Genomic DNA, 56614 nt, shown 5'->3' on the forward strand with positions numbered 1-56614 from the left:
CCGACCTGGACTCGAACCAGGGACCTGCGGATTAACAGTCCGTCGCTCTACCAACTGAGCTATCAGGGAAAAGAGGCAATATTATATGTCGCCTGTTCCATATTTGCAAGACCGAGACTGCACCTTGCTGAATACGATTACTGCCGACTTTCTACCGCCATCAGCGCCGCACTTGCATGCAGCGCCGAAGAAGCAATATCTTAAAGCACTTTAGCGATCGCGTCAATGACGATGTCGATATTGCGCGAATTCAACGCTGCCACGCAGATACGGCCCGTGTCGACGGCGTAGATCGATTGCTCGCGCAACGACGCCACTTGTTCCTTGCTCAGGCCCGAGTACGAGAACATGCCGATTTGCTGGCGCACGAATTCGAAATCGTGGCCTGGCGCCTTGGCCTTCAGCTTTTCCACGAAGGCATTGCGCATTTCGCGGATGCGCACGCGCATGCCGGCCAGTTCCTCTTCCCACAACTGGCGCAGTTCCGGCGTGGCCAGCACGGTGGCGACCACCTTGCCGCCATGCGTAGGCGGGTTCGAGTAGTTGGTACGCACGACGCGCTTCAGTTGCGACAGCAGGCGTGCCGCCTCGTCGGCGCTCGAGGCGACGACGCTGAGGGCGCCCACGCGCTCGCCGTACAGCGAGAACGACTTCGAGAACGAGTTCGACACCAGCAGCGGGCCGCCGGCGTCGGCAAAGCGGCGCACCACGGCGCCGTCTTCGGCGATGCCGTTGGCGAAGCCTTGATAGGCCATGTCGAGGAACGGCACCAGGCCGCGCGACGTGACGATGGCGATGATCTGGTCCCACTGGGCAACGCTGAGGTCGGCGCCGGTCGGGTTGTGGCAGCAGGCGTGCAGCACGACGATCGAGCCGGCTGGCATGGCGTTCAGGCTGGCCAGCATGCCGTCGAAGTTCACGCCGTGCGTGACGGCATCGTAGTACGCGTAGTTATTCACGACGAAACCGGCGTTCTCGAACAGCGCGCGGTGGTTTTCCCAGCTCGGGTCGCTGATGTAGACCTGGGCACCCGGCGCGAAGCGCTGCAGGAAGTCGGCACCGATCTTCAGTGCGCCCGTGCCGCCGATGGCTTGCACGGTGACGGCGCGGCGCTCTTGAATTACGGCGCTGTCGGCACCAAATACGAGTTCTTGCACGGCCTTGTCGTAGGCGGCCAGGCCTTCGATCGGCAAATAGGTGCGTGGCGCTGCCTGTTCGATCAGGATGGCTTCCGCCTTGCGTACGCAAGCTAACAGAGGCACCTTGCCGTTGTCGTCATAATAGACGCCAACGCCCAGATTGATTTTGGCGGGATTCTGGTCCGCGTTAAATGCTTCGGTGATGCCCAGGATCGGGTCGCGTGGGGCCATCTCGATGGCGCTAAACAGACTGGCAGAAACAGTTGGGTTCGTCATGATAAGATTGGATTCGATTGGAAGCAGGTTCACAGCGGAGTTGTAGACAGCGCCCCGAATACAACGCCAGGGCCGCCAGCAGAGCACTATTCTAACAAAGGTCTGATTCACATGCCCGAATTATCTACCGCCAGCGAGGCGGAAAGCGCAATTATCTCTTTCCCGGACTCCCCCTTCAAGCTGCACCAGCCCTTCCCTCCGGCCGGTGACCAGCCGGCGGCGATCGCCCAGCTTTCCGAGGGCATCGCCGATGGCCTGGCCTTCCAGACCCTGCTGGGCGTGACCGGTTCGGGCAAGACCTACACCATGGCCAACGTCATCGCGCGCATGGGCCGGCCCGCCATCGTCTTCGCGCCGAACAAGACCCTGGCGGCGCAGCTGTACAGCGAGTTCCGCGACTTTTTCCCGCAGAACGCCGTCGAATACTTCGTCAGCTACTACGATTACTACCAGCCGGAAGCCTACGTGCCGCAGCGCGACCTGTTCATCGAGAAGGACTCGTCGATCAACGAGCATATCGAGCAGATGCGTCTGTCGTGCACGAAGTCGCTGATGGAACGGCGCGACGTCATCATCGTCGCCACCGTCTCGGCCATCTACGGTATCGGTAACCCGAACGAATACCACCAGATGATCCTGACCCTGCGCGTGAAGGACAAGGTCGCCCAGCGCGACGTCATCGCGCGCCTGATCCAGATGCAGTACACGCGCAACGAGGTCGATTTCGGCCGCGGCACCTTCCGCGTGCGCGGCGATACCATCGACATCTTCCCCGCCGAGCATGCGGAGCTGGCCGTGCGCCTGGAAATGTTCGACGACGAGATCGAATCGATCCAGCTGTTCGACCCGCTGACGGGCCGCGTGCGGCAGAAAATCCCGCGCTTCACCGTGTATCCTGGCTCGCACTATGTGACGCCCCGCTCCACCGTGCTGCGCGCCGTCGAGACCATCAAGGACGAGCTGCGCGAACGCCTGGAATTCTTCCGCAAGGAAAATAAACTGATCGAGGAGCAGCGGCTGGAACAGCGCACGCGCTTCGACCTGGAAATGATGGCGGAAATCGGTTTCACCAAGGGCATCGAGAACTACTCGCGCCACCTGTCCGGCGCGCTGCCGGGCGAACCGCCGCCCACCCTGGTCGACTACCTGCCGCCCGACGCCCTGATGTTCCTCGACGAATCGCACGTGCTGACGGGCCAGCTGAGCGCCATGTACAACGGCGACCGCTCGCGCAAGACCAACCTGGTCGACTACGGCTTCCGCCTGCCGTCGGCGCTCGACAACCGGCCCTTGAAATTCGAGGAATTCGAACAGAAGATGCGCCAGACGGTATTCGTCTCGGCCACGCCGGCCGAATACGAAAAGAACCACTCCGACCAGGTGGTCGAGCAGGTGGTGCGCCCCACCGGCCTGGTCGACCCGCAAATCATCGTGCGCCCCGCCAGCACGCAGGTGGACGACCTGATGTCGGAAATCGTCGAGCGCATCAAGAAGGACGAGCGCGTGCTGGTGACCACGCTCACCAAGCGCATGTCGGAGCAATTGACGGAATACCTGGGCGACCACGGCATCAAGGTGCGCTATCTGCACAGCGATATCGAGACGGTGGAGCGCGTGGAAATCCTGCGCGACCTGCGCCTGGGCACGTTCGACGTGCTGGTGGGGATCAACCTGCTGCGCGAGGGCCTGGACTTGCCGGAAGTGTCGCTGGTGGCCATCCTCGACGCGGACAAGGAAGGCTTCTTGCGTTCCGAACGCAGCCTGATCCAGACCATCGGCCGCGCCGCGCGCAACCTGAACGGCACGGCGATCCTGTACGGCGACCGCATCACGGACTCCATGCGCCGCGCCATCGACGAGACGGAGCGCCGCCGCGCCAAGCAGATCGCCTTCAATACGGCCAACAACATCGTGCCGATCGGCGTGAAGAAATCGATCCGCGAAATGATCGACGGCGTCTACAGCCCGCAGGAAGCGCGCGAAACCCTGCAGGTGGCGCAGGAAGCGGCGAAGTTCGAAGCCATGAGCGAAAAGCAGGTCAGCAAGGAAATCAAGCGCCTGGAAAAACTGATGGTCGACCACGCCAAGAACCTGGAGTTCGAAAAGGCGGCGCAGGTGCGCGACCAGCTGCACGTCCTCAAGCAGCAGCTGTTCGGCGCCCCCGGCACCGACAACGTGGCGTCGATCCTGGGCAAATAAGCGCGCCCACGCCATTGCGGGCAGGGCGCCGTCCGGCACCCTGCCTGGCGCCTACTCCGGCAGCGTATAGTCGATGTCGTAGAAATGCTGGCCGTTCTCGATACGGATGGCCAGCGTGCCGCTGATGCCTGTCAATTGGCCCGTGCCGGAATGCGGCACGATCACGATGGCCAGCTGCTGCTTGCCGTCGGCCATGGTGCCCGCATGCTGCGCCACGAAGCTGCCCTCCCTGCCCTGCAGCACGCCCGCGATGGCTTCCATGGCGACGTAGCCGGCCGCGCCCTTGGTGTCGGTCACGGCGCTGAGCATCTCGCCCGTGGCCGTGGCGACCAGGTCGCCCGCATACACCTTGTCGAGCAATACCCTTCCCAGCGTCGTGCGCCCAGAGCGCTGTGGCGCCACGGCGGGCGCCATGGTGATGCTGAAACTTCCCGTTGCGTGCGCGTGCATGCGATGATCTCCCCCTGTAGACGAGGCGGCGCCGGCTGGCGCCACCGATAGACAACATGCGGCCAGCATCAGGCCCGACCAGCTGTACGATTTCATGATCCTCTTTCGATGATTGCGAGAAGACCAGCTTAGCGCCGCGCAGGAGACAAATATTGGATAAAGCCGACAGCATGCGCAATCTGCTCGCAGGACAGGGGCTGGCGCCGAAAGGCATCGTCGACCCGCAGGCGGCGGCGCGCCGCATACGCCTGGCGACCTATCCGCCGGCCGCCGCGCTGGCGCCCTTCGTCGATTATTTCTGGCTCGTGGAATGGGACATGCGGGACCGCGCGCCGGAAACGCAGCGCGTGCTGCCCTACCCGAATGCCCACCTGGTGTTCGAGGCGGGCCGTACGGCCATCCATGGCGTGGTGCGCGGCGCCTTCGAGCGGCCATTGAGCGGTGCGGGCAAGGTATTGGGCGTGCGCTTCACGCCGGGCGGCCTGCGCCCCTTCATCGCCCGGCCTTTGTCGTCGTTCACCGACACGACCATCGCCGCCGATGCGCTGCTGGGCATGGCGGCGGAAGAAGCCGAAGCGCAGGTGCTGCGGCAGGCCGACGATACGGCCATGGTGGCGCAGGCACAGGCGCTGCTGCTGGCAAGGCTGCCGCCGGTCGATGACGCCGCCCTGCTGGCCGGCCGCCTGAGCGCCGCAGCGGCAGCCCGCCATGGCCCGGCCAGCGTCGCACAGCTCTGCGCGAACATGGCCATCGGCGAACGCCAGCTGCAGCGCCTGTTTGCCAACTACGTGGGCGTGCCGCCGAAATGGGTGATCCAGCGCTATCGCCTGCAGGAGGCAATCTGGCGCCTGGCGCAGCCCGACGCGCCCGACCTGGCCAGCCTGGCCCAGGCACTGGGCTTCTTCGACCAGGCCCATTTCAGCCGCAAATTTGCACAGCTGGTGGGCAGCACGCCGCTCGACTATCGCCGCTCGCAGCAGCCCCAGTCCGCCTAGCGGCCCATCGGGCGCAAGCCATGTCCCAAAAACAGCCGGGACGCACCTTGAAAAATTACTTTACTACTTATATAAGCGCTGATATTGTTACCACATGAAATCCTCTCTCGGCACCCAATTACGCCACCTGATCGAATTGCTGGACGGCGCCGTCGGCGCCGCCTATGACGAGGCGGGCCTGCGCTACCGTCCCCGCTACACGCCCGTGATGCGCGTGCTGATGGCGCAGGACGCGGCCAGCATCGGCGCCATCGCCGCCGCCGCCGGCATCACGCAGCCGGCCGCCACGCAAACGGTGGCGCTGATGATCAAGGAGGGCCTCGTTTCGGCGACGGCCAGCGATCAGGATGGGCGACAGAAACTCATACAGCTGACGGAACAGGGGCGCGCCATGCTGCCGGCGATCCAGCGCTGCTGGCAAGCCACGGCAGGCGCCGCCGCCAGCCTCGACGCCGACTTGCCGTATCCCTTGTCGCAGGTGCTGCAACAGGCGGTCGCGGCGCTGGAAAGCAAACCGTTCGGCGCGCGCATCCGCGATGCTGCCGTGCGCGCCGAGGACGGCGTCGAAAGCCGCGAGACCAGATAGTCGCGCCCCACTTTGCTGCACTCACCTTCACAGGAGTCACCATGCACGGTACAACGATCATCCGCAGTCTGCGCGGCGCCATCCTGGCAATCCCCTTGGCGGCAGCCATGCTGCAGGCGATGCCGGCCCATGGCCAGGGACAGCCCCCGCAAGCCGACATCCGGATCGGCAAGGAGCAGCGCCAACAAGTCGTCGACCGGCTGATTGCGGAACTGAACCTCGGCTATGTATTCCCGGAAAAGGCAAAGCAGGTCGAGCAAGCCTTGCGCCACTACCAGCGCAGCGCCGGCTATGCCGCCATCGCCAGCGCAAGCCAATTGGCGGAGGCATTGACCACGCAGATACGGCAGCAGACGGGCGACCTGCATCTGCGTGTCCGCTACAGCGAAAAGGACATCCCCGTGCTGCCCGCCGGCGGCACGCCGTCGCCGCAAGTGATGGCGGAACAAACGGCCGCCATGCGCGGACGCAATTACGGCGTCGAGCGCGTCGAACGCCTGCCCTGCAATGTCGGTTACCTGAAACTCAATGAGTTCGCGCCGGCCCAATACGCCGGCGAGACGCTGGCGGCGGCGATGACGATGATGTCCAACCTGGACGGCCTGATCATCGACCTGCGCGACAACGGCGGCGGCTCGCCGGAAACGGTGGCGCTGCTGGCCAGCTATGTGCTCGACGAGCGCACCCGCCTGAACGACAATTACTACCGCATCGGCGACCTCACCCAGCAAAACTGGAGCACCACCTTCGTCGCCGGCAAGCAGTTTGGACAGCAAAAACCGCTGTACATCCTGACCAGCAAGCGGACGTTTTCGGCGGCGGAAGACTTCAGCTACGCGATGAAAAACCTGAAGCGCGCCACCATTGTCGGCGAGACCACGGGCGGCGGCGCCCATCCGGGCCGCGTCGTGCGGCTGGACGCCCATTTCGGCGCCTTCATACCGACCGGCCGCTCCATCAGCTCCATCACCAACACCAACTGGGAAGGCGTGGGCGTGGCGCCCGATGTGACGGCGGCGGCCAAGGATGCCTTGCGCGTGGCGCAAACGGCGCTGCTGAACGAATTGCTCAAGGCGGCAAACAGCGAGCAGCAGACGCAGCGCCTGAAGGAGCGCCTGGACGCCATCGGCAAGGAGTCCTAGCCCGCCGCCTTGACGTCGTCGATATACGCGCGGATGATGGCCGCGAAATCCGCATCGGCCGTCAGGCCCAGCGCTTCGGCGCGGCGGGTATCCCAGGCGCCGGGCCAGCTCTTGACGATGCGCTCGACGGCAGGGTCGGGCGCGTAGCTGATGCGGGCCGTCACTTCGCTGCCGGCCACGTCCTCGAGTGCGGCGATCATCTCGCCCACGCTCACGGACAGGCCAGGCAGGTTCACCGTGCGGCTGGCGCCGAACGCCTCGCCTGCCAGTTCGTGGCCGGCGATCAAGGAGGCGATGGCGCCGCGCGGCGACAACAGCCACAGGCGCAAGTCGGTGGCCACCGGGCAGACGGCCGCTTCGCCATTCAACGGTTCGCGGATAATGCCGCTGGCGAACGAGGACGCCGCCTTGTTCGGTTTGCCGGGACGCACGCTGATGGTGGGCAGGCGCAGCACGCGGCCGTCGACAAAGCCGCGGCGGCTGTAATCGTTGAGCAGCAATTCGCCGATGGCCTTTTGCGCGCCATACGACGACTGGGGATTCAAGGCCGTCGTATCCTGCACCACGTCCGGCAGCTGGCCGCCATACACGGCGACGGAGCTGGTAAACACGACTTTCGGCTTGTGTCCCAGTTCGCGGCAGATATCGAGCAGCAGGCGCGAGGCATCGAGGTTGATGCGCATGCCCAGCTCGAAATCGGCTTCCGCCTGGCCGCTGACGATGGCGGCCAGGTGGAAGATGGACGCCGTCTGCGCATCGACGGTGGCGCGCATCAGGGCGCCGTCGGCGATATCGCCCGTGACGACGCTCACGCGCGCATCGTTGAAATCATGCGCGGCCACCACGTCGACCAGCACCAGTTCGCGGATCGTTTGCAACCGGCCCTGGCTGTCCGTCAGCTGGCCCTGCGCCAGCAACTGGCGCGCCAGGCGCTGGCCGAGGAAACCGGCGCCGCCGGTGATCAGTACCTTCATGTGATATCTCCTTATTTGTTCGAATGATTCAAGTAGGGCGCGAGCCAGCCCAGGCCATCCTCGGTGCGCCCGCGCGGACGGTATTCGCAGCCGATCCAGCCCTCATAGCCGAGGTCATCCAGCAGCCTGAATAAATACGGGTAATTGACTTCGCCATCGTCCGGTTCGTTGCGCGCCGGGACGCTGGCGATCTGCACGTGGCCGATGCCGCCGGCATTGTTCTTGAACGTCATGGCGATATCGCCCTCGACGATCTGCGTATGGTAAAAGTCCATCTGCACCTTGACGTTGGACTGGCCCGACTCCAGGCGCAGCGCGTGGCCCTGCGCCTGCGTGACGAGGAAATAGCCGGGCATGTCGCGCCCGTTGATCGGCTCGATCAACAGTTCGATGCCATGCTCGCCCACGGCCTTGGCCGCATACGCGAGGTTCGCCAGGTAGGTGGCGCGGTGCAGCGCGACGTCGGCGCCGACCGGCAGCAGGCCCGCCATCATGTGCACGCGCGGCGTGCCCAGCGCCAGCGCATAGTCGATGGCGCGCGCCACGCCGGCGCGGAATTCTGCTTCACGGCCCGGCAGCGAGGCGATGCCCCGCTCGCCGGCTGCCCAGTCGCCCGGCGGCAGGTTGAACAGCACATTCTGCAAGCCGTGCGCGCGCAGCCAGCCGGCCACTTCCTGCGGCGCGTAATCGTAGGGAAACAGAAATTCGACGCCCTGGAAACCGGCTTGTGCGGCGGCGGCAAAGCGCTGCGGGAAAGGCACTTCGTTGAACATCATGGTCAGATTGGCGGCAAAGCGGGGCATGCGTATCTCCTGGATTTCTTATATGTCGAGTTTGAATGTGTGCTTCAGGTCGGCGATCTGCGCCGCGTCGAGCGGCCGCGTGGGCACGTCGCGCAGCAGCAGGAACAGCTTGGCCGTCTCTTCCAGCTCCTCGGCCGCATACACGGCCGCTTCCAGGTTCGTGCCCGAGACGACGGGGCCGTGGTTGGCCAGCAGCACGGCCGAATGCTTGCGCGCCACGGCGCCGATGGCGTCCGCCAGCGCCGGGTCGCCCGGACGGTGGTAAGGCACGAGCGGCAAGCGCCCCACCTTCATGACGAAATACGGCGTCAACGGCGGGATGCAGTCGTCATGGTTCAAGCCGCACATGCAGGACACGGCCGCCGAATGCGTCGAGTGCAAATGCACGATGGCGCCGGCGCTGCCGCGCTCCTCGTACATGGCGCGGTGCAGGAATGCTTCCTTGGAAGGCGGCGCGCCGCTGAGCAGCTTGCCGTCCCAATCGAGCTTGGACAATTGCGCGGGATCGAGCCGGCCCAGGCTGGCATTCGTCGGCGTCAGCAGCCAGCCGTCGGACAGACGCACGCTGAGGTTGCCGCTGCTGCCCGCCGTCAGGCCCCGCTCGAACAGCGACTTGCCGAAGTCGACGATCTGCTCGCGCTGGCGCATCTCTTCGGGCGTCGTGTGGATGGCGGGGGTGGCGGTACTCATGCCAGCACCTGCCAGGCCTTGCCGAAGAAATCCACGCTGCCGAAATTGCCGGACTTGAGCGCCAGCGCCAATGGCGCCGCGCCATCCTCGCCCAGCGCCGGCAAGGCTTGCGTCCAGGGCACGCCGGGGTCGATTTCGGGTCCGATGCGCAGGCCCGCCACGCCCAGGGCTTTCACCACCGCGCCCGAGGTTTCGCCGCCGGCGACGATCAGCTGCCCCACGCCCAGGCGCACGAGGCCTTGCGCGATGGCAGCCAGGGTTTCCTCGACGAGGGCGCCGGCCCGCTCTACGCCCAGCTGCGCCTGCACGGCGCGCACGGCGTCCGGCGTGGCCGTGGCATACACCAGGACGGGGCCTTGCGCCAGGTGCGCGCCGGCCCATTCCAGGGCCTGCTCCACCACGGCGTCGACCACCTCGCCGCCGGCCGCCAGTTGCAGCGGGTCGACGTGGAACGCGGGCGCGCGCTCGCGCAGGTGCGCCACCTGCTGCTGCGTGGCCACCGAGCAGCTGCCCGAGATCACGGCGCGGAAACCCGAGGGCGGCGGCAAGCGCCCCGCCTGGCCCGCAGGCGATGGGGCCAGCTGTCCCCGCTGGCGGAAATTCTGCGGCAATCCCAGCGCGATGCCGGAACCGCCCGTGATCAGTTTCAAGTCCGCGCAGGCGGCGCCGATGGCTTCGAGGTCGCGGTTCGACACGGCATCGACGACGGCAAAATGGCAGCCCTGCCCACGCAGTTCCGTGAAACGCTGGGCGATGGCGGCGGCGCCCTTCTCCACCACTGAAAAATCCGCCAGGCCGACTTTCGATTGCACCTGCTGCTGCAGCACGCGCACCAGGTTCGAATCCGTCATCGGCGTCAGCGGATGGTCGCGCATGCCCGACTCGGCCAGCGGCACGTCGCCGACGAACAGATTGCCCTTGTAGATGGTGCGCCCGTTGGCCGGGAACGCCGGGCAGGCGATCGTGAAGTCGGTATCGAGCGCCTGCATCAGCGCCTCGGCCACGGGGCCGATATTGCCGCGCGGCGTGGAGTCGAACGTGGAGCAGTACTTGAAGTAGAACTGACGGCATCCGGCCTGCTGCAGCCAGGCCAGCGCGGCCAGCGATTCGGCCACCGCCTCCGCGGGCGCATTCGTGCGCGACTTGAGCGCGATGACGACGGCATCGACGTCGGACGGCGGCGGGCCTTGCGGCACGCCGATCAGCTGCACCGTGCGCATGCCGGCCTTGACCAGCATGCCGGCCAGGTCGGTGCCCCCCGTGAAATCGTCGGCGATACATCCCAGTAATACGGTCATGATAGTTCCTTCCTGATTCAGTTACGCTTTCGCCGGCAAATCGATACCCGGGAAAGTCTTGATGACGGCCGCATCGTCCTCGCCGCCAAAACCCGCCGCCGACGCCTGCATGAACATCTGGTGCGCCGTGGCGGACAGCGGCAGCGGAAACACGCTCTTTTTCGCGTAGTCGAGCACGATGCCCAGATCCTTCACAAAAATATTCACGGCCGACAGCGGCGTGTAGTCGCCCTTCAAGATATGCGGCACGCGGTTCTGGAACATCCAGGAACTGCCGGCGCTGTTCGAAATGACTTCGTACAGGGCATCGGGGTCGCAGCCGGCGCGCAAGCCCAGCGCCATCGCCTCGGCGGCGGCGGCGATATGCACGCCGGCCAGCAGCTGGTTGATCATCTTGACTTTCGACCCTTGCCCCGGTTGTTCGCCCAGGCGATACAGCTTGCCGCTGATGGCGTCGAAGATTCCCGCGCAGGCGTCAAAGGCGTCGGGCGCGCCGGCCGCCATCACCGACATCTCGCCGGCAGCCGCCTTGGCCGCGCCGCCGGAAATGGGCGCATCGATGAAGCGCAGTCCCATGGCCGCCAGGCGCGCGCCGAGCGCTTCGGCAAATTCGGGCGCCACGGTAGCGCAGGCGATCACCACGCTGCCCGGCACCAGGCGGGCCGCCGCGCCGCGTTCGCCAAACAGCACGGACTCCGTCTGCTGCGCATTGACGACGACGATCAGCAGTGCCTGCACCTGCGCCGCCAGCGCGGCCGGAGATGGCGCCGCATGGGCGCCGCCGTCAACCAGCTTTTGCACGGTCTCAGGACGCACGTCGCAGGCATGCACTTCAAAGCCGGCGCGCAGCAAGGATTGCGCGATGCCCATGCCCATGGCACCCAGGCCGATCACGCCCACTTTTTCGATTGCTACGTTCATCTGCTGCTCCAGTCTTATTTGTTCACCAGCTTGGCCGGCACCCGCATGATGATGGCCGCGCCGATCACCAGGATGCCCGCCAGCAGGTAGATGGCGATGTCGGTCGATTGCGTCAGGTCCTTGATGGAACCGATCATGTACGGCGCCGCGAAGCCGGCCAGGTTGCCCACCGAATTGATGGCGGCGATGCCGGCGGCGGCCGAGACGCCGCCGAGGAAGGCCGTCGGCAGACTCCAGAACATGGGCGAGGCGGCCAGGATGCCGCCGGCGGCGATGGTCAGGAAGAAGATGGCCCAGCCCGTGTTGTGGGCGCCGGCCAGCGCGCTGCAGACGATGGCGCCGGCGCCGATCACCAGCGGGATGGCCATGTGCCAGCGCCGTTCGCGGTATTTGTCCGAGCTGCGTCCCAGCAGTATCATCGCGGCCACGGCGAACGAATACGGAATCGCCGTGAACAGGCCGATATTGAGCACGCCCGTCACGCCTGCCGCCTTGATCAGGCTGGGCAGCCAGAAGGTCAGCGAATACTGGCCCATCACGCAGCAGAAATAAATCAGGGCCATGACCCAGATGCGCGGATCGGCAAACATGGCGCGGATCGACGGATGCGAGACCTTGCCCTTCGCTTCCGTGGCGATGCGCTGTTCAAGGATGACTTTTTCCTCTTCCGTCAGCCACTTCGCGGCGCGGATGCTGTTATCGAGGTACAGCAGCACGGCCACGCCCATCAGCGCGGCGGGAATCGCTTCGAGCACGAACATCCACTGCCAGCCCGCGTAACCGTGCCAGCCGGCGAAGGTTTCCATGATCCAGCCCGACAGGGGGCCGCCGATCAGGCCTGCCACGGGAATGGCGGCCATGAAGGTGCACACCATGCGCGCGCGGCGCTCGGATGGATACCAGTAGGTCAGGTACAGGATGATGCCGGGGAAGAAGCCCGCTTCGGCGATGCCGAGCAGGAAGCGCATGATGTAGAACATGGTCGGCGTGGTGACGAACATGAAGGCGCCCGAGATGATGGCCCACGTGATCATGATGCGGGCGATCCACACGCGCGCGCCTATCTTGTGCAGCATCACGTTGCTGGGCACTTCGAACAGGAAGTAGCCGAGGAAGAAGACGCCGGCGCCCAGGCCGTACACGGTTTCGGAAAACTGCAGGTCGGCCAGCATCTGCAGCTTGGCGAAGCCCACGTTCACGCGGTCGAGATAAGCGACGATGTAGCACAGCATGAGGAAGGGGATGATGCGCCAGGTTACCTTGCGGTAAACGGCGTCGTCGATGAGTTTCTGGCTTGCGGCGGCGCCAGCCGGCTGCCCCGGCATTGCTTGTGACACTTCCATGCTTGTCTCCTGATCACGAAGGGATCGACCGTGCCGGGTTTTTATGGTCCACCGGAGGTGGCTGGCAACTTGTCTAAAATTTGTATGGATGTATATTATGTGTGTGTTTTATGTGTGTCAAGCTGTATATTCCATATAATGCCAAGCAGGCAAGCCAGATTCCCACCCTACCCCGCCAGACGAGGATGCACCGATGGACCGCACGTTCCGCTTTACCCTCCCCGCGCCGGAGCCCGCCGCGGGCAGTTTCACCACCGGCACCCTGGGTGCGCGGGTGGCGGCACGGCTGCGCCAGCAAATCCACCACGACGGCCTGGCCAGCGGCACGCGCCTGCCGTCGGAGCAAGCCATGGCCGAGCATTTCGGCGTCAGCCGCACGGTGCTGCGCGAAGCCATCGCCCTGCTGCAGGCCGACGGCATCCTCGTCACGCGCAAGGGCAGCGGCACCTTCATTTGCGCGCAGGATGGCGCCAGGAGCGGGGAACGCGGCGATGCGCTGACGGAGCAGTCGGTGCAATCGCTGCTGAACCTGATCGAGGTGCGCCAGGGCCTGGAAGCGGAAATCGCCGCGCTGGCGGCCGTGCGGCGCACGCCGGGCCAGCTGGCCGACATCGAACATGCGCTGCGGCGCATCGAGGAAGCGGTGGCGGCCGGCGTCGATGGCGTGGAGGAGGACGTGCGCCTGCACCTGAGCATCGCCGAGGCGACGGGCAACCCCTACTGGCCGAAGTTCGTCGCCATGTTCGCCGACCCGATCCGCTCGGCCGTCAAGGTGACGCGCGCGAACGAGGCGCGGCGCACGGACTTTTCCATCGAAGTGCGCCGCGAACATGAAAAGATCGTGCAAGCCATCGCCGCCGGCGACCCGCAGCTGGCGCGCCAGGCCGCCATGGAACACATGCAGCATGCGGCAGAACGGGTACGCCTGGCCGACCGCGAATTCTGGCGCGGCGACGGCGGCGCGCTGGCGCGCACCCTGGGACGCGATCCCATCATGCAGAAATAGCGCCCTGCCTCAGGGATAAGCCGGCCGGCGCATCCGGAACAGGCTGTCCGGGCCAACCTCGAAATAGTCGGCCGGCCCGCCGCCACGCAGGATGGTCTGCGCGGCGGCCGTGTCGTACACGCCGTCGACCAGCAGGTGGCGCGCGATATGCACGCCCACCACTTCTCCCAGCACCAGCCAGCTGCCCACGCCCTCGCCATTCACGCCTTGCAGTTCGATGATCTGCGTGCGCCGGCATTCGAACGACACGGGGCTTTCGCCCACGCGCGGCACCTTGACGATGCGCGAGGCGACGGGCGTCAGGCCGGCCAGCGCGAATTCATCCACCTCGGGCGGCGCCGGCGCGCAGCTGGCATTCATGGCCCCGGCCAGAGGACGCGTCGCCAGGTTCCACACGAATTCGCCCGTTTGTTCGATATTGCGCAGGCTATCCTTGCGGCCGATGCTGGAAAAGCCGATCAGCGGCGGGTGGTAATTGAAGGCGTTGAAGAAACTGTACGGCGCCAGATTGAGCACGCCGTCGCCGCTGCGCGAGGCGATCCAGCCGATGGGCCGCGGCCCCACGATGGCGTTGAAGGGATCGTGCGGCAAGCCATGGCCCTGTGCCGGTTCATAAAAGTGCATGTGATCGACCACGCGGATTCCTGAAGTGAAGGCACCGGGGTTCGGACGCCTGGAATGACAGCTTACTGGAATTGCCGCGCCCATGTTACATGGCGCACGCAGCGCCACAATTGTCTAGCCCCCGTCCCCTGGCCTCGCTTATGATGAGGCAACTTAACCATTACCATGCCGCTACCGCCCATGCCTACCCTCACGCTGCACCAGAAAGTGTTCTTGCTCCTGCTGAGCATCGTCACCATCGGCTTCGGCTGGATACTGGCGCCGTATGCGGGCGCCATCTTCTGGGGCGTGGTGCTGGCGATCCTGTTCGCGCCCATCTACCGCTGGCTGCTGAAAAAGACCAGGGGCCGCGCCGGCCTGGCATCGGTGCTGACCCTGCTGCTGATCATCGTCATCGTCATCCTGCCGCTGTCGCTCATTTCCATATCGCTGGTGAACCAGGCGGCAGGCGTGGTGGAGATGGTACGCTCGGGAGAAATCACGGTTGGCATGTTCTTCAACAAGATCATGGCCGTGCTGCCGCAATGGCTGATCAATCTGCTCGATCGCTTCGACCTGTCCAGCCTGGCGAGCCTGCAAGACAAGCTGGCTGACGGCGCCAAACAGGTCAGCCAGGTGGTCGCCGTGAAAGCCATCAACGTCGGCCTGTACACCTTCGAATTTCTCACCAGCCTGTGCATCATGCTGTACCTGCTGTTTTTCCTCATGCGCGACGGCTCTTCCCTGTCGACCCGCATCAAGGACGCCGTGCCGCTGAGCCGCAAGTACAAGCAGCGCCTGTTCACCAATTTCACCACCGTGATCCGCGCCACCGTGAAAGGCAACATCCTCGTGGCGATTGCGCAGGGCGCCCTCGGCGGCCTGGCGTTCTGGTTCCTGGACGTGCCGGCGCCGCTGCTGTGGGCCGTGCTGATGGCGTTCCTGTCGCTGCTCCCCGCCGTCGGCGCCGCCCTCGTCTGGGCCCCGGTGGCGGTCTACTTCCTGGCCACGGGCGCCATCTGGCAAGGCGCGGGACTGGCCGCCTTCGGCGTCTTCGTCATCGGCCTGGTCGACAACGTGCTGCGGCCCGTGTTGGTGGGCAAGGACACCAAGATGCCCGACTACGTGGTGCTGCTGTCGACCGTGGGCGGCATGGCCTTGTTCGGCCTGAACGGTTTCGTCATCGGCCCCGTGGTGGCCGCCCTGTTCATCGCTTCGTGGGACCTGTTCGTCTCGGCCAGCGAATTTCATGCGGATTGAGGCCGCGGCCATTTACCCGAACACGGGCCTGAAAGACCGCGCCCGTCGCCGAGCGTGCGGCGCGTTTCCCCGGCGTCGAAGAGCGCGCTCTGGCATGCGGGGGCGGCCGTCCGGCGAAAATAATCGCTCCGGAATCTGGCGCCGCCGGCAGTGTTACTTGCGCCGTCCAAAACAGGCCGGGGCAGCCTGACAACAGAGCGTCTACCGGCGCCGGCCGACCTCGGCAACTATCCACATGAGACCGTATTTCGCGGCAACTATCATGTTGCAATGGTGTGTTTTTAGCAACGCAAGCGGAAATATATTTTTTGACGCAGTGGGCACTGCGGCGTAGTGTCAGTCCTCCCGACAACCACGTAATGAGGAGCCTGCCATGGCAAATCCACTGTGCTTAATGATGCCGGTACTACCCGGCACCAATCCGATCCACATCGCCGCCGCGTTGCAGGAATACCAACAGCAGATCAATGCCGCCCTCACCAAGATCGGTACCGTGCACTTTGCCCGCTTCACCCTGCTTGACCGCTCCCAGGCCAATCTGCTGCCCAACGCGAAATCGGCCGGTCCTTCGGATACCCTCGTCATCGGCGTGATCACCGAGTATGACGGCAACTTCAACAGCTACATCGAGGATTTTGTGGCCCAGCTGGGCCAGGTATTCGACGCACTGCTGCAGTTTGTCGAGGGCGGCAAGCCACTGATTCCCGTAGCCAACCATGTGAGCGCATTTGAAGCCTTCATCACCGCCAACGACGCCGCGCAGCACGCGCCCAATATCGGCCTGTACAGCGCCTATCCGCAAACAGTCCAGAAAATCCTCGCCTCGGTCCGATCCTGAGCCGCACGCCACGCCGGGGCCGCGCAGGCGCGCCCCGCCACCTTGCCAGCCCCAGCCCCCCCCCGGAGAGACAGCATGGCCGATCCCACCATCGATTACGACGACGTGCAAGGCACGATCCTGCGCGGCTACCGCGTCAACCTGGCGCGCCATTTCATCTTCAGCATCACGGATGCGGCGCAGGCACGGCGCACCATCGCGGCCCTGCTCGACGGCAGCGACGGACTGCCATCCATTACCACCGCGCGCCGTATCCATCCCAAGCCGCCGTGCTTCCTGAACCTCAGCTTTACGGCGCCAGGCCTGGCGGCGCTGGGAGTCGCCGCGGCCGACCTGGCTACCTTTGACCAGGCATTTCAACGCGGTGCGGCCGACCCGGCCAGCGTCGCCGCCGTGGGCGACGTGGGCGACAGCGCCCCCGAACACTGGCTCGGCAACCTGGGGCCGGCCACCGAGGCCGGCCAGGTGCATGCGCTGCTGAGCCTATGGGTCAGCGAATCGACGGAAGTGCTGCAGCAGACCTCGGCCACACTACGCCGCGCCTTTGCCGGTGGCTGGCATGAACTGTATGCGCACGACGGCGTCGCCCTGCTAGGCAACCGCGTGCATTTCGGCTACCGCGACAACATCGCCCAGCCGGACGTCGATGGCGCGCCTCCGCGCAAGCACGAGCTGGAATATGCGCCCGACCCGCTCAACAGCGTCAAGACGGGGGAATTCCTGCTCGGCTATCCGAATGAAAACGGCGGCACCTACCAGGTTCAGCCGCCGCAGCTGTCCACCAATGGCAGCTATGCCGCCTTCCGCATCCTGGAGCAGGACGTGCCCCTGTTCGACAGCATCCTGAGCCAGGCCGCGGCCAGCTCAGGGCTCAGCACCGAGATGGTGGCGGCCAAGATGTGCGGGCGCTGGCGCAACGGCAACCCGCTCGTGCTCAGGCCGGACGAGGCCGGTCCCGCGCTGCCGGACGCCAGCCTGAACCATTTTCACTATGTCGACGCCGCACAGCCGGAGCTGGACGACACGCTGGGCCTGAAATGCCCGATCGGCGCGCATATCCGGCGCAACAATCCGCGCGACGAAGGCGTCGTGGGCACCTCCGCCCGCCACCACCGCATCGTGCGGCGCGCCATGCCCTACGGCAGCGAGTATGACCCGGCCGCGCCCGTCGCGGAACAACGGGGCCTGGTCGGCTATTTCATCAATGCCAACCTGCGCAACCAGTTCGAATTCCTGATGGAGCAATGGAACGATGACGATGCCTTCGTCAAATCGGCCGTCGGACCGGCCGGCCCCGAGGCGGGCGATGCCACGTTCAACATCAGCGGCCAGGACGTGTTTTTGGGGATCAATGACCCGCTCGTCAGCTCCTTCACCTTGCCCGGCGTCGGCGCCAAGGGCCGCGGCAATACGCAACTGCGGCATTTCTCGCGCAGCGTCATCACGCGCGGCGGCGTGTATTGCTTCTTCCCCAGCATCACGGGACTGCGTTACCTGGCGAACCTGGGCTAGGCGGCGGGCGAACCACGGAGGCGAGCGAAACGGCGGGCGCGCGAACGGAGCGTATCGCTTGCATTGATCCTGTCATTGCACTATCGTTGCAGCACGCGCGTGTTGCCAACCTAGCAAAATGACAGGAGATTCCACCGTGTCGCTCATCCTCTACGGCCATCCTTTTTCCTCGTACACGCAAAAGGTGCTCATCGCCCTGTACGAGAACGCCACACCGTTTGCCTTCCGCTGCCTGGCGCCGGACATGCCGCAGCACCTGCAGCAATGGCTGGAGCGCTGGCCGCTGCGCAAGTTTCCGCTGCTGGTGGACGGCGAGCGCAACGTCGCCGAGACCAGCATCATCATCGAATACCTGCAACTGGCCCATCCCGGCCCGCAACGCCTGCTGCCGGACGACCCGATGCAGGCGCTGGACGCGCGTTTTCTCGACCGCTATTTCGACCTGCACGTCATGACACAAGTGCAGCATGCCGTCGGCGCCGCCCTGACTGGCGACCCGGTGAAGACCAGCGAAGGCCGCGCGCATGCGGCAGAAAAACTGGACCTCGCCTATGCCTGGCTGGAATCCCACCTGGCCGGCAAGACGTGGGCGGCCGGCGAACACTTCAGCCTGGCCGACTGCGCCGCCGCTCCGTCCCTGTTCTATGCGGATTGGACGCAGCCGATTCCCGCAACGCTGCCCCTGCTGCGCGCCTACCGCGCGCGCCTGCTGGCCCGTCCATCGTTCTCCCGCGCGGTGGAAGAGGCGCACCCGTACCGCCACCTCTTCCCCCTGGGTGCGCCGCAGCGCGATTGAGGCAAATCAGGAAAACACGGGGCGCAAGAAGCTGCGCTCGTAGCTGACGATGCAGCGCGTCTCTTCGGCGTAGCGGAACGCCGCCTGGCAGTCGGCATCCTGCATCGAATCGATGCGGTACTGCTCGTACAGGGCCAGGCTGGGGAAGGAAAACATGGCCAGCGCCACGTTGCTGGCGCCTTCGAACGGCAGGAAATAGCCATGGTGACGGCCACCGAAACGCTCGACCAGCGGTATCCACAGCTTGCCGTAAGCTTCGAATTCCTGCAGTTTGTACGGGTCGATGATGTAGCGCAGGTAGCAGGTGATCATGGGGTCTCCTTGTAAAAGTTCAGTTCCTTCAGCATGCCCGTTTCCCAGGAACCGATGGCAGCCAACGGCGTGCCGGGTAAAAAAGCCAGCGCGCATGGATACGTAACAGCCAGCTCGTGGCATACGGCGAGTCCCGGCCAGCCGTAAAACAGCAGCTTGCCCTTGCCGATCCTTCCCACCGCGCCGCCGTCGGGCAGCCAGCGCAAGGCGTCGCCCGTGCCGCCGCCCGCCTCCACGGCCATGCTGGCCAGCGGACGGCCATCGGCCAGCGCATGCACGGACAGATATTCTTCGCCGTCAGCGTAATGCAGCACGGCCAGGCGTTCGCCATCGGGCGACGGCGCGCACGATGCCAGCTTCGGCAGCGACAGCACCACGCGCCCGCCGCCCTCTTGCAAGGGCCAATCCCATGCGCTGCAGTAGTCGGGCGGCTGCGTTTGTCCCTCTGCCACCGACTTGACGCCATGCAGCACCAGCAGGCGCCGCCCGCCATCGATGAAGCACACGCCGCGCAGCATTTCGCCCGGGTGCTCCTGCGTGAACATGGCCAGGCCCGTTTGCGCGTCGCGCACCCGCAGGCGGCCATCCCAGCCGCCGTCGACCAGATAGCGGCCACACGGCGACCACGCGGGAGCGCAACCCTCGCCATCCTTTGTATTCTGGAAGTTGAAGGTCAGCTGGCCCGACTGCGCCTCCACCACGGCCATCTGGCCCGTCGTGCTCTTGATGGCCAGCTGGCTGCCGTCGGGCGAAAACGCCATGTCCGACATATGCGCGATGAATTTGCCGCGCCACAGCTTGCTCCGCGCCGCCACGTCCCACAGGATCACATCACGTCCCAGTACGGCCAGGCGCGTGCCGTCCGGTGAAAACCGCACACTGTAGCTGCAGCCCAGTTTCAAGGCCTTCGCGCTTGCCGTCATGCGCGCGCCAGCCGGTAGACGACACAATCGAGGTCGTAGTGGCGCTCCATGCCGGTGTAGTGCATGCCCAGGCGCGTCATGACCTTGATCGAGGCGGCGTTGTCCGGATGGGCCACGGCCACCACTGCGGGCGCGCCGACGACCTCGAACGCATGCGCGACGATGGCGGCCGCCGCCTCGCTGGCGTAGCCCTGGCCCCAACCGGTGCGGGCCAGGCGCCAGCCGATTTCATGCGGTTTGTCCTTGTCGCCGTCGAGGTGCTGCAGGCAGGCCATGCCCACCATCTCGCCATCGTCGAGGCGGATCAGCGCCCACCACGAATAGCCCCACTCGGCCCAGCGGCCCGTGATGCGGGTGACGGCCGCGCGCGTGTCCGCTTCCGCCTCGGGCTGGCCCGCGTTCAGGTAGGTCATCACCTCGGGATCCGTGTTGAGCGTGCGCATGCGCTCGTAGTGATCCGCCGTGATCGGTTCCAGGCGCAGGCGCGCCGTCGTCAGTATGGTCATCGCATTTCCTTGGACGAAAAAAAAGACGATACACGATCGTCTTTTTTTTGCAAGAGCGCACGCGATTACTTGCCTGCTTCGCCCTTCTTGATCCACGCCGCCAACTGGTGCGGGCGCAGGCCGTCGTAGTCTTCGAACGGCTGGTGGATCCATGGATTGTGCGGCAGTTCGTCGAGGAAGTAGTCGGGACGCACGACGGAGCAGCCCTTCAGCCAGATCACGGCCGATTTGACTTCGGTCACGTCAGGGAAGTTTTCCTTCAGGTGACGCGTGACCTTGTCCAGCGTGACGCCGGAATCGGCCAGGTCGTCGACCAGCAGGATGCGGCCGGCCAGCGGGCCCTTGGTCATGGTCATGTACTTGGCGATATCGAGGTCGCCGCGCACCGTGCCCGCGTCTTCGCGGTAGGAGCTGGTCGACAGGATGGCCAGCGGCAAATCGAAAATGCGCGAGAACACGTCGCCGGGACGCACGCCGCCGCGCGCCAGGCACAATACCTGGTCGAATTTCCAGCCAGATTCGTAGACCTTGAGCGCCAGGCGCTCGATCAGGCGGTGGTACTCTTCCCAGTTGACCCAGAGATGTTGATCGTTCGATTGTGGGGTAGTCATGATAGTGAAATCTTATTATTAGCGTGATTAAAAAAATCCGCCTTGCGGCGGATTGTGTCCAGCAGCTTATTCGAATGGATGGCGCAGCACGATCGTTTCTTCACGATCCGGACCGGTCGAAACCATGTCCACCGGCACGCCGACCAATTCTTCGATGCGCTTGATATAGGCACGCGCCGTGGCCGGCAAGGCCGCCAGCGATTTCGCGCCGACGGTGCTTTCCGTCCAGCCCGGCATCTCTTCGTATACCGGCACGCAACGGGCGGCTTCTTCCGCGCCCGATGGGAAGATGTCCGTGGCCACGCCGTCGATGGTGTAGCCGGTGCACAGTTTCAGCGTTTCGATACCGTCCAGCACGTCCAGCTTGGTCAGGCACATGCCTGTCACGCCGTTGATCTGTACCGAGCGGCGCAGCAGGGCGGCGTCGAACCAGCCGCAGCGGCGGGCACGGCCCGTCACGGTGCCGAATTCATGGCCGACTTGCGCCAGGTGATGACCGACGCCTGCATCCGTTGGCAGTTCCGACGGGAATGGGCCGGAGCCGACGCGCGTCGTGTATGCCTTGGTGATGCCCAGGATGTAATGCAGCATGCCAGGGCCGACGCCCGAACCGGCGGCGGCATTGCCAGCCACGCAGTTCGACGAGGTGACGAATGGATAGGTGCCGTGGTCGACGTCGAGCAGCGAACCTTGCGCGCCTTCGAACAGCAGGTTGGCGCCGGCCTTGTGCGCCTTGTACAGCGCGCTCGAGACGTCGGTGACCATCGGACGCAGACGCGGCACGTAAGCCAGCGCGTCGTCGAGGGTCTTCTGGTAATCGATGCGCGGAGCCTTCAGGTAGTGCTCCAGCACGAAGTTGTGGTAATCGAGGTTTTCCGCCAGTTTTTCAGCAAAACGGGTTTCGTTGAGCAGATCGGCGACGCGGATGGCGCGGCGCGCCACCTTGTCTTCGTAGGCCGGGCCGATGCCCTTGCCGGTGGTGCCGATCTTGGCCGCGCCGCGCGCAGCTTCACGGGCCAGGTCGAGTGCCGAGTGGTAAGGCAGGATGACCGGTGCGGCATCCGACACTTTCAGGCGCGAGGCAACTTCAACGCCGACCGCTTCGAGCTTGTCGATTTCGCGCAGTACGTCCGGCACGGAAACGACGACGCCGTTACCGATGTAGCAGGCGACGCCTGGACGCATGATGCCCGACGGAATCAGCTGCAGCGCGGTTTTTACGCCGCCGATGACCAGCGTGTGGCCTGCATTGTGGCCGCCCTGGAAGCGCACCACACCCTGGGCGTGATCGGTCAACCAATCGACGATCTTGCCTTTACCTTCATCGCCCCATTGGGTGCCGATGACAACAACGTTCTTTGCCATAATTTTCTTTGACATCACTCAACCTAAGTTTTTAAGAATCCAGCTACTACCATTATCGGCAAGTACCAGCACGCGATCGCACTCGAACTCGTCTTGTTCATTACTGTGACCCGGCAAACTCTGGATCACGACCTCGCCCGCCTTGCGCAACTCGGCGATCTTTTCCTTCAATTCTGGCGCGCTGCCCCACGGCGCGCGGATCGAATGCTTCCGTTCCGCGGTCGGCAACAGGCGCGCCAGTTCGCGCAAATCGAGCGAGAAGCCGGTCGCGGGACGTGCCCGGCCGAACGCTTCGCCGACGTGGTCATAACGGCCGCCGCGCGCAACCGCGTTCGGCAAGCCAGGTACATACAGCGCAAACATCGCGCCACTTTCATATTGGTAGCCGCGCAGGTCGGCCAGGTCGATCGCCACTTCGGCGCGGCCCAGCGCGGATCCCGCCAGCGCGGCCAGTTCGGCCAGCGCCTTGAGTACGCCCGGCAGCGGCGGCAGCACTTCGCGCGCGCGCGCCAGCACATCGATATCGCCATACAGGCCAGGCAAGGCCAGCAGCGCATCGCGCGTGACGGCGTCATAACCGGCCGTCAGCTCGCGCAGGCCCGGCGCATCCTTGGCGCGCAGCAGGCTGTACAGCGCTGCCTCGTCGCGCACGGCATTGGCGTCTTGCGCAATGATAGCGCGCAACAGGCCAACGTGCGACAAATCCAGGCGCACGCTGTCGAAACCGGCCAGTGCCAGCGAGGCGAGCGCCAGTTCCTGGATCTCGGCATCGGCTTCCAGGCCGGCGTGGCCATAGATCTCGGCGCCGATCTGCAGCGGTTCGCGGGTGGCGTGCAGGCCCGACGGACGGGTATGCAGCACGCTGCCGGCATAGCACAGGCGCGTCACGGTGGCACGGTTCAGCAGGTGCGCGTCGATGCGCGCCACCTGCGTCGTCATGTCGGCGCGCAGGCCGAGCATGCGGCCCGACAGCTGGTCGACCAGTTTGAACGTGCGCAGGTCGGTATCCTTGCCGGCGCCGGTCATCAGCGATTCCAGATACTCGAGCAGCGGCGGCATCACCAGTTCATATCCGTACAGACGGAAATTGTCCAGCATGAGGCGGCGCAGCTCTTCGATCTTGCGCGCTTCCGACGGCAGAACATCGGCAATATTTTCGGGCAAAAGCCAATTCGGCATGAGGGAGCGAGATACGGAAGAAAGTTGAAAAATGCATCATGCGAGGCAGCGGCGGGCGCGCCAGGCAAGAGGCCGAACCTGATATTTTACGCGAAAACACGGGCCTTTAGGGATAAGTTCTCCGAAACAGTGCCGCAGCGGCTTAAAAACACCCGATTTTACGCCTTCCCGCAACAGCGTGGCGGGCACAAAAAAACGGGGCCGGCATCGATGCCGGCCCCGCTGCTACCGCCACCAGTCCTTGCGGACAGGCGCAGTCTCGATGCTGCCTTACTTCTTGGCGGGAGCGGCCGTGCCGTTGCCCTTGAAGTACTTGAAGAACTCCGAACTCGGATCGACCACCATCACGTCGCCCTTGTCCTTGAAGGTGGCGCGGTAAGCTTCCAGGCTACGGTAGAACTTGTAGAACTCCGGATTCTTGCCGAACGCTTCCGCATAGACCTGCGACGCCTTGGCATCGCCTTCGCCGCGGATCTTCTCGGCTTCGCGGTACGCCTCGGCCAGGATCACCGTGCGCTGCTTGTCGGCGTCGGCGCGGATCTTCTCGGAATCGGCCGAACCGGTCGAACGCAGCTCATTGGCGACGCGCACGCGCTCGGACTTCATGCGGTCGTACACCGAGTTGTTGATCTGCTCGACGTAATCGACGCGTTTCAGGCGCACGTCGACGATGCCCACGCCGATCGACTTGGCTTCGGCCGCGACCTTGGCAAGGATCGCTTCCATCACCTTGCCGCGCTGGCCCGAGATCACTTCGCGCACGGTGCGCTTGGTGATTTCATCGTTCAGGGCAGCCTTGACGATCTGCGACATGCGGTTGCGGGCGCGGCTTTCATCGCCGCCGAAGCTGCGGAAATACAGCTTAGGATCGGCGATGCGCCACTTGACGAAGGCGTCGACGAGGATGTTTTTCTTCTCGGCCGTGATGAAACGCTCGGGTTCCGGCGTGTCGATGGTCAGTACGCGCTTGTCCAGGTACATGACGTTCTGGAACGGCGGCGGCAGCTTGAAATACAAGCCTGGCGTACTGATCACTTCCTTGACCTCGCCGAGGGCGAAGACGATCGCGTACTTACGCTGATCGACGACGAACACGGTCGAGGACAAGAGCATGATCGCGATAAAGCCCGCGATCAGGGCGGCGACGATACGGTTCATTAGCGGCTCTCCCGTTCACGCGAAGAGCGGCTATCGCGACGCGAATTGACTTCTACTGTCTGCATGGCTTCCTGTGGCATTACGGTATTGGCTGCGGGTGCGGCCGCTGCTGCGCGCGCTGCCGCGGCCGCTGCGTCCGTCGCCGCCGTCTGGGCGATCAACTTGTCGAGCGGCAGGTACAGCAGGTTGCTGCCGGTCTTGGCGTCGACCATGACCTTGCTGGCACTGCTGAACACCTGCTGCATGGTTTCCAGGTACATGCGGTCGCGCGTAACGGCCGGCGCCTTCTGGTACTCGACCAGCACCTGCTTGAAGCGCGACGCGTTACCCTCGGCGTTCTCGGTCACCATGGAGCGGTACGCTTCGGCTTCCTGCATCAGGCGGAATGCGGCGCCGCGCGCTTTTGGAATGACGTCGTTGGCGTAAGCCTGGCCTTCATTCTTCTGGCGTTCGCGGTCCTGGCCTGCCTTGACGGCATCGTCGAAGGCGGCTTGCACCTGCTCCGGCGGCTGCACGGCCTGCATCGTCACGTTATTGATGAAGACGCCGACCTTGTAGCGGTCGAGAATCTGCTGCATCAGCTGCTGCGTTTCGTAAGCGACTTTTTCGCGCCCTTCATACAGCACGAAGTCCATCTTGCTGCGGCCGACCACTTCGCGGATCGCCGTTTCGGCGACCTGGCGCAAGGTGTCTTCCTGGTCGCGCACGCTGAACAGCCACTCCACGGGGTCCTTCAGGGTGTATTGCACCGCGAACTGGATGTCGATGATGTTTTCATCGTCCGTCAGCATCAGCGACTCGCTGGCCTGCTTGTTGCGCAGCGACTGGCGATAGCCCACTTCCACCGTGCGCACCTGCGACACGTTGACGGTTTCATCCGTCTGGAACGGGTACGGCCAGCGCCAGTTGAAGCCGGCCGGCGTGGTGCGCGTGTATTTACCGAACGTCAGCACGACACCGCTCTGGCCCTCTTGCACGATGAAGGCGCCGCTGGCAAGCCAGATCAGCACCGCGATCACGCCGACGACGCCGGCGGTGATGCCGGCACCCTTCATGTCGGGACGCGGGCCGCCACCGTTGTTGTTGCCGCCGTTGCCGCCGTTATCGGGACGGTTCTTCTGTCCGAAAAAGGCGTTCAGGCGCTGATTGAAATCGCGCCACAACTGGTCGAGGTCCGGCGGACCTTCGCCGGGCTTTTTGCCTTCTTGGGCTTTCTTGCCGTCGTCCTTGCGATTGCCCCAGCGGGGATCGTTCAGGGACAACTTCAAGCCTGTTTTTTTGAGTAGGGAGACAAGCATAACTATCGTGTTCCGACTTGGGAGTGGGTGGAAATCCTATCGTCCTCGCCAGGCTCTTCGTCCTGGTCCGGGGCGGCGCCATCGTGCTGGTCGTACTGACCGTCAAACTGATCTTCCTGCAGCTGCACTTCGTCGTTCTGATAGAGGTGGGCCGAACCCGGCGCCTTCCTGGCCATCTCGACAATCGCATCGCGCAGCAGGTCGAGACCACTGCCCTTCTGCGCACTGACGAACACGCGACTGATCGTAGCATATTCATCGCGTTCCACCGAAGGCTCCAGCCCGGCCGCATCGATCTTGTTCCACACGAGTATCTGCGGAATATGATCGGCGCCGATCTCTTTCAAGACCAGGTTGACCTGCTCGATCTGTTCCATGCGCACCGGCGACGCGGCGTCGACGACGTGCAGCAGCAAATCGGCATGGATGGTTTCTTCGAGCGTGGCGCGGAAAGCCGCCACCAGCTGGTGCGGCAATTCGCGCACGAAGCCGACCGTGTCGGAGATCACCACGTTGCCCACTTCCTGGCCCAGGTAAACCCGGCGCGAGGTGGTGTCTAGCGTGGCGAACAACTGGTCGGCGACATATACGCCGGCCTTGGTCACGGCATTGAACAGGGTCGACTTGCCGGCATTGGTATAGCCGACCAGGGACACCGAGAATGTGTGATTGCGGCCGCGCGCGCGGCGCTGCGTTTCGCGCTGCTTGTGCAGCTTTTCCAGGCGCGCGCGCAGGGCCTTGACGCGGTCGCCGATCAGCCGGCGGTCGGTCTCGAGCTGCGTCTCGCCGGGACCGCGCAAGCCGATACCGCCCTTTTGCCGTTCAAGGTGGGTCCAGCCGCGGATCAGGCGCGTGGCCAGATGCTGCAGCTGGGCCAGCTCGACTTGCAGCTTGCCCTCGTGGCTCTTGGCGCGCTGCGCGAAGATATCGAGAATCAGGCTGGTACGGTCGAGCACCCGCACATTCAGGCGCTTTTCCAGATTGCGCTGCTGGGCAGGTGAAAGGGCGTGATTGAAAATGACGATTTCCAGGCCATCGTTGACGACGACGTCGCCAATTTCATCGGCCTTGCCGCTGCCGACGAAATACGCGGAGTCCGGACTGGAACGCTTGGCCGTGATGGTGGAAATCGGATCCGCGCCAGCCGAACGCGACAACAGCATGAGTTCCTCCATGCTGGCGGCGAAGTCGCTGTGACCGAAGTCAACCCCGACTAGTGCCGCGCGCATGATGAGATCAGACAGGTTGAGGCGAACGCGGACGCCGATGCAAACGCATCAGCGCCGCTGGCGCGGACGGGGGCGATGAGGGGTGAAAGGCGCTGGGCCGTCAAGCTCAACGCTTTACTCCGCTTCAGATTCAATATTGAGATTGACGGCACGGGCCGGCACCACTGTCGAGATGGCATGCTTGTACACCATCTGCGTGACCGTATTGCGCAGCAATACGACGTATTGATCGAACGATTCGATATGGCCCTGCAATTTAATGCCATTGACCAGGTAAATCGAGACAGGAACATGCTCTTTGCGTAATGCATTGAGGAATGGGTCTTGTAACAGTTGCCCTTTGTTGCTCATAACAGCTCCGTTGTTTATGTTGTTGTGTAAGAATTGGAGGCGACTCGCTTGATTTCAAGTGCTCTCACACCTTTCAAAGAGAGAAAGATGCGTCACAGCTACTGTAACCTGTTTTCGCGATCGCTGTCGCGCATGGCGCATTAACACTTTATTATTTCCGTGCAAATGGCCATCTTTATTTGCTGTCGGCGCCGCATTATTACCGCGGCGCCTTAATTGACGCTTAACTCAGTGCATTTTTACTTGCTTGGCGTGCGTGCAAATGGATTTTTACCCGTGCGCAGTTCGATGCGCAATGGCGTACCGACCAAGGCAAACGTATCGCGGAAATGTTTTTCCAGATAACGCTTGTATGGATCGCCGACGGCGTCGAGCGCATTGCCGTGAATAACGATCACAGGCGGGTTCATGCCGCCCTGGTGGGCATAGCGCAGCTTCGGACGAATCGAACCCTTGCGGCGCGGTTCCTGCTTCTCCACGGCCTCGATCAGGGCGCGCGTCAGCTTCGGCGTCGACAGGTCGCACATGGCGGCCGCATACGCGGCGTTGAGCGACTTCATCAATGGACCGATGTTGGTGCCCTTCAAGGCCGAAATGAAATGCATCTGCGCGAACGACAGGAAATCGAGCTTGCGGTCGATATCGATCTTGATTTCATCGCGCTGGTGCGATTGCAAGCCATCCCATTTATTCACGGCCACCACCAGCGCGCGGCCCGATTCCAGAATGAAGCCGGCGATATGCGCGTCCTGTTCGGAAATATCCTGCTGCGCGTCGAGCATCAGCACCACCACGTTGGCTTCGGAAATCGACTGCAGGGTTTTCACCACCGAGAATTTCTCGATCGCTTCGAACACCTTGCCGCGGCGGCGGATACCGGCCGTGTCGATCAGGGTGTATTGCTGGCCATCGCGTTCGAACGGAATCTCGATCGAGTCGCGCGTCGTGCCCGGCATGTCGAAGGCGATCACGCGCTCTTCGCCCAGCAGGGTGTTGATCAGCGTCGACTTGCCCACGTTCGGACGGCCGACGAGGGCGATCTTGATGCCGCGGTCGGTCTTTTCCAGCTCTTCAGGCTCATCCGGACGCTGGGCGAACGCCAGGTCCAGCATCACTTCGACAAGGTCGTTGACGCCGTCGCCGTGCGCCGACGAGATCGCGTACGGATCGCCCATGCCCAATTCATAGAATTCGGACACGACAGCCGTATAGCGCATGCCTTCGCTTTTATTGACCACCAGCAAGACCGGACGACCGCTCTTGCGCAGGAAGTCAACGATGGTCTTGTCATGCGGGGTCAGGCCTTGGCGGCCGTCCACGATGAACACCACCACGTCGGCCTCGGCCACGGCCTGCTTGGTCTGCAGTGCCATCTGGTGCATGATGCCTTCCTTGGCGACGGGTTCGAAACCACCCGTATCGATGACCAGGAAGGGACGTTCGCCGACACGGCCTTCGCCATAGTGACGATCGCGCGTCAACCCAGGCAAATCCGCCACCAGCGCATCGCGCGAGCGGGTCAGACGATTAAATAAAGTCGATTTCCCAACATTGGGTCGACCTACAAGTGCAATTACCGGCTTCATTACATTACTCGACCGCGAGAGCGGTCACTGTCCCTGATTGGGTTTGAAAAATCAAATTCGAACCGGCGACGACGGGAGCCGAAACAATCGGGCTGCCGTCGGTACTGATCCGACCTATTAATGCGCCATCTTCCCGTGACAGGAAGTGGATATAACCTTGATAGTCACCGACGGCAACGCTGCGGCCGAAGGAGACCGGCGTCGACAGGCGGCGGCGCGCCAGCGCGTCATTCTTCCACGCGCTCTGCCCGCCTTCGCGGCTGAACGCCACGACAGCGCCCTGGGCATCGGCGGTAAACACGAAACGCTGGTCGACCGCCACGCCCACATCGGACGAAATCGGCTTGGTCCAGCGCGGCACGCCGGTGGCCGCATCGAAGCAGCCAGCCTTGCCCTGGTAGGTGACGGCGCACACTTCGCCCTCGAACACCACCGGCGTGCCGGCGATATCGGAAACGCGTTCCAGTTCCGTGGCGCCGCGCGGTTCGCTGACGACTATCTCCCAGCGTACCACACCGGTGGCCGCCGTCAGTGCCAGCAGCTTGCCGCCAGGCTGGGCCACATAGATATTCGCGCCGCCCAGCGCCATGCCAGGCGCATTGCGCAAGGTCAATGCCGGCGTGGCGCGCTGCACCGTCCACTTGCGTTCGCCCGTCTTGGCGTCGAAGCCGACAATGCGGTTGTCCACGCTGCGCACCACCACCACGCCCTGGCCAACCACTGGCGGCGTCAGCACTTCGCTGGACGCCTGCACCTTCCACAGCTGCTTGCCCTCGGCGTCGAAGGCCAGCACCACGCCCTTGGCGGCGCCCACGGCCACGACCGTGCCATCGCTGCCGGCGCCGGAAGTGATGTCGCTGCCCGCCTTGATGCGCCACGTTTCACGGCCCGTGGCCGCATCCAGGCGCGCCAGCGCACCGTCGGCATTGACCACGTACAGGCTGCTGCCGGCGAGCGCGGGCGTGAAGGCATACACGCCGGCCTTGCCGATCGAATACTTCCACGCATCGCGCACGGCGATGCTCGATTTTAACTCGACCAGCTTGGCTGGCTCGCTTTTCGGATCTTTCGACGCAAACGGGTTCCAGGACGAGCAACCGGCCATCAGGGCCAACAGGCTTGCAGCTACCAGCTTTTCAGTGACACGCATAAGTGTTATCCAACCTTTTTCTTGTACTTGTAAGGGTAAGGCAGGCGGCACACGGGCCGCGCAACAGAACCGATTCCTATCAGGCGGCAGCTTGCTCAGCCTTGGCCTTGTCTTCCGGTACCGTACCGCCTATCGCTTCCAGTTTGACCTGGATCAATTGACGGCCTGGATTGTTCTTGTCCGTCGCCGCCAGTGCCGCCAGGTAGGCGGTGCGGGCATCGGCCAGCTTGTTCTGTGCCACCAGGATATCGCCCTTGCGGTCGGCCACGGCGCCGGCAAATTGCGGCACGGTCGCGCCCGCCAATACCTTCAGCGCTTCATCGTAGGCTTTTTCGTCCAGCAAGACACCGGCCAGGCGCAGCTTGGCGATGGCCTTGTACTCTTCCGTGCCGTGCTCGGCGGCCCATTGCAGCTGGGTCTTCGCCATTTTCAGGTCGTTCGCGTCGAACGCCACCTTGGCCGCGGCCAGGGCGCTCATCTGCGCATACGCCGTGCCGCCGAAGCGCGACTGCATGTCGCCGGCCGCGCGCAGCACCTTGGCGGTGTCCTTGGCGGCGATGGCGTTTTGCAGTTCGTCGTACAACTGGCCCGCTTGCGCGGCCTGGGTGCGCTGGTAGTACTGCCAGCCAGCCCAGCCGCTATAACCCGCCAGCGCAACAATCAGGACCCAGGAGGTCAGATTGCCATTGCGCTGCCACCAGGCCTTGAGGGTTGCCAGTTGTTCTTGTTCTTCGTGATCGTATGCCATGGGTCGTCAGTTTCAATGAGTAGTTGATCGAGGGTGGAACGGTCTTGCTTCAAATCAATGGTGGTGGTGCACGTGGCCGTCGGCGCCATGGTCGTGGCCGCAATCGTGACTGCCGATGATCTGGTCGACCAGGTAGTCGACGACATCGTCGAACGGCACCGTGTTTTGCTGCTGACCAGGTTCCGCTTCGCGCATGGCTTTTACTGTGGCAACATTATTCGCGATTTCATCGTCGCCGAGGATCACGGCAAATGCCGCGCCGCTGCCATCGGCCTTCTTCATTTGCGTCTTGAAGCTGCCGCCACCATTGCTCGCAGCGCAATGTAGCACAACGTCCAGGCCCGCATCGCGAATCCGTTCGGCCAGCACAAAGGCTTGCAGGCCCGCCTGCTCGCCCTGATGCACCAGGTAGACGTCGCACTGGGCTGGCTGCTCCGGCTCGGCCGCGTCTTTCATCAGCAAGACCAGGCGCTCGATGCCCATGGCGAAACCGACGGCCGGCGTCGGTTTGCCGCCGAACATTTCCACCATGCCGTCATAGCGGCCGCCGGCGCAGACCGTGCCTTGCGCGCCCAGCTTGTCCGTCACCCACTCGAACACGGTGCGGTTGTAGTAGTCGAGGCCGCGCACCAGACGTGGATTGATGGTGAATGGAATATTGTTGTGATTCAAGATCTTCTGCACGCCATGGAAGTGCGCCAGCGATTCTTCGCCCAGGTAGTCGAGCAGCTTCGGCGCGCCGTTGACCAGGTCCTGCATGGCAGGGTTCTTGGTATCCAGAATGCGCAGCGGATTGCTATGCAGGCGGCGCTTGGCTTCTTCGTCGAGCAGCTCGCTGTGGCTTTCCAGGTAGGCGATCAGGTCGGCGCGGTGGCGCAGGCGCTCGGCCGCGTCACCGATCGAATTCAATTCCAGGCGGATGCCTTCCAGGCCCAGGTCATCCCACAGACGGCGCGACAGCATGATCATTTCGGCGTCGATATCGGGACCCGTGAAGCCGATGGCTTCCGCGCCGAACTGGTAGAACTGGCGGTAACGGCCCTTCTGCGGGCGCTCGTGGCGGAACATCTGGCCCTTGTACCACAGGCGTTTCGGGCCTTCGTAGACGAGGTTGTGCTCGACCACGGCGCGCACGACGCCGGCCGTGCCTTCCGGACGCAGGGTCAGGTTGTCGCCGTTCATCGAATCGGTGAACGAATACATTTCCTTTTCCACGATATCGGTGACGGCGCCGATGGCGCGCGCGAACAGCTTCGTTTCTTCCACGATCGGCGTGCGGATCTGCTGGAAGCCGTAGCTTTGCAGCACGGATTGCGCCGTGTTTTCAAACAATTCCCACAGCGGGGCGTCGGCCGGCAAGACATCGTTCATGCCCTTCACGCCGGTGATCTTATCTGCTTTTTTATTTTCGGACATAGTGTTCTTCTTTGCTTTTTATCGGATCAGGTTCAGACGGCAACCGTTTTTCCGTAGTGACTCTTTACATAATTCAAGACGATGTCCTGGAATTCCTCGACGATGCGTTCGCCGCGCAGGGTGACGACCTTTTCGCCGTCGACAAACACGGGCGCGGCCGGCGACTCGCCCGTGCCGGGCAGGCTGATGCCGATATTCGCATGCTTCGATTCGCCGGGACCGTTGACGATGCAGCCCATGACGGCCACGTTCATCGCTTCCACGCCCGGATACGACTTTTTCCACTCCGGCATCTGCTCGCGCAGATACGTCTGGATATTGTCGGCCAGTTCCTGGAAGGTGGTCGACGTCGTGCGGCCGCAGCCCGGGCAGGCGATCACCATCGGCGCGAACTTGCGCAAGCCCATGGTTTGCAGGATTTCCTGGCCGACGATGACTTCGCGCGTGCGGTCGCCGCCCGGCTCGGGCGTGAGCGAAATGCGGATGGTGTCGCCGATGCCTTCCTGCAGCAGCACGGACAGCGCCGCCGTCGAGGCGACGATGCCCTTGCTGCCCATGCCCGCTTCCGTCAAGCCCAGGTGCAGCGGATAGTCGCAGCGCCGGGCCAGTTCGCGGTACACGGCGATCAGGTCCTGCACGCCGGAGACCTTGCACGACAGGATGATCTTGTCGCGTCCCAGCCCCAGTTCTTCGGCGCGCACGGCGTTTTCAATCGCCGACGTCACCAGCGCCTCGTACATGACGGCTTGCGCCGGCCACGGTTCGGCGCGGCCCGCGTTTTCATCCATGATGCGCGCCAGCAATGCCTGGTCCAGGCTGCCCCAGTTCACGCCGATGCGCACCGGCTTGTCATACTTGCAGGCCGCTTCGATCATTTGCGCGAATTGCGTATCGCGCTTGGCGCCCTTGCCCACGTTGCCCGGATTGATGCGGTACTTCGACAGCGCGCGCGCGCAATCGGGGTAGTCGTTGAGCAAGGTATGGCCGTTGTAATGGAAATCGCCCACCAGCGGCACGTCGATCTCCATCTTGTCGAGCTGCTCGCGGATGTAAGGTACGGCCGCGGCCGCTTCCGGCCGGTCCACCGTCAGGCGCACCAGTTCCGACCCGGCACGCGCCAGTTCCTTGATCTGGATTGCCGTGCCGATGGCATCGGCCGTGTCCGTATTCGTCATCGACTGCACCACCACGGGGGCGTCGCCGCCCACCCAGATCTGGCGCTGGCCATGGGCGATCAATACCTTGCGGCTGTCGCGCCGGTCGGAAGGGCCGGAGCCGATCGCTGTTTTCGAGGTCGCCATAATATTATCTTGTGAGTTTGCTTGCTTAAACTGCCTGTTTCAACGTTACTTGATGCTTACGCGCGAGATCGTGCCACCTGGCACGGTCGGCAAATCCAGCTTGGCGCCGCGCAAAGTTGCCTGCACGACACCCGGCTTGCCCACCACGAGGGTGGCCGGACCCGTGATATCGAATGTTTCCGTGCTGCCCGCCTTGACCATGCGCGAAATCAGCGGCGAAGTGCCCGGACGGCGAATTTCCACCCAGGAATCTTGCTCCACCTTTAAGACCAGCGCGTTCGCGCCCACGGCGGCGGCCGCCACTGGCGGCGCGACGGCGGCCGTCGTCGCCGGCGCAGGGGCTGGCGCGGCAACTGGCGGCACCACGGCCGCGGCTGGCGCCGATGCGGCAGCCGACGCGGCGGGCGCGCCCGTCTGCGTATCGTTGCCGGCCGGCGGCGGCACGGAAATCAGCGGCACGGACGGCGTCTGCACGGGTGTCAAATCCTGGCCCGGCTTGATCAGGGTGGTTTCCACGGGGCCCACTTCCGCATGCGCGACTTCTTTTTCCGTGTGCGAGGACAGCAGGCTGGCCGGCACATAGCCGAGCTTGTAGGCGCCAAAGGCGGCGGCCACGACGACAGCCACGGCGCCGGCGATCCACAGGGTGCCCTGGTTCGACGAGCGCTGCGTCATCGACGGGAAGCGCGATTCCGAAAACGTGGCGGAAATTTCACGCCGCACGGGGGCCGCCGGGTCTTGCGCGGGCGCCGGATGGACTTCGATCATGGCCACCAGCGGCGCCGCGTCGAGGCGCACCACCTTGGCATAGGCGCGCACGAAACCGCGCACCACGGCCAGGTTCGGCAACGCCGCCATGTCGCCCTCTTCCAGCGCGATCACCTGGCGCGGCGCCAGCTTGAGCTGGTCCGCCACCTGTTCCACCGGCCAGCCCAGCGCTTCGCGCTGTGCCTTCAACTGTGCGCCTGCCGACGCCAGATTGCCCTGGGGCTGCTGCTGAGGCGTTTCTGCCCACTCTGAATTCATTGGTATCCCTGTCTCACTCATCAAACGCCCCACTTTGATAAGCAGCATATTCGGACGAGCCGGAATGGTGGTTGCGCAAATGCGCCCCCAGGCCAGCTTCCGCACCCGCATCCCCGAGCTTATGCTGCACCTTGATCCCGAGCCACAGCACATCGGCCGTCTGGCTCTCCATTGTCGCTATTTTACCGAGCCGCTCAAGATAATGAGCCGCTTGCCGGTAGTCTTGCTGTTGGTAATACACGCGCACCAGGCCGGCATTCGTCACTGCCACGTCCGGTGCGATGCGTACCGCGCGCAATAAATACGCGCCGGCACGCTGGTAATCATGCAGGGCCAGGCTGCAGGCGCCCCCATTGTTGAGCGCGTTTTCCGGCGACGCATACGCCGCATCCTGCAATGCCGCGTCGAAATACGCCAGCGATTGCGCGGCGCGTCCCGTCTGGCACAAGAACAGGCCGTAATTATTGCTCAACTCAGGATTGTGGGGCGCAAGGCGCAAAGCGTAAAGGAAATCTTTCTCGGCAGGTGCAGTCTGCCCCTTGGCCGCCAGGATCAGGGCGCGCATGCCATGCGCCTGCGCATCGCTGGGCGCCAGCTGCACGGCTTGCGCCGCTTCCGCCAGGGCCACGTCGAGCTGGCCACGGCCATAATAGGCGCTGGCCAGCTGCAGGCGCAGCGCGGCGCGTTCCTGCAGACTCGCCTGCTTATCCTGGCCACCGTCGCCGGACGTCGTGGAAGCACAGCCGACCAGCAGCACGGCCAGGCTGACAGCGGCCACAGCGAGCGAGCGTTGGTAAGCCATGCCGTCCCTCATCAGGAGCGGATTTCCACGATCTTGCCGAAATTGGCGCCAAACTTCTGTTGATATTCAGTCATTTTTTCCATGCGTTCCTGCACCCGCGTGCGGTCCTTGACTTCGCCGGCCAGCTGGCCGCAGGCCGCATCGATGTCGTCGCCGCGCGTCTTGCGCACGGTGGTGATGATGCCGCCATCCATGAGCACCTGGGCAAACGCCTTGATGCGCGGGTTTTTCGAGCGGAACAGGCCCGACTCGGGGAACGGGTTGAATGGAATCAGGTTGAACTTGCAGTTCACGCCGAACTCGCGGTCTTGCACCAGCGCCAGCAGCTCGCGCGCGTGCTCGTCGCTGTCATTGACGCCGTCCAGCATGCAGTATTCGAAGGTAATGAAATCGCGTGGGGCAAATTCCAGGTAGCGCTTGCAGGCCGCCATCAATTCCTTCAGCGGATATTTCTTGTTCAGTGGAATCAAACCATCGCGCAAGGTGTCGTTCGAGGCGTGCAGCGAGACGGCCAGGGCCACCGGCACTTCCTGCGACAGCTTGTCCATCATCGGCACGACGCCCGAGGTCGACAAGGTCACGCGGCGGCGCGACAGGCCGTAGGCGTTGTCGTCGAGCATCAATTTCAGGGCCGTGACGGTCGGTTCAAAGTTCAGCAGAGGCTCGCCCATGCCCATCATCACCACGTTGGTGATCTGGCGCTCGCCTTTCGGGCCGGGTTCGATGCCCTTGGTGCGGCGCAATTCGAATTCCGCCATCCACAGCTGGCCGATGATTTCGCCCACGGACAGGTTGCGGTTGAAGCCTTGCTTGCCCGTCGAGCAGAAGCGGCAGTTGACGGCGCAGCCGGCCTGGGTCGAGATGCACAGCGTGCCGCGGTTATCTTCCGGAATGAACACGGTTTCCACGGCATTGCCATTGCCCACGTCAACCAGCCACTTGCGCGTGCCATCGGTCGACGTGTGATCGCTGATGATGGCCGGGGCGCGCACTTCGGCGCGCGTGGCCAGCTTGTCGCGCAGCGACTTGGCCAGGTCCGTCATGGCGTCGAAGTCGGAGGCGCCGAACTGGTGTATCCAGCGTTGCAACTGTTTCGCACGAAACGGTTTCTCTCCCAACTCGGCGCAGTAGGCGATGAGTTGCGCGGGATCGAGGTCCAGCAAGTTGGTGAGGGTCGTCGTATTCATGATCATGTCTATTCTAAAAATCCGTCCCCGCGCGCATCAGGAGCCAAAAGCACCACAGCGCAGCGGGAACAGGGGGTGATAAGTTATTTCACAGATAACGCCAGGAAATAACGTTATCTAAGGCAATTAAGCCTTCAGTTCTGGGAAGAAGTAAGCGATTTCCACTTTAGCAGCTTCGACAGCGTCGGAGCCGTGTACGGCGTTGGCGTCGATCGAATCGGCGAAATCGGCGCGGATCGTGCCTTTTTCTGCTTTCTTCGGATCGGTCGCGCCCATCAGGTCACGGTGGGCCAGAACGGCGTTTTCGCCTTCCAGAGCCTGGATCATGACTGGACCGGAAACCATGAAGTCCACCAGGTCTTTGAAGAAGCCGCGCTCTTTGTGCGCTGCGTAGAAGCCTTCAGCTTGTTCGCGCGACAGTTGGGTCATGCGCGCAGCAACGATTTTCAAGCCAGCGTTTTCAAAACGGGTGTAGATTTGACCGATTACGTTTTTTGCAACTGCGTCTGGTTTGATGATCGACAGGGTGCGTTCGATTGCCATGTGTGAAAACTCCAATAAAAAGAAAGGTTTAAAACGATAAATTGATAACTCAATCAACCTTTGATTTTACCATACTCCACCCCATATCACCCAGACAGGCAGGGGGCATCTTCCTGCCCTGCCTGTGTTTAATTAAATCTTAAGCTGGTTTTTTTGTAAAAACCGGGGTCCATGCTATCCTTGGGCAAAGCAGTAATTTGAATTGACAACACGGAGGCACTATGAATCAGAACATGCAACGCACCTTTGACCTGTCGGGGGGCATGCAGCAAGTCCGCCATCAGGTCTTGCGCAACACTTACTGGCTGCTGGCACTGTCCATGATCCCGACCGTGCTGGGCGCCTTCATCGGCGTGCAAATGCATTTGCCGATGCTGACCGGCGGCATGGGCTTCATCATCTTCATGCTCGTCGCATTCGGCTTCATGTACGCGATTGAAAAAACCAAGAACTCGGGCCTCGGCGTCGCCGTCCTGCTGGGCTTTACCTTCTTCATGGGCCTGATGCTCACGCCCATCCTGACGCGTACGCTCGGCTACTCGAACGGCGGCATGCTGATCATGACGGCGTTCGGCGGCACGGCCACCATCCTGGCCGTGATGGCCACCATCGCCACGGTCTCGAAGCGCGACTTCTCGGCCATGGGCAAATGGCTGTTCGCCGGCGTGATCGTGCTGATCCTGGCATCGGTGGCGAACATCTTCCTGGGCCTGTCGGCACTGTCGATCGTGATCTCCATGGTCGCCATCGCCATCTTCTCGGCCTACATCCTGTATGACGTGCAGCAAATCATCAACGGCGGCGAGACCAACTACATCTCGGCCACCCTGCGCATCTACCTGGACGTGTACAACATCTTCACCAGCCTGCTCTCCCTTCTGGGTTTCGCTGGCGGCAGCCGCGACTAAGACCAGGCCTTGCGCTTGAACAAAAAGCCGACCCGCGGGTCGGCTTTTTCACGTCTGCCGGCTCTATCTGGCCTTTTCGGCCACATCGAGCAGGCAGGCGCGGGCGCGGTCCAGGGTCGGGTTGTCGCGCTGGGCCGCGTAGACGGCGTAGGCCGAATGCGAGAATTCGGGCGCGTCGCGCACGCGGTGCAAGAGGCCCGCCTCCAGGTAAGGCTGGGCCGAGCCGATGCGGAAATAGCTGGCGCCGCCCACGTCCAGCAGGTAGACCAGCGCCAGCGGCCCCAGCGAAATGGAAACGGGCGGGCTGCTCAGCTCCGGATAGGCCGCCTGGTGGTTCGCCGCAAAAGCCGGGCCCCAGTCCACGTACACATAGGCATCGGCATGCATCTGCCCGTCGGCGCGCGTGGTGACCATCACCAGCTTTTCCTCGGCCAGCAGTTCGCTGACGAGGCCCGGACGCTGCGGCGGGTTGTACAGCACGGCCAGGTCCAGCGAGCCGTCGTGCACGGCGTCGAGCAGGCGCGCCGGACTGTCGACTTCCGCGCGCAGGGCGATCTCTGGGCAATCGCGGCTCATGCGTATCAGCCAGTCGCCCAGCAGCGGCTGCCACAGGCTCAGCTCGCAGCCGATGCTGACGGCGTCTTCGCGCCCCGGCGGCAAGGCCACCTGGTGGCGCGCCCGCTCCCACACCTGCACCATGGTGGCTGCGTGGCGCATGAAGCGTTCGCCGGCCGGCGTCAGGCGGGCGCCGGCCTTGTTGCGCACGAAGAGCTGGCGCCCCAGCTGCTGCTCCAGCGTGCGGATGCGGGCGCTGACGGCCGTCTGCGTCACGTGCATGCGCTCGGCGGCCATGATGAAACTGCCGCTGGACGCCACTTCCAGGAAGGTGCGTGCTTGATTGATATCCATCAAGCCATGATAGCAGCAGACGCCCGCATCAACTGACCCGCTCGTAGCCGCCCAGCACGCCCTGCTTAGCCAGCACCCATTGCCACAGCTGCAGGTCGCGCGCGCGGAAGGCGCCGGCGCACGACAGCAGGTAATACGACCACATGCGATGGAAGCGCTCGCCCAGCTGGGCGGAAAACTGCGGCCACGCCTGCTCGAAATTCGCATGCCAGGCCATCAGGGTCTTGTCGTAGTCGGCACCGAAGTTGTGCAAGTCCTCGGCCACGAACAGGTCATCCATGGCGTCGCCGATCTGGCCGATCGACGGCAGGTCGCCATTCGGGAAGATGTATTTGTCGATCCACGGATCGCACGCGGAATGGCGCTTGTTCTTGCCGATCGTGTGCAGCAGGAACAGGCCATCGTCCTCCAGGCAGCGGTGCGCCACCTCCATGAACGTGCGGTGGTTTTTATGCCCCACGTGCTCGAACATGCCGATGCTGACGATGCGGTCGAACTTTTCATTGGTGTCGCGGTAATCCTGCAGGCGGAAGTCCAGCCGTTCGCCGCCGGGCATGGCGCGCGCATACGCGGCCTGCTCCTGCGAAATCGTCACGCCCACGCACTGCACCTGGTATTTTTCCGCCGCATAGCGCATGAAACTGCCCCAGCCGCAGCCGATATCGAGCACGCGCATGCCCGGCTCGAGGCGCAGCTTGCGGCAGATCAGATCGAGCTTGGCCTCCTGCGCCTCGGCCAGGTTGGCCGCATCCTTCCAGTAGCCGCACGTATAGGTCATGCGCGGATCGAGCATGGCCGCATAGAAGGCATTGCCCAGGTCATAGTGCTCCTTGCCCACCATCCACGCGCGCCGTTCCGTCTGCAGGTTGAACAGGCGCGCATACAGGGCGTGGAAGGCCAGGCGCATGGGGCGCACGTCGTCGGCCACCCGGGCGCGCAGCAGGTGGCAAAAGAATTCGTCGAGCTGCTGCGCATCCCAGTCGCCATCCATATACGCTTCGCCCAGGCCCAGGTTGCCGCTGGCAAAGGCGCGTTCGGGCACGCCGGGCTTGCGCAGCTGCATGTCCCAGGCGGCGCGGCCATTCAGATGGATGTCGGCGCGGGCCAGCAGGTCGGCCGCCTCGCGGGTGAGCCGCGTGTCGGACTGGCGCCCGGCGCCACTTGCCGGTGTGTGTTGCAACTGCATTCGTGCTTGTGTCGTGTGCTGCGTGTTCATGCCCTGCCGCCTCCAGATGGTTGTCGGGTGCCGGCGCGCCGGCATGTCATCGACTGCCCGGCGGCGTACCAGCCATAAAATTATCCGCCCGCCATGCCCATCTGGATAATGAAACATCATGGCCATTCATATCAAAATATTTGCTTTAAAATGATTTGAATCAATTATTTCATGGAAACATCCTGCGCACGAAGCGCTCTGTAGCATGAAAAAAGCCGCCTGTTCGGCGGCTGTTCACGGCAGGTTCGCGCCCTGCGGCGCCGCGATCAAAAGTCGTGATTCGGCGGATACTTCGTGTAGAAATCGTTATCCCACTTGAAATTGGTAAACGCCACCGTCATCGAGACATCGAGCGCCTCGACGAAATGCCAGCAGCCGACGGGCAGGAACAGGATTTCGCCCGGCGCCAGCACGCATTCGCGCACCTGCACGTCGGCCATCAGCGGATAGCGCCGCACGTCGATGTCGCGTCCGTCCACGGGCGTGAAGCAGTGGCGCTGGTTGTACACGCGCGCCACCTCGCAGGCGGCCATGATGCGCAGCCGCTTGCGCCCCGCCACCTGCGCCATGAAGTTATTCGTCAGGTCGTGGTGGAACGGCGTCACCGTGCCGGCCGGGCCAAACCACAGAAAGCCCGTGGGACCGCCGTCCTGGCGCAGGTATTCGGGCAGCTGGCCGATATCGTCCCACAGCTCGCGCAGGGCCTGGCGGTTTTGCGAATTGTTGTTCGCCGTCATATAGAAATCGTTGGTCGCGCCGCTGCCCTCGACCAGGCTGGCGTACTCGCCAAAGGCCATCTTGCGCTTGTGCGCCACGCTGTTCATTTCATATTGCGCGTCCGCTTCGCGACCGAACTGCACCTCCACCTCGCGCTGTGCGAAATGCTCGCGGAAGTAGGCCGGACTCCATTTGCGCATGGCCGGCCAGTCGTCCATCATGCCGGTGATGATCACGGGCTGGTTGATCGAATAGTACTCGTCCAGGAATTGCTGCGCGGACAGCTTGTCGCGGCGCGGGATCTCGGGCGAACGCAGGTGGTTCAGCTTGCGCTGGATGTCGATCACCCAGTCGCGCTTGGCCAGCCGGTTCGACAGGCGCACGGCGCCGGCCAGGTAGGGGCTTTGCAGCGCCAGCTCCACTTCGCGGCGCGCCAGCGCTTCGGCGATGCCGGCCTGCTGCAGCACCGGCATCAGCGCCGACGGATGGCTGCCCAGCATGAGGTTTTCCGCGATCCAGCTGCGCCATTCGCGGCTCAGCTCCGGGTCCTGCTTTTGCTCCAGCTGCTTTACTCCCAAGGTCGATACCGCCGCCATCGCCGTCTCCTGTTTTTTATGTGAATAAGCGGCCGGGCAGCAATGCCGCCCGGCCGCGTCCTACTCTAGAGCAATTTCAACATTAACGCACCTTCCACACCTCCGTCGCCAGCACGCCATTCGCGTCGCCATCGAGCTCCCACGAGAACGCGCCGCGCAAGCCCTGGTCCTTGACGTATTTGACCTTGGTGCCGATGACGGTCGGATCGTCATAGCTCCACCACTGGCCGCCCGCACCCGTGTACAGGTACAGCTGCTTGGTCACGGGATGGTAGTAGCGCGTACCGGCCTTGGCGACGAGGACTTTATAGTCTTCGATGCCCGACTCGTACGTGCCCGGCGCCATGCCCGTGGCCGCCTGGTACAGGCCATCGCCATTCGGTCCCGGCGCCACGCCCGTCCAGCCACGGCCATAGAACGGAATACCGAGCAGCAGCTTGTCGCGCGGCACGCCGGCGGCAATCATGTACTGCACCGCCTTGTCACCCACGTATTCGCGCGCCATGCCCGTCGACGGATCGGCAGGGTCGGCAAACAGCTGGGCGTTGAAGTTGGTGCTGTTTTCCCAGCCGCCGTGGAAGTCGTAGGTCATCAGGTTGATCCAATCCATGTACTGCGAGTACAGGGCCGGTTCCGTGTTATCGATCTTGTCCTTGCCGGCACCGACGGCCGCCGTCAGCAGGTAACGCTTGCCGTTGGCTGCGCCGAGCGCATCGAGCTGGCTGCGGAATTCCGCCATCAGCAAGGTGAAGTTGCGCTTGTCGTTGGGGCTGACCGTGTTGTACGGCTGGCCGCCGCCGACCGGGTATTCCCAATCGATGTCGATGCCGTCAAAGATGTTGGCCGCCGCCGCCACGCCGCCGCGTCCACCCTGCACCGGCAGGTTGCCCTTGATGTAGATATCGATGCAGGAACGTACCATCTGCTTGCGCAGCGCATCGGTGGCGGAACCGACGGAGAAGTTCTTCGACCAGCTCCAGCCGCCCAGCGAGATGAACAGCTTCAGGTTCGGGTGCGCCGCCTTCAGCTTTTTCAGCTGCAGGAAGTTGCCCGACAGGGGAGCGTCCCAGGGAATGGCCTGGCCATCGACGGTGCGCTTCGGCGTGCGGATGTAGTCGGCCTCGGCATCGCCGCCCGTGCCCGCGTCGGGCGAATTCGGATTCGTCGCGCCCGGCTCCGTCTTGGTGATCATGGCGCACTCGTAGCCGCCATTTTTCGGATAGATATTGCCGAAGGCGTAGTTGATGAAGGTCAACTTATCGGCCACGCCGCTCGTATGCACGTTCGCCACCTCATAGTCGCGGCCATACACGCCCCATTGCGCGAAATACGAACCCACTTCGCGGCCGGTTGGCGTTGGCGTTGGCGTTGGCGTCGGTGTCGGTGTCGGTGTCGGCGTTGGCGTTGGCGTCGGGGTAGGTGTCGGTGTCGGTGTCGGCGTCGGTGTTGGAGTCGGCGTGGTGCTGCAGATCTCCTGGCTGGTCCATGGCTTGCCCGTGCCGGCGGCGCCGCTGCTGGTCGACGGGTTGTCGCCCTGCGTCCAGTAGTTGGCGCGGTAATTGGTGCCGGCGTAGCTGACGGTGGCGCCCGCGCTGTATGCCGTGCCGGCGGCCCAGGCCAATGCGCACGTGCCACCGGTCGGTGTCGGTGTCGGCGTTGGCGTTGGTGTCGGGGTAGGCGGCGGTGTTGGCGTCGGGGTGGGTGTCGGCGTTGGCGTCGGGGTCGGGGTCGGCGTGGTGCCGCCGTCGCAAGTGCCGCCCGCGCTCCACAGGCTAGGCGTGGAGACGGGATTCCAACCCGAGCCCACGTGGTCGGTCTGCGTCACCAGGGCCGTATAGTTGGCGCCCAGGTAAGTGACCACCGTGCCGGCGTTGTACGTGCCGCCCTCTTGCCACGGCACGCAGGCAACCGTGCTGACGGCCAGCAATTGCGAGCCGCCCGGCGCGCTGGCGTCGCTGCCGCCGCCACCGCATGCCGCCAGCACACCACCGCTGGCCAGGCATACCATCATGTTTCTGATCGTCTTTCTGAGTATTAAATTTTCCACGCTGTCTCCTGTTCAGGTTTGCGGAAATACCACTCTGCTTCGATAAAGAGCTACCCTGTGTTCTAGTTTTTTTGCAGTTGCAAGAACAGCATGCTGCTGAAAAAATAGGCGGTCAAGTGGTTTTGAAGTGGCATCAAACCGTGCAATACCAGTTCGGCCAGAAACGGCAAAAGCATATGCCGATGGCGTGTTGTCCTACTGGAGGACGAAAAAATGACAGAAGGAAGATGAACGGAAGGGCTTGATCGGCAAAAAACAGACCAATTTTATAACACGGTGTAAGTGGTATTACGGTGGCTTGCTGCGCCATTGACGGTGCCGCCGGAAACGGCGACGGCGGGTGCCTGCCTGGCCACCCGCCGTATTTTAGTTATTTATTGAGCCAGATCAAACACGGCCATCGACTCGACGTGCGAGGTATGCGGGAACATGTTCACCACGCCCGCCTTGCTCAGCACATAACCGGCTTCCAGCGCCAGGATGCCGGCATCGCGCGCCAGGGTCGAAGGGCTGCACGAGACATAGACGATGCGTTTCGGGAGCATGTCGGGACGCGCTTGCGCCAGGCCGACCAGTGCCTGGCACAGGGCCATGGCGCCATCGCGCGGCGGGTCGATCAGCATGCGGTCGAACTTGCCCAAGGCGATCAGGTCATCCGTCGTCACTTCAAACAGGTTGCGCGTCGAGAACGAGGTCTTCTCCGCCAGGCCGTTGGCCAGGGCGTTTTCCAGCGCCCGCTCCGTCAAGGCGGTGCTGCCTTCGATGCCCACCACTGCGCTGCCCTGCGTGGCCAGCGGCAAGGTAAAATTGCCCAGGCCGCAGAACAGGTCGGCCACGCGATCTTGCGGCTGTACTTCCAGCAGGCGCAGGGCTTTCGATACCAGCACGCGGTTGATGTGGTGGTTCACCTGGGTGAAGTCGACGGGCTTGAACGGCATCTTGACGCCGAATTCCGGCAGCAAATAATGCAGTTGCTTGTCCAGCGGATAGAACGGCACGGCCGTTTCCGGACCTTTCACCTGCAACCACCATTGCACGCCGTACTCGTCGGCAAACGCCTTCAATTTCGTCTCGTCGTCCGCCGTGAGCGGCGCCATGATGCGCAGCACCATGGCCGTCACGTCTTCGCCGACGGCCAGCTCGATCTGTGGCATCTGGTCGAAGATCGACAGCGAAGCGATCAGCCCGCGCAGCGGCAGCAGCATGGCCGAGATGTGCGGCGGCAAGATTTCACAGCTATCCATGTCGGCCACGAAAGCCGATTTCTTTTCATGGAAGCCCACCAGCACGGCGTCTTTCTTCTTGACGTGGCGCACCGACAGGCGTGCGCGGTAGCGGTAGCCCCACGTCGGGCCATACATGGGGCGCATCACGCTTTGCGGACGCACCTTGCCGATATGCCACAGATTATCTTCCAGCACACGCTGTTTGATCGCCACTTGCGCCGACGGTTCCAGGTGCTGCATCGAGCAGCCGCCGCAGTTGTCGAAATGCTTGCACTTGGGCGTCACGCGCATCGACGATTCGCGGTGCAGCGCCGTCATGCGGGCCATTTCCCAGTTTTTCTTTTTCTTGAACGTCACAAAGCTGACGCGCTCGCCCGGCAGCGCGCCCTCGACAAACACGACCTTGCCCGGCGAGCCGTCTTCGTTCTCAATATGGCCGACGCCGCGGGCGTCCATGTCGAGCGATTTGATTTCGATGATATTTTCTTGCATAGCGATCAATAGGTAAGAGTGGGCCAGGACGCAGGGCCGCGCTGGAACTTGCAAACAATGGGGGAAAGGTCAGGCGCCGCGAGCGGGGCGTATGATAGCAGATCGCGATCAGCAAAAGCCGCTCAAGCCCGCACCGGGTAGCAAGCCTGAGAAAATGCGCAGGGCAAGGCGCGTGGCCGAAGACAGTACGCCAGTACGGCGAGGCCATGCAACGCCGCCATGCGCGTTTTATCAGACTTGCTACAGCAGGGAGTCACGCACGACGCCGCGTGCCGCCATCGCCCGCTTGAGCTTGATCAAGGCTTCCTGCTGGATTTGCCGCACCCGTTCGCGCGTCACACCCATTTCCTCGGCCAGGGTTTCCAGGGTGGCCGGGTCGTCGTTGTCGAGGCCGAAACGGCGCATGATCACCACGCGCTGTTTGTCCGGCAGCTTGGTCAGCCAGTCGCGCACCAGCACCGTCATTTCATGGTGTTCGGCGCGCGCGTCGGGGCTGTCTTCGCTGGCGCCGGGCAGCATGTCCATCAGCGACGATTGCGGGTCGTTGTCGAGCGGCGCGTCGAGCGAGGTGGCGTGCTCGGACAGGGCCAGGATATCCTGCACCTCTTCCACGGGACGCCCCACCAGGTGGGCGATGTCTTCCGCGGTGGCATCCTTGCCGTCGTGGTGCTGGGCTTCCAGGTGGTATTTGCCGCGCAGGATCTGGTTCAGTTCGCGCACCATGTGCACGGGCAGGCGCACCGTGCGCGCCTGGTTCATGATGGCGCGCTCGATGCTCTGGCGTATCCACCAGGTGGCGTAGGTGGAAAAGCGGAAACCGCGCTCGGGCTCGAACTTGTCGATGGCCCGCATCAGGCCGATGTTGCCCTCCTCAATCATGTCGAGCAAGACCACGCCGCGGTTGATGTAATGCTTGGCGATCGACACGACCAGGCGCAGGTTGTGCTCGATCATGGTTTGCCGGGCTTCGAAATTGCCCTGCTTGGCCAGGGTGGCGTAATGCACTTCCTGCGCCGCCGTCAGCAGGGGCCGCGTGCCGATCTGGTTCAGATAGTGTTGCGTGGTATCGGTCGACAGTTCTGCCGCCAGCACTTTCTTCAATTCATCGACACTTTCCACCAGCACACTGACGCTGGCCGCCTCTGCCCCCTCGCCCGCCTCGACGGCGTCAATGCCGTCGTCGAGATCGCCGGCATCGTCCGTCACGACTTCGTCCGCCGCGTCTTCCGGCGGTTCCGGGTCATCGTCCAGCTGGTCGTGCGGCGCGTGTGTCATTGCTTTACCTAACGGTTAGGCAGGAATTTCGAAGGATCGACAGGCTTGCCTTGCTGGCGGATCTCAAAGTGCAGCTTCACGCGGTCGGCATCGGAATCGCCCATTTCAGCGATGGCCTGGCCTTTGTTGACGCTCTGCCCTTCCTTCACCAGGATGCTGCGGTTATGCGCATAAGCCGACAACAGGCTATTACTGTGCTTCACGATGACAAGATTACCATAACCACGGATTCCGCTCCCGGCATACATGACTTTTCCGGAGCCGGCGGCCACTACCTGCTGGCCCGCCTTGCCGGCGATATCGACGCCCTTGTTCTTGCCTTCGTCAAAAGTGCCGATGACCTTGCCTTCGGATGGCCACATCCAGCTGATCTTGTCGTCGCCAGGCGCCGATGCCGCAGGAGCGGCAGCCGCGGCGGCCGGTGCGGCGGCGGCCGCGACGGGCGCAGGCGCCGCTGCCGGCTTGGCATCGGTGGCGCCGCCATCGGCGCGCAACTCGGCCAGGGTGGCGTCGGAATACGCGCGCTTCTCGCCGCGCGGTCCCGTTTTCTTCGGCACCACGGGCGCGGCCGGTTTGACTTCCGTCACCGGCGGCATGATGATGGCCGACGTTTGCGCGCCGCCCGTGTCGCCATTTGGCGGCAGCACGCGCAGCACCTGATCGACCTTGATGTCGTTCGGATTGCTCAAGTCATTCCACACCACCAGGTCGCGGTAATTCTGTCCATGCTCAAGGGCGATGCGCAACAGCGTGTCGCCGCGCTTGACCGTGTAAAACGCAGGATCGCGATCGCGGGCATCGTTTGCCGCCGCACTGGTGGACGAGGGTTGGCGCTCCACCACCGGCGCCTGGACGCCCGTCGTGCCGCAACCGCTCAACAGGGCGGCCAGGGTGATGCTGCATAGAAGTATCTTACTTTTCTTAATCATTCGCATGTATGTGTATGTCCTGCTTGCTAGCTGATCCGGGGATCATATGGTGCCCGGGCGCAAAGGCACGAAATGGCAATCTTCCAGGGTTTGGCTGGTCCATTCCATTTTCCCCACCCGGGTAATGAGTTGTAAATGTTGCAATTTAGCACCGACTGGCGCAACCAGACGCCCACCGAGCGTTAGCTGTTCCAACAGGGCTTGCGGGACTTCCAGGCCGGCTGCGGCAAGGATGATCCCGTCAAAGGGAGCCGCCTGCGGCAGGCCAAGCATACCATCTCCGTACTGCAAGCGCAGATTCGACACGCGCAGCGGGCGCAAATTGGCCTTCGCCAGCTCGTGCAGGGGCCGGATGCGCTCGATCGAATACACCTCTTTTGCCACCAGCGACAGCACCGTCGCCTGGTAGCCGCAGCCGGTGCCGATTTCCAGCACGCGCTGCAGGCTGCCGCCATTGCGCAGCACTTCGATCATGCGCGCGACGATGTACGGCTGCGAAATGGTCTGGTGATGACCGATCGGCAACGAGGCGTCGATATACGCCTGCGACGCCAGCGCCTCGTCCATGAACATATGGCGCGGCACGGCCTGCATGGCGTCGAGCACCACCTGGTCCTTGACGCCCTGCTTCGCCACGCGGGCCACCATGGCGCGCCGCACGGCGTCGGACACCAGCGGGTTTTGCCGCGGCGGCGCCACCACCGCCGGCTGCGCCCGCTCATTGGCGATGGCCTGGGCGCGCGACGGCGCGATGGGCGCCATGGCACCGTGGTGCGGCGCGCCGCCCCTGGCCGCGCTTTGCGCCGCATTCTGCGTGGCCGTCTGCGGCGTGGCGATCCTCGACTGCGCCAGCGTCTGCCCCCCGCCCTGCCTGGCGGGCTTGCCGGCCAGCGAATCGAGGGAAAGGGGGAAGGTGCGCGGCTTATCGGTCATAGTCAGCGGTCATGCCAGGCCTTGGGCCAGTGCATCGAGTTGGGTGGTATGCGTGAGGTCGATCTGCAGCGGGGTGATCGAGACTTGTCCTTGCTGAATCGCGTAAAAATCCGTGCCGGGACCGCCCTCCTTGGTGGCGCCGGCCGGACCGATCCAGAAAATTTCACGGCCGCGCGGGTCCAGCGCGCGGATGACCGGCTCGGCCGAATGCCGCTTGCCCAGGCGCGTGGCCACCACGCCTTGCAATTGCTCGTACGGAATGGCCGGGATATTCACGTTCAACAGGTACGGTTTCTGCAAGGCGTCAAAACGGCGCTCGACGATTTCCCGCGCCACGCGCGCGGCCGCGTCCAGGTTGGCCCAGCCAAACTCGGACTGCGAAAAGGCGATGGCCGGGATGCCGAACAGATAGCCTTCCGTGGCGGCCGCCACGGTGCCCGAATACAGGGTGTCGTCGCCCATATTGGGGCCATTGTTGATGCCAGACACCACCAGGTCGGGACGCTCGATCAGCATGCCCGTCAGCGCCACGTGCACGCAGTCGGTCGGCGTGCCGTTGACAAAGTAAAAGCCGTTGGCGGCCTTGTGCACGGACAGCGGCCGGTCCAGCGACAGCGAATTGGAGGCGCCCGAGCGGTTGCTGTCCGGCGCCACCACCACGATCTCGGCGATGGGCGCCAGAGCATCGGCCAGTGCCGCCAGGCCCGGCGCCAGGTAGCCGTCGTCGTTACTGATAAGAATTCTCATAACGAGATTTTACCTGAAGCAATGCCAACACTGCGCGTACCGCACGACGATCGGCCGCATTTTTTATGCCGCCGCACCGCTGCGGGGCACATGCTCAGCGCGGCTCGATGCGCGCTTCCGACAACGCTCCTTCCAGCGCCTGCACTTCGTCTTCCTGCAAGGCCAGCAAGCCATCGAGATCGCCTTGCAATTTGTACATGCGTTTCAGCTGCGCCATGCCGCGCTTGCGCAGCTTGCCTGGCACGCCGGGACGCAGCAGGCACGCCTTCAGGTGCTCGGCCAGTTCGCCCGCCTGCAGATACTGTTCGCGCTCGATCATGCCTTGCAGCATGCCGATCATGCTGGCCAGGGTTTCCGGCTCCGCTGCCTCGTGCCCGCCGGCGCGGCCCGCCAGGATGGTTTCCTGCAGATGGCGCGCGCCGTCCAGCACGCTCTCCGCGTGCGGCTGCGCCTTGCCGCCGCTGGCGGGCGCGTTCAGCAGGCGATCGCTACCGCTGAGCACGGCATCCTCCAGCAGGCGCGCCGCCTCGCTTTCGCCCTGCTGCTGCAGGGTGCCGGCCAGCTGCTTCTTGCTGTGCAAGGTATCGAGGTGGTCTTCGCCCAACAGGCGCGCATGCACTTCCAGCACCTGCTCCTGCACGCTGCGCGCCGCATCGAGCTCGCCACGCCGCAACAGCGCCTCGGCCAGCTTGCGCTGACTCATCAGGGTTTCCGGATGGTCGAGGCCGCGCGTGCGCTCGCGCGCCGCCACCTGGTCTTCATGCAGCTGGCGCGCGCCGGCCCAGTCACCCTGCCTCGCCACGATATCGGCCAGCAAATCGCGCGTGACCAGGGTCGCCGCATGGTCGCCGCCGAGGCGCCGCTCCTGGGCTTGCAGGACGACATCGAGCAGGCGCCGCGCGCCTTCCAGGTCGCCGTCGCGCCCCAGCGCCTGCGCCAGGGCCAGCTTGCTGCGCAAGGTGTCGCCATGCTCGGCGCCGAACAGGCGCTCGCGCGCCGCCACCACCTTGGCCAGCACTTGCTGCGCCTGCGCCAGCCGCCCCATGTGCAGCAAGGTGGCGGCGCGGTTGTCCATCGCCCCCAGGGTCATCGGATGCTCGCCGCCCAGCATGCGCGCATACGTGGCCAGCACCGCATTCTGCAGCCGCAGGCCCGCCGCCAGCTCGCCCTGCTGCACCAGGGTTTGCGCCAGGCATGCCCTGGCGGCCAGGGTATCGGGATGTTCGGCGCCCAGCAGCCGTTCGCGCACGTCGACCACGTCCTCCTCGAGGAAGCGCGCCTCGTCGAGCTTGCCCAGCTGGCGCAGCAGGCGCGCCATGCCGCTCTTGCCGGCCAGGCTGTCCGGATGCTCCTCGCCCAGCAGGCGCACGCGGATCTCGACGCTTTGCCGGAAGGCGTCAAGCGCCTGCGTGCTGCGCCCGTCCTTGCGGTACAGCTCACCCAAACGGGCCAGGTCGCGCGCCAGCGGCAAGGCCACGGCGCGCCCCGGTTCCAACTGCAGGGCCTGGCGCGCTTCACCGATGGCCGCCAGCAAGGCGATTTCGCGGCTCGATTGCCAGGGAAAGTAGCCGCCCGTCAGCCAGTGCAGGAAAGCCTCGAAGGTGCGCGTCAGCGAAAAGCGGTCGCCGCCCTGGTCGATGCGCACGGCCAGCTGCTCGCCATACGCGAAGGTTTTCGTCTGCTGCAGCTGGACTTCGTCGAAATAACTGTCGAGGGCGATGTGCGGCAAGCCGTACGAGGCGCGCAGCAGGCGCTCGAACATGGGCTGGAAACCGGCGATGCCCTTGTGCGCGTCGCCGCGGCGCCACTCGGCGCGCTGGGCGCCGTCGCCCATTTCTATGCGCGACGGCAAGGGATACACGAGCAGCGGCCGCTGTTCGTCTTCATGGCTGCGGCGGTACTCGATGGCGCGCGTGACGAGCGCATCGACGCCTTCCAGGCTTTGCCGGTTCGGCGTGAAGACCACCACCAGCTTTTTCGGCAGCAAGGTGGTGCAGATGCCGGCGCTGTCCGTGCGCCCCGTGCGCGAGTCGACCAGCACATAGCGGAAATGCCGCGCCAGCGTATCGGCGAAGCAGCGGAACAGCGCCGGGCAGCTGTCGAACAGCTGGTCCCAGCGCATCTGCGCCAGGCGCTCGCCATAGCTGGCGTCGAAGCGGCCCGCGCGCATCAGGTACAGCGGACTGCCCTGGTCGACGCGTACCACGTACTGCTGCCAGTCGATGGCGTCGAGCACGCGCTGCGCCAGCGCCGCATCCTCGCGCCCCGCGCCCTGCCCGCCCGCGCCTTCCAGGCTGTAGCGTTCAAGCTGCTGGCGGCAAGCCTCGAAAAATTCGAGCACGCCGGGGCGCTCCTCGTGCTGCTCGAAGTAATGGTGCAGTCCCGGCGCCTCCATGTCCCAGTCCAGCATCAGCACCGGCACGCTGGCGTTTTCGCGCCGCGCCAGCAGCACGGCGATATTCGACAGCGCCATGGTGCGGCCGGTACCGCCCTTGTAGGAATAGAAGGTGACGACTTCGCCAGGGGCGTTCAAAGGCGGTAGGGACAGGCGTTGGCATTCCATGACAGGACCTTTTGACGTGGATTAACGTGGAAAGTGCGGAGGCGGAACGGCACGCCATTCCGGCGGGATGGCGGGCAACACGAAGCGGCTGCAATCGTGGCCCGGCGGCGTCGAACGCTTGAGCAAGTGGTAGTGCGTGGCAATGCGCTGCACGATGCGTTCGATGTCGGGCAGGTATTGCGGATTCGACTTCAGGTCGCCGCTGGCCAGGGTATAGCCGGAAAAATCGACGTACAGGCCCGACTCCGTGATCTGCGGCGGCAGGCCGTCCGGATGGCGCGTCATGATGATGGGAATGATCAAATGGCTGGGCAGCTCGTACCAGGCGCGGCGCTCCTGTTCGATCAGTTGCATGGCGGCAAACTCCCGCCGCGTATAGCCATGCGCCTCGTATTTCGGCGTGTACAGCACGATCATGCACACGCTCTGGCACATGGCGCGCGCCACGCGCAGGTCGATATCGTCGCCGCCGCCCAGTTGTTCGCTGTCGATGAACAGGACTTCCTCGCGATCGAGGTGCGGCTCCAGGTAACAGGCCAGCGCCTCGATGAGGTCATTCTTGAACTTGTTCATGAACGCATATTGGCCGTGCGCATAACTCAAGAAACAGCCGTAGCGGATATCCATGGCATCCCCCCTGTTCCCCGTGCGGCGATGCCGTCGCCGCGCCTTGATCCTGCAAGGCATGAGCTCACTCTAATCCGCTGGGTAACGGCCTGTTTGCGCTGGCGCAAAGATGTGTCTGGCGTCCTGGACATTCGACACAATGCCAGAACATGGCACGATCACGCCGTTTTCTGGCATGGCCAGCGCGCAGGCCGGCGCCGCGTGTAATACGCCAGGCATTTGATTGCAAAGGAGAAATTAGAAAAGCAACCGTGCCGGCGCGCGGGCGCCGGCGGGAAACGCTACCCGACCCGGGCCGGCAGGTTGCGGAAGAACTCGACCACTTCGGCCGTGTCGCGCGTGCGCTTGAACGGCGGCAGGCTTTGCCAGATGCGCTTGCCATACGGCTTGGAAATGAGGCGCGGATCGCAGATCATCAGCACGCCACGGTCGCCCTCGTCGCGGATCAAGCGGCCCGCGCCCTGCTTCAGGTTGATGATGGCTTCCGGCAGCGAGTGGTGCATAAAACCGTTCTTGCCCTGCTTTTCCATCACTTCGATGCGCGCGGCCAGCACGGGATCGTCGGGCGGCGCGAATGGCAGCTTGTCGATGATCACCAGCGACAGCGCATCGCCGCGCACGTCGACGCCTTCCCAGAAGCTCTGGCTGCCGATCAGCACGCCATTGCCGGCGGCACGGAACTGGTCCAGCAATTCCGTGCGGCCCCGGTCGCCCTGCACGAACAGGGGGAAGTTCAAGCCGCGCTGCTTGAACTCGTCGGCCAGCCGCTCGGCCGCCCGCTTCACGGCGCGCAAGGTGGTGCACAGGAAGAAGGTGCGCCCGCCCGCCGCCTCGATGATGGGCAAGGCGCAGTCGATGACGGCGTCCGTGTAGCCCAGCGAGTTCGGCTGCGGCAGGTTTTGCGGCACGAACAGCAAGCCCTGCTGGCCATAGTCGAAGGGACTCGGCCAGGTATGCGACGGTTCGCCCGTCAAGCCCATCTGTTCCGAGAAATGCTTGAAATCGTTTTTCACGGCCAGGGTGGCCGACGTGAAGATCCAGCTGCGCGGCGTGCCTTCGCGCTGGTTGTTGAAGATCGGCGCGATCGACAGCGGCGTCTTGTGCAATTGCAGGGAGCTGGAAAACGCTTCCACCCAGAACACGGCTTCTTCGCCGGCCGCGACCTTGGCCTTCGGGTCGAACTTCCAGCCGCTCAGCTGCTGCGCCAGTTCCACGCCGCGCACGCGGCATTGTTCCAGCGTTTCCGCCCGTTCCGCCTGGGTTTCCAGCACGGCTACCATGCCGTCGAGTTCATCCTTGAGGGTGTCGAGCGCGGGGAAGAAATCGCTCGACGGGGCGATCTGCGGCAGGGACAGGCGCACGATATCCTGCGGGAAGGTCAGGCGCAGGTCGCGCGCAGCCTTTTCCACCACCGTCACCGTCTTGGCCCAGTCGATGCCGCGCGCATGGGCGAGGCCTTCGGCCAGCACGTCGCGGCACAGTTCCAGGATTTGCGAAGTCGACACCGTATTGCCAAAGAACAGGGTTGCCGTGTCGGGCAACTGGTGCGCCTCATCGAAGATGATGGTATTGGCCGAGGGCAGCAATTCCGCCACGCCCGTGTCCTTCAGGGCCACGTCGGCAAAGAACAGGTGGTGGTTGACCACCACCACGTCGGCCTGCTGGGCTTCCTTGCGTGCCTTCATGACGAAGCAATCCTGGTAATACTGGCACTCGGCGCCCATGCAGGTGTCGCGCGTGGACGTCACCAGGTTCCAGATCATGGCATTTTCCGGCACCTTGGCCAGTTCCGCCTTGTCGCCGGAGCTCGTCATCTTGATGAAACGCGAGATTTCGCGCAAATGCCCCACGTCGTCGCGTGACGTCATGCGGCCATTCTGCAAGGTGCGTTCCAGATGGTAATGGCAGACGTAGTTCGAGCGGCCCTTCAGCAGGGCCACGGAGACGGGTGCCTGCAGCGCGGCGCGCACGGTCGGGATATCGCGCAGGAACAATTGATCCTGCAAGTTCTTGGTGCCCGTGGAAACGATGGTCTTGCCGCCCCACATCAGGGCCGGCACCAGGTAAGCAAAGGTCTTGCCCGTGCCCGTGCCCGCCTCGGCGATCAGGGTGGTCTGGCTGTCGATGGCGTGGGCGATGGCCTTGGCCATCTCCGTTTGCGAACGACGCGGCTTGTAGCTGCCCACGGCCGGACCCAGCGGGCCGCCGGCGCCGAACAGGCGCTCGATGTCGGCATCGTGCTTGCCAGGCGCCGCCTGGGATTCGGCTGGCAGATTTGCTGGCAGATCGAGAGGCTGGCCGTCTTGGCTTGCAGGCAATAAATTGTGATCGGTCAAAATATACTTAATGAAGGCTGGACGCTACTGGCGCCGGTCAGGCCGGAACGTCGGGCACCAATTGCATTTTCAGCAAGGTGATGTGATCTTTCAACTGCAACTTGCGCTTTTTCAAGCGGCGCAATTGCAGTTCGTCATGATGGCCATCGAGTATCAGCAACTCGATGACGGTATCGAGGTCACGGTGTTCCACGTCGAGTTCAATCAGGCGCCGCTCTATATGCTGTGCATCGCTCATGTGTTGCGTTCCAGGCAGTGTTGTTCAACAGGCGCGCGCAGCATGCGCAGGCAGCCATCCGTGCCGGGATCGCCGGCAAGTGCGTAGTTTAACCTGCCGCGCGGCTTAGGGCACGCCATTTCCGGCATGCCCCTGCCAGACGGACTTACTTGGCGGGCGGAACGGCGGCGGCCGGCGCGCTGGCAGCGGCCGCCTTGGCCGCCTTGGCGTCCGCCTCGGCCTGGCGCTCGGCCAGGCGCTGCGCCACTCTCTTCTGGCGCGCCACGGCTTCCGCCTGTTTTTTCGCAAATTGCGCTTCGCGGGCGGCACGGCGCGGCGCCTCGGCGGCGTCCTCGGCGGCCAGTTTCTGCAGCTTGGCCGCATGTTCGGCTTCGCGTTCGGCCACGCTCTTGCCTTGCGGCTTGGGCGGCGCCGGCTCGGGCGCGACCACTTTCACGGGCTTGGGCACGGCGGCGGCGCGCTGCTCGGCGTCGAGGCGCGCATCTTCCTGGGTCTTGGCCAGGTCGATATCGCGCAGGCGCACGGACTCGGCGCGCTTGAAGTGATTCGCTTCGGCCTCGACGGCGCGCAGGCGCACGAGGATCAGGCGGCGCTTTTCCTTCGCCTTGTCGAGGCAGCTGTTCACGAAGAACTTGTTGTAGCATTCCTGCTCGCGCGCGGCGAATTCATTTTCAGCCGCCTCGCGTTCGCTGGCCGCCAGCTTCAGCTTGGCATCGGCTTCGTCGACGGACAAGGTGGCCGGCACTTGCGGCGCACCGACTTCATCCAATGCGATGCCGCCCTGGTGCGCGCAGGCGGACAAGACCAGGGCCAGGCCCATGCCCGTTGCCAGCTTGTAGAGTGTATTTGCCATCATGTTCATTTTTCCTGCCTCAAACGATCGCGTCGGCCGCGCCGCGCTGTTCTTTTTCCATGTATTCGCGCGATTGCATCTCGACGATGCGCGATACGGTACGGTGAAACTCGTTGGCCAGCATGCCATTCGTGTACAGCTGGTCGGGCGCCACTTCGGCCGACATGATCAGCTTGACCTTCTGGTCATAGAACACGTCGATCAGCCACGTGAAGCGGCGCGCCTCGGACGACTGCGCCGCCGACATGGCCGGTATCCCGGACAATATCACTGTATGGAAGCGGCTGGCGATTTCCAGGTAATCATTTTGCGAACGGGGGCCGCCGCACAGGGTGGCGAAATCGAACCAGATGATGCCGCCGGCGCGGCGCAGGCAGTGGATTTCGCGGCTTTCGATGCGGATGCGCGCATCTTCGTCGGCCGTCTCGGCGATGCGCGTGTAGGCGTCGCGCAGGGCCTTGTCGGTGGCCGCGCCGAGCG

Annotated in this window: 53 protein-coding genes (1 of these 53 cut by a window edge); 10 read left to right on the forward strand and 43 right to left on the reverse strand. The window is 63.8% G+C overall.

Annotated elements, in window-relative coordinates:
* Nucleotides 1–200 precede the first annotated feature (200 nt).
* Nucleotides 201–1415: an amino acid aminotransferase gene (locus tag AC1RDJ_RS25150; protein ID WP_198043881.1), complete on the reverse strand. Its 1215-nt coding sequence runs from the start codon at nt 1413–1415 to the stop codon at nt 201–203.
* A 111-nt stretch (nt 1416–1526) separates the two neighbouring features.
* Between AC1RDJ_RS25150 and uvrB the strand changes: the two genes are divergently transcribed.
* Nucleotides 1527–3614, forward strand: a complete 2088-nt coding sequence (gene uvrB / locus AC1RDJ_RS25155) for an excinuclease ABC subunit UvrB (protein ID WP_071322724.1) — start codon at nt 1527–1529, stop codon at nt 3612–3614.
* A 51-nt stretch (nt 3615–3665) separates the two neighbouring features.
* Here uvrB and AC1RDJ_RS25160 read toward each other — a convergent pair whose 3' ends face one another.
* Nucleotides 3666–4160 carry a DUF3224 domain-containing protein gene (locus AC1RDJ_RS25160; RefSeq protein ID WP_232251072.1) on the reverse strand — a complete coding sequence of 165 codons (495 nt, stop codon included), beginning with the start codon at nt 4158–4160 and terminating at the stop codon, nt 3666–3668.
* A gap of 56 nt (nt 4161–4216) precedes the next feature.
* Between AC1RDJ_RS25160 and AC1RDJ_RS25165 the strand changes: the two genes are divergently transcribed.
* The 3 genes from AC1RDJ_RS25165 to AC1RDJ_RS25175 all read left to right on the forward strand — a co-directional run bounded on the left by AC1RDJ_RS25165 (nt 4217) and on the right by AC1RDJ_RS25175 (nt 6787).
* Entirely contained in the window at nt 4217–5059 is an 843-nt protein-coding gene (locus tag AC1RDJ_RS25165) for a DUF6597 domain-containing transcriptional factor (RefSeq protein WP_493029056.1), read from the forward strand.
* Between the two features lie 94 nt (nt 5060–5153).
* Entirely contained in the window at nt 5154–5645 is a 492-nt protein-coding gene (locus tag AC1RDJ_RS25170) for a MarR family transcriptional regulator (protein WP_071322722.1), read from the forward strand.
* A 41-nt stretch (nt 5646–5686) separates the two neighbouring features.
* Nucleotides 5687–6787: a S41 family peptidase gene (locus AC1RDJ_RS25175; RefSeq protein ID WP_493029057.1), complete on the forward strand. Its 1101-nt coding sequence runs from the start codon at nt 5687–5689 to the stop codon at nt 6785–6787.
* On the opposite strand, the gene denD is transcribed toward AC1RDJ_RS25175, so the two are convergent.
* The 6 genes from denD to AC1RDJ_RS25205 are packed head-to-tail and all read right to left on the reverse strand — an operon-like array spanning nt 6784 to nt 12816.
* Entirely contained in the window at nt 6784–7761 is a 978-nt protein-coding gene (gene denD, locus AC1RDJ_RS25180) for a D-erythronate dehydrogenase (protein ID WP_071322720.1), read from the reverse strand. The two genes, AC1RDJ_RS25175 and denD, sit on opposite strands and share 4 nt — an antisense overlap.
* 11 nt (nt 7762–7772) lie before the next feature.
* A complete protein-coding gene (gene otnI, locus AC1RDJ_RS25185; RefSeq protein ID WP_071322719.1) occupies nt 7773–8564 on the reverse strand; it encodes a 2-oxo-tetronate isomerase in 792 nt (263 codons plus the stop codon).
* An 18-nt stretch (nt 8565–8582) separates the two neighbouring features.
* Nucleotides 8583–9254 carry a 3-oxo-tetronate 4-phosphate decarboxylase gene (gene otnC / locus AC1RDJ_RS25190; RefSeq protein ID WP_493029058.1) on the reverse strand — a complete coding sequence of 224 codons (672 nt, stop codon included), beginning with the start codon at nt 9252–9254 and terminating at the stop codon, nt 8583–8585.
* On the reverse strand, nt 9251–10552 hold the full coding sequence (gene otnK / locus AC1RDJ_RS25195) for a 3-oxo-tetronate kinase (protein WP_493029060.1): 1302 nt from the start codon (nt 10550–10552) through the stop codon (nt 9251–9253). The genes otnC and otnK overlap by 4 nt, the downstream gene beginning before the upstream one ends.
* A gap of 21 nt (nt 10553–10573) precedes the next feature.
* Nucleotides 10574–11473, reverse strand: coding sequence for an L-threonate dehydrogenase (gene ltnD / locus AC1RDJ_RS25200; RefSeq protein WP_493029062.1), 900 nt, complete (start codon nt 11471–11473; stop codon nt 10574–10576).
* Nucleotides 11474–11487: 14 nt separating this feature from the next.
* On the reverse strand, nt 11488–12816 hold the full coding sequence (locus AC1RDJ_RS25205) for an MFS transporter (RefSeq protein WP_493029063.1): 1329 nt from the start codon (nt 12814–12816) through the stop codon (nt 11488–11490).
* 193 nt (nt 12817–13009) lie between these two features.
* On the opposite strand from AC1RDJ_RS25205, the gene AC1RDJ_RS25210 reads away from it, so the two are divergent.
* The gene (locus AC1RDJ_RS25210; protein WP_071322715.1) at nt 13010–13822 is read left to right on the forward strand and encodes a FadR/GntR family transcriptional regulator; all 813 of its coding nucleotides are present in this window, start codon (nt 13010–13012) and stop codon (nt 13820–13822) included.
* Between the two features lie 9 nt (nt 13823–13831).
* On the opposite strand, the gene AC1RDJ_RS25215 is transcribed toward AC1RDJ_RS25210, so the two are convergent.
* A complete protein-coding gene (locus AC1RDJ_RS25215) occupies nt 13832–14446 on the reverse strand; it encodes a flavin reductase family protein (protein ID WP_198043955.1) in 615 nt (204 codons plus the stop codon).
* A gap of 180 nt (nt 14447–14626) precedes the next feature.
* Between AC1RDJ_RS25215 and AC1RDJ_RS25220 the strand changes: the two genes are divergently transcribed.
* From AC1RDJ_RS25220 to AC1RDJ_RS25235, 4 genes are all read left to right on the forward strand, one after another.
* Complete coding sequence (locus AC1RDJ_RS25220; protein WP_493029065.1) at nt 14627–15685, forward strand: AI-2E family transporter; 1059 nt, start codon at nt 14627–14629, stop codon at nt 15683–15685.
* A gap of 373 nt (nt 15686–16058) precedes the next feature.
* On the forward strand, nt 16059–16523 hold the full coding sequence (locus tag AC1RDJ_RS25225; protein ID WP_289885660.1) for a hypothetical protein: 465 nt from the start codon (nt 16059–16061) through the stop codon (nt 16521–16523).
* A gap of 75 nt (nt 16524–16598) precedes the next feature.
* Complete coding sequence (locus AC1RDJ_RS25230; RefSeq protein ID WP_493029066.1) at nt 16599–18035, forward strand: Dyp-type peroxidase; 1437 nt, start codon at nt 16599–16601, stop codon at nt 18033–18035.
* Nucleotides 18036–18171: 136 nt separating this feature from the next.
* Nucleotides 18172–18831: a glutathione S-transferase family protein gene (locus tag AC1RDJ_RS25235; protein ID WP_493029067.1), complete on the forward strand. Its 660-nt coding sequence runs from the start codon at nt 18172–18174 to the stop codon at nt 18829–18831.
* A 6-nt stretch (nt 18832–18837) separates the two neighbouring features.
* Here the strand turns inward: AC1RDJ_RS25235 and AC1RDJ_RS25240 are convergent, their stop codons facing one another.
* The 19 genes from AC1RDJ_RS25240 to ndk form a co-directional block, all read right to left on the reverse strand.
* Complete coding sequence (locus tag AC1RDJ_RS25240; RefSeq protein ID WP_493029068.1) at nt 18838–19143, reverse strand: NIPSNAP family protein; 306 nt, start codon at nt 19141–19143, stop codon at nt 18838–18840.
* Nucleotides 19140–20066, reverse strand: coding sequence for a WD40 repeat domain-containing protein (locus AC1RDJ_RS25245; RefSeq protein WP_493029069.1), 927 nt, complete (start codon nt 20064–20066; stop codon nt 19140–19142). Before AC1RDJ_RS25245 ends, AC1RDJ_RS25240 begins: the two co-directional genes overlap by 4 nt.
* Entirely contained in the window at nt 20063–20572 is a 510-nt protein-coding gene (locus AC1RDJ_RS25250) for a GNAT family N-acetyltransferase (protein WP_493029070.1), read from the reverse strand. The genes AC1RDJ_RS25245 and AC1RDJ_RS25250 overlap by 4 nt, the downstream gene beginning before the upstream one ends.
* Before the next feature lie 65 nt (nt 20573–20637).
* Nucleotides 20638–21183 (reverse strand): phosphoribosyltransferase, encoded by a 546-nt coding sequence (locus AC1RDJ_RS25255; RefSeq protein WP_034752020.1) that lies wholly within the window; start codon nt 21181–21183, stop codon nt 20638–20640.
* 66 nt (nt 21184–21249) lie between these two features.
* Complete coding sequence (locus tag AC1RDJ_RS25260) at nt 21250–22563, reverse strand: adenylosuccinate synthase (RefSeq protein ID WP_071322706.1); 1314 nt, start codon at nt 22561–22563, stop codon at nt 21250–21252.
* 3 nt (nt 22564–22566) lie between these two features.
* Entirely contained in the window at nt 22567–23727 is a 1161-nt protein-coding gene (locus tag AC1RDJ_RS25265) for an ATP phosphoribosyltransferase regulatory subunit (protein WP_071322705.1), read from the reverse strand.
* A 270-nt stretch (nt 23728–23997) separates the two neighbouring features.
* Complete coding sequence (gene hflC / locus AC1RDJ_RS25270; RefSeq protein WP_071322704.1) at nt 23998–24885, reverse strand: protease modulator HflC; 888 nt, start codon at nt 24883–24885, stop codon at nt 23998–24000.
* Nucleotides 24885–26183, reverse strand: a complete 1299-nt coding sequence (gene hflK, locus AC1RDJ_RS25275) for an FtsH protease activity modulator HflK (protein WP_071322703.1) — start codon at nt 26181–26183, stop codon at nt 24885–24887. The genes hflC and hflK overlap by 1 nt, the downstream gene beginning before the upstream one ends.
* 2 nt (nt 26184–26185) lie before the next feature.
* Nucleotides 26186–27412, reverse strand: coding sequence for a GTPase HflX (gene hflX / locus AC1RDJ_RS25280; RefSeq protein WP_493029071.1), 1227 nt, complete (start codon nt 27410–27412; stop codon nt 26186–26188).
* Between the two features lie 114 nt (nt 27413–27526).
* Nucleotides 27527–27763 (reverse strand): RNA chaperone Hfq, encoded by a 237-nt coding sequence (hfq, locus tag AC1RDJ_RS25285; RefSeq protein WP_008450615.1) that lies wholly within the window; start codon nt 27761–27763, stop codon nt 27527–27529.
* A 239-nt stretch (nt 27764–28002) separates the two neighbouring features.
* The gene (der, locus tag AC1RDJ_RS25290; RefSeq protein ID WP_070221915.1) at nt 28003–29349 is read right to left on the reverse strand and encodes a ribosome biogenesis GTPase Der; all 1347 of its coding nucleotides are present in this window, start codon (nt 29347–29349) and stop codon (nt 28003–28005) included.
* A gap of 4 nt (nt 29350–29353) precedes the next feature.
* Nucleotides 29354–30499, reverse strand: coding sequence for an outer membrane protein assembly factor BamB (gene bamB, locus AC1RDJ_RS25295; RefSeq protein WP_493029072.1), 1146 nt, complete (start codon nt 30497–30499; stop codon nt 29354–29356).
* 79 nt (nt 30500–30578) lie between these two features.
* Nucleotides 30579–31247 (reverse strand): YfgM family protein, encoded by a 669-nt coding sequence (locus tag AC1RDJ_RS25300; protein ID WP_071322700.1) that lies wholly within the window; start codon nt 31245–31247, stop codon nt 30579–30581.
* 54 nt (nt 31248–31301) lie between these two features.
* Entirely contained in the window at nt 31302–32663 is a 1362-nt protein-coding gene (hisS, locus tag AC1RDJ_RS25305; RefSeq protein ID WP_071322699.1) for a histidine--tRNA ligase, read from the reverse strand.
* Between the two features lie 32 nt (nt 32664–32695).
* Nucleotides 32696–33964 (reverse strand): flavodoxin-dependent (E)-4-hydroxy-3-methylbut-2-enyl-diphosphate synthase, encoded by a 1269-nt coding sequence (gene ispG / locus AC1RDJ_RS25310; protein WP_071322698.1) that lies wholly within the window; start codon nt 33962–33964, stop codon nt 32696–32698.
* Nucleotides 33965–34009: 45 nt separating this feature from the next.
* Nucleotides 34010–34921 carry a RodZ domain-containing protein gene (locus tag AC1RDJ_RS25315; RefSeq protein WP_493029073.1) on the reverse strand — a complete coding sequence of 304 codons (912 nt, stop codon included), beginning with the start codon at nt 34919–34921 and terminating at the stop codon, nt 34010–34012.
* An 82-nt stretch (nt 34922–35003) separates the two neighbouring features.
* Nucleotides 35004–35792, reverse strand: coding sequence for a type IV pilus biogenesis/stability protein PilW (pilW, locus tag AC1RDJ_RS25320; RefSeq protein ID WP_493029074.1), 789 nt, complete (start codon nt 35790–35792; stop codon nt 35004–35006).
* A gap of 11 nt (nt 35793–35803) precedes the next feature.
* A complete protein-coding gene (rlmN, locus tag AC1RDJ_RS25325) occupies nt 35804–36979 on the reverse strand; it encodes a dual-specificity RNA methyltransferase RlmN (RefSeq protein ID WP_071326298.1) in 1176 nt (391 codons plus the stop codon).
* Between the two features lie 126 nt (nt 36980–37105).
* Nucleotides 37106–37522: a nucleoside-diphosphate kinase gene (ndk, locus tag AC1RDJ_RS25330; protein ID WP_070223377.1), complete on the reverse strand. Its 417-nt coding sequence runs from the start codon at nt 37520–37522 to the stop codon at nt 37106–37108.
* 221 nt (nt 37523–37743) lie between these two features.
* On the opposite strand from ndk, the gene AC1RDJ_RS25335 reads away from it, so the two are divergent.
* Nucleotides 37744–38430 (forward strand): Bax inhibitor-1/YccA family protein, encoded by a 687-nt coding sequence (locus tag AC1RDJ_RS25335; protein ID WP_071322696.1) that lies wholly within the window; start codon nt 37744–37746, stop codon nt 38428–38430.
* Between the two features lie 63 nt (nt 38431–38493).
* On the opposite strand, the gene AC1RDJ_RS25340 is transcribed toward AC1RDJ_RS25335, so the two are convergent.
* The 15 genes from AC1RDJ_RS25340 to zapE form a co-directional block, all read right to left on the reverse strand.
* Entirely contained in the window at nt 38494–39339 is an 846-nt protein-coding gene (locus AC1RDJ_RS25340) for a LysR family transcriptional regulator (protein WP_071322695.1), read from the reverse strand.
* A gap of 28 nt (nt 39340–39367) precedes the next feature.
* A complete protein-coding gene (gene cfa / locus AC1RDJ_RS25345; RefSeq protein WP_493029075.1) occupies nt 39368–40525 on the reverse strand; it encodes a cyclopropane fatty acyl phospholipid synthase in 1158 nt (385 codons plus the stop codon).
* A gap of 296 nt (nt 40526–40821) precedes the next feature.
* Complete coding sequence (locus AC1RDJ_RS25350; protein WP_083411677.1) at nt 40822–41868, reverse strand: cupin-like domain-containing protein; 1047 nt, start codon at nt 41866–41868, stop codon at nt 40822–40824.
* Nucleotides 41869–41950: 82 nt separating this feature from the next.
* Nucleotides 41951–43879, reverse strand: a complete 1929-nt coding sequence (locus AC1RDJ_RS25355; RefSeq protein WP_493029076.1) for a glycosyl hydrolase family 18 protein — start codon at nt 43877–43879, stop codon at nt 41951–41953.
* Between the two features lie 410 nt (nt 43880–44289).
* Nucleotides 44290–45633: a 23S rRNA (uracil(1939)-C(5))-methyltransferase RlmD gene (gene rlmD, locus AC1RDJ_RS25360; protein ID WP_493029077.1), complete on the reverse strand. Its 1344-nt coding sequence runs from the start codon at nt 45631–45633 to the stop codon at nt 44290–44292.
* A gap of 240 nt (nt 45634–45873) precedes the next feature.
* Entirely contained in the window at nt 45874–46908 is a 1035-nt protein-coding gene (rpoS, locus tag AC1RDJ_RS25365; protein WP_289885637.1) for an RNA polymerase sigma factor RpoS, read from the reverse strand.
* An 8-nt stretch (nt 46909–46916) separates the two neighbouring features.
* On the reverse strand, nt 46917–47837 hold the full coding sequence (locus AC1RDJ_RS25370; protein ID WP_083411676.1) for a peptidoglycan DD-metalloendopeptidase family protein: 921 nt from the start codon (nt 47835–47837) through the stop codon (nt 46917–46919).
* Nucleotides 47838–47879: 42 nt separating this feature from the next.
* Nucleotides 47880–48770, reverse strand: a complete 891-nt coding sequence (locus tag AC1RDJ_RS25375) for a protein-L-isoaspartate(D-aspartate) O-methyltransferase (RefSeq protein ID WP_493029078.1) — start codon at nt 48768–48770, stop codon at nt 47880–47882.
* Nucleotides 48771–48779: 9 nt separating this feature from the next.
* Entirely contained in the window at nt 48780–49517 is a 738-nt protein-coding gene (gene surE, locus AC1RDJ_RS25380) for a 5'/3'-nucleotidase SurE (protein ID WP_071322689.1), read from the reverse strand.
* Between the two features lie 94 nt (nt 49518–49611).
* Complete coding sequence (locus AC1RDJ_RS25385; protein ID WP_493029079.1) at nt 49612–52080, reverse strand: tetratricopeptide repeat protein; 2469 nt, start codon at nt 52078–52080, stop codon at nt 49612–49614.
* A gap of 21 nt (nt 52081–52101) precedes the next feature.
* Nucleotides 52102–52707, reverse strand: a complete 606-nt coding sequence (locus AC1RDJ_RS25390; RefSeq protein WP_071322688.1) for a toll/interleukin-1 receptor domain-containing protein — start codon at nt 52705–52707, stop codon at nt 52102–52104.
* A gap of 281 nt (nt 52708–52988) precedes the next feature.
* The gene (yoaA, locus tag AC1RDJ_RS25395; protein WP_493029080.1) at nt 52989–55043 is read right to left on the reverse strand and encodes a DNA repair helicase YoaA; all 2055 of its coding nucleotides are present in this window, start codon (nt 55041–55043) and stop codon (nt 52989–52991) included.
* Nucleotides 55044–55080: 37 nt separating this feature from the next.
* Entirely contained in the window at nt 55081–55281 is a 201-nt protein-coding gene (locus AC1RDJ_RS25400; RefSeq protein WP_071322687.1) for a YdcH family protein, read from the reverse strand.
* 145 nt (nt 55282–55426) lie between these two features.
* On the reverse strand, nt 55427–56137 hold the full coding sequence (locus AC1RDJ_RS25405; protein WP_493029081.1) for a hypothetical protein: 711 nt from the start codon (nt 56135–56137) through the stop codon (nt 55427–55429).
* 16 nt (nt 56138–56153) lie between these two features.
* On the reverse strand, nt 56154–56614 hold the final stretch of the coding sequence (zapE, locus tag AC1RDJ_RS25410) for a cell division protein ZapE (RefSeq protein ID WP_071322686.1). The gene runs 637 nt beyond the window's last position; 461 of the gene's 1098 nt are visible here — the last part of the coding sequence; its start codon lies beyond the right edge, outside the window; its stop codon occupies nt 56154–56156.

The sequence above is a fragment of the Janthinobacterium sp. GW822-FHT07H10 genome (assembly GCF_058798675.1).

What these genes read in the sequence shown, in the direction of transcription:
- AC1RDJ_RS25150 (WP_198043881.1), bottom strand. Translation starts at nt 1,415, where the DNA reads ATGACGAACCCAACTGTTTCTGCCAGTCTGTTTAGCGCCATCGAGATG.
- uvrB (WP_071322724.1), top strand. Translation starts at nt 1,527, where the DNA reads ATGCCCGAATTATCTACCGCCAGCGAGGCGGAAAGCGCAATTATCTCT.
- AC1RDJ_RS25160 (WP_232251072.1), bottom strand. Translation starts at nt 4,160, where the DNA reads ATGAAATCGTACAGCTGGTCGGGCCTGATGCTGGCCGCATGTTGTCTA.
- AC1RDJ_RS25170 (WP_071322722.1), top strand. Translation starts at nt 5,154, where the DNA reads ATGAAATCCTCTCTCGGCACCCAATTACGCCACCTGATCGAATTGCTG.
- AC1RDJ_RS25175 (WP_493029057.1), top strand. Translation starts at nt 5,687, where the DNA reads ATGCACGGTACAACGATCATCCGCAGTCTGCGCGGCGCCATCCTGGCA.
- denD (WP_071322720.1), bottom strand. Translation starts at nt 7,761, where the DNA reads ATGAAGGTACTGATCACCGGCGGCGCCGGTTTCCTCGGCCAGCGCCTG.
- otnI (WP_071322719.1), bottom strand. Translation starts at nt 8,564, where the DNA reads ATGCCCCGCTTTGCCGCCAATCTGACCATGATGTTCAACGAAGTGCCT.
- otnC (WP_493029058.1), bottom strand. Translation starts at nt 9,254, where the DNA reads ATGAGTACCGCCACCCCCGCCATCCACACGACGCCCGAAGAGATGCGC.
- otnK (WP_493029060.1), bottom strand. Translation starts at nt 10,552, where the DNA reads ATGACCGTATTACTGGGATGTATCGCCGACGATTTCACGGGGGGCACC.
- ltnD (WP_493029062.1), bottom strand. Translation starts at nt 11,473, where the DNA reads ATGAACGTAGCAATCGAAAAAGTGGGCGTGATCGGCCTGGGTGCCATG.
- AC1RDJ_RS25205 (WP_493029063.1), bottom strand. Translation starts at nt 12,816, where the DNA reads ATGGAAGTGTCACAAGCAATGCCGGGGCAGCCGGCTGGCGCCGCCGCA.
- AC1RDJ_RS25210 (WP_071322715.1), top strand. Translation starts at nt 13,010, where the DNA reads ATGGACCGCACGTTCCGCTTTACCCTCCCCGCGCCGGAGCCCGCCGCG.
- AC1RDJ_RS25215 (WP_198043955.1), bottom strand. Translation starts at nt 14,446, where the DNA reads ATGCACTTTTATGAACCGGCACAGGGCCATGGCTTGCCGCACGATCCC.
- AC1RDJ_RS25220 (WP_493029065.1), top strand. Translation starts at nt 14,627, where the DNA reads ATGCCTACCCTCACGCTGCACCAGAAAGTGTTCTTGCTCCTGCTGAGC.
- AC1RDJ_RS25225 (WP_289885660.1), top strand. Translation starts at nt 16,059, where the DNA reads ATGGCAAATCCACTGTGCTTAATGATGCCGGTACTACCCGGCACCAAT.
- AC1RDJ_RS25230 (WP_493029066.1), top strand. Translation starts at nt 16,599, where the DNA reads ATGGCCGATCCCACCATCGATTACGACGACGTGCAAGGCACGATCCTG.
- AC1RDJ_RS25240 (WP_493029068.1), bottom strand. Translation starts at nt 19,143, where the DNA reads ATGATCACCTGCTACCTGCGCTACATCATCGACCCGTACAAACTGCAG.
- AC1RDJ_RS25245 (WP_493029069.1), bottom strand. Translation starts at nt 20,066, where the DNA reads ATGACGGCAAGCGCGAAGGCCTTGAAACTGGGCTGCAGCTACAGTGTG.
- AC1RDJ_RS25250 (WP_493029070.1), bottom strand. Translation starts at nt 20,572, where the DNA reads ATGACCATACTGACGACGGCGCGCCTGCGCCTGGAACCGATCACGGCG.
- AC1RDJ_RS25255 (WP_034752020.1), bottom strand. Translation starts at nt 21,183, where the DNA reads ATGACTACCCCACAATCGAACGATCAACATCTCTGGGTCAACTGGGAA.
- AC1RDJ_RS25260 (WP_071322706.1), bottom strand. Translation starts at nt 22,563, where the DNA reads ATGTCAAAGAAAATTATGGCAAAGAACGTTGTTGTCATCGGCACCCAA.
- AC1RDJ_RS25265 (WP_071322705.1), bottom strand. Translation starts at nt 23,727, where the DNA reads ATGCCGAATTGGCTTTTGCCCGAAAATATTGCCGATGTTCTGCCGTCG.
- hflC (WP_071322704.1), bottom strand. Translation starts at nt 24,885, where the DNA reads ATGAACCGTATCGTCGCCGCCCTGATCGCGGGCTTTATCGCGATCATG.
- hflK (WP_071322703.1), bottom strand. Translation starts at nt 26,183, where the DNA reads ATGCTTGTCTCCCTACTCAAAAAAACAGGCTTGAAGTTGTCCCTGAAC.
- hflX (WP_493029071.1), bottom strand. Translation starts at nt 27,412, where the DNA reads ATGCGCGCGGCACTAGTCGGGGTTGACTTCGGTCACAGCGACTTCGCC.
- hfq (WP_008450615.1), bottom strand. Translation starts at nt 27,763, where the DNA reads ATGAGCAACAAAGGGCAACTGTTACAAGACCCATTCCTCAATGCATTA.
- der (WP_070221915.1), bottom strand. Translation starts at nt 29,349, where the DNA reads ATGAAGCCGGTAATTGCACTTGTAGGTCGACCCAATGTTGGGAAATCG.
- bamB (WP_493029072.1), bottom strand. Translation starts at nt 30,499, where the DNA reads ATGCGTGTCACTGAAAAGCTGGTAGCTGCAAGCCTGTTGGCCCTGATG.
- AC1RDJ_RS25300 (WP_071322700.1), bottom strand. Translation starts at nt 31,247, where the DNA reads ATGGCATACGATCACGAAGAACAAGAACAACTGGCAACCCTCAAGGCC.
- hisS (WP_071322699.1), bottom strand. Translation starts at nt 32,663, where the DNA reads ATGTCCGAAAATAAAAAAGCAGATAAGATCACCGGCGTGAAGGGCATG.
- ispG (WP_071322698.1), bottom strand. Translation starts at nt 33,964, where the DNA reads ATGGCGACCTCGAAAACAGCGATCGGCTCCGGCCCTTCCGACCGGCGC.
- pilW (WP_493029074.1), bottom strand. Translation starts at nt 35,792, where the DNA reads ATGGCTTACCAACGCTCGCTCGCTGTGGCCGCTGTCAGCCTGGCCGTG.
- rlmN (WP_071326298.1), bottom strand. Translation starts at nt 36,979, where the DNA reads ATGAATACGACGACCCTCACCAACTTGCTGGACCTCGATCCCGCGCAA.
- ndk (WP_070223377.1), bottom strand. Translation starts at nt 37,522, where the DNA reads ATGGCAATCGAACGCACCCTGTCGATCATCAAACCAGACGCAGTTGCA.
- AC1RDJ_RS25335 (WP_071322696.1), top strand. Translation starts at nt 37,744, where the DNA reads ATGAATCAGAACATGCAACGCACCTTTGACCTGTCGGGGGGCATGCAG.
- AC1RDJ_RS25340 (WP_071322695.1), bottom strand. Translation starts at nt 39,339, where the DNA reads ATGGATATCAATCAAGCACGCACCTTCCTGGAAGTGGCGTCCAGCGGC.
- cfa (WP_493029075.1), bottom strand. Translation starts at nt 40,525, where the DNA reads ATGCAGTTGCAACACACACCGGCAAGTGGCGCCGGGCGCCAGTCCGAC.
- AC1RDJ_RS25350 (WP_083411677.1), bottom strand. Translation starts at nt 41,868, where the DNA reads ATGGCGGCGGTATCGACCTTGGGAGTAAAGCAGCTGGAGCAAAAGCAG.
- AC1RDJ_RS25355 (WP_493029076.1), bottom strand. Translation starts at nt 43,879, where the DNA reads ATGATGGTATGCCTGGCCAGCGGTGGTGTGCTGGCGGCATGCGGTGGC.
- rlmD (WP_493029077.1), bottom strand. Translation starts at nt 45,633, where the DNA reads ATGCAAGAAAATATCATCGAAATCAAATCGCTCGACATGGACGCCCGC.
- rpoS (WP_289885637.1), bottom strand. Translation starts at nt 46,908, where the DNA reads ATGACACACGCGCCGCACGACCAGCTGGACGATGACCCGGAACCGCCG.
- AC1RDJ_RS25370 (WP_083411676.1), bottom strand. Translation starts at nt 47,837, where the DNA reads ATGATTAAGAAAAGTAAGATACTTCTATGCAGCATCACCCTGGCCGCC.
- AC1RDJ_RS25375 (WP_493029078.1), bottom strand. Translation starts at nt 48,770, where the DNA reads ATGACCGATAAGCCGCGCACCTTCCCCCTTTCCCTCGATTCGCTGGCC.
- surE (WP_071322689.1), bottom strand. Translation starts at nt 49,517, where the DNA reads ATGAGAATTCTTATCAGTAACGACGACGGCTACCTGGCGCCGGGCCTG.
- AC1RDJ_RS25385 (WP_493029079.1), bottom strand. Translation starts at nt 52,080, where the DNA reads ATGGAATGCCAACGCCTGTCCCTACCGCCTTTGAACGCCCCTGGCGAA.
- AC1RDJ_RS25390 (WP_071322688.1), bottom strand. Translation starts at nt 52,707, where the DNA reads ATGGATATCCGCTACGGCTGTTTCTTGAGTTATGCGCACGGCCAATAT.
- AC1RDJ_RS25400 (WP_071322687.1), bottom strand. Translation starts at nt 55,281, where the DNA reads ATGAGCGATGCACAGCATATAGAGCGGCGCCTGATTGAACTCGACGTG.
- AC1RDJ_RS25405 (WP_493029081.1), bottom strand. Translation starts at nt 56,137, where the DNA reads ATGATGGCAAATACACTCTACAAGCTGGCAACGGGCATGGGCCTGGCC.